The organism is Pseudoduganella sp. HUAS MS19 (assembly GCF_053615455.1).
The window spans coordinates 5,565,450-5,621,755 of the sequence record NZ_CM132133.1; the positions used below are offsets into that span (position 1 = coordinate 5,565,450).

53 protein-coding genes and 1 tRNA gene (2 of these 54 cut by a window edge) are annotated in these 56,306 nt (G+C 62.0%); 13 read left to right on the top strand and 41 right to left on the bottom strand.

Translation table 11 applies throughout. From position 1 onward, the window contains the following. From ACWBU6_RS25475 to ACWBU6_RS25495, 5 genes are all read left to right on the top strand, one after another. Positions 1 to 2,938 carry the 3' portion of a TonB-dependent receptor gene (locus ACWBU6_RS25475; RefSeq protein WP_452646122.1) on the top strand. The gene continues 11 nt to the left of window position 1, outside the view, so only the last 2,938 of its 2,949 coding nucleotides appear in the window; the start codon falls outside the window, past its left edge; the stop codon is at positions 2,936 to 2,938. A 117-nt stretch (positions 2,939 to 3,055) separates the two neighbouring features. Next, positions 3,056 to 4,144 (top strand): HD-GYP domain-containing protein, encoded by a 1,089-nt coding sequence (locus tag ACWBU6_RS25480; protein WP_452646123.1) that lies wholly within the window; start codon positions 3,056 to 3,058, stop codon positions 4,142 to 4,144. A gap of 41 nt (positions 4,145 to 4,185) precedes the next feature. Beyond that, positions 4,186 to 5,435, top strand: a protein-coding gene (locus ACWBU6_RS25485; protein ID WP_452646006.1) for an IS3 family transposase whose coding sequence is annotated in 2 segments (ribosomal slippage) — positions 4,186 to 4,471 and positions 4,471 to 5,435 — 1,251 coding nt in all. Because the reading frame shifts where the segments join, the coding sequence is not laid out codon by codon here. An 18-nt stretch (positions 5,436 to 5,453) separates the two neighbouring features. Beyond that, a complete protein-coding gene (locus ACWBU6_RS25490; protein ID WP_452646124.1) occupies positions 5,454 to 5,684 on the top strand; it encodes a hypothetical protein in 231 nt (76 codons plus the stop codon). A gap of 115 nt (positions 5,685 to 5,799) precedes the next feature. Beyond that, positions 5,800 to 6,114, top strand: coding sequence for a hypothetical protein (locus ACWBU6_RS25495; RefSeq protein ID WP_452646125.1), 315 nt, complete (start codon positions 5,800 to 5,802; stop codon positions 6,112 to 6,114). Positions 6,115 to 6,175: 61 nt separating this feature from the next. On the opposite strand, the gene ACWBU6_RS25500 is transcribed toward ACWBU6_RS25495, so the two are convergent. Further along, a complete protein-coding gene (locus tag ACWBU6_RS25500) occupies positions 6,176 to 6,979 on the bottom strand; it encodes a hypothetical protein (protein WP_452646126.1) in 804 nt (267 codons plus the stop codon). Between the two features lie 94 nt (positions 6,980 to 7,073). On the opposite strand from ACWBU6_RS25500, the gene ACWBU6_RS25505 reads away from it, so the two are divergent. Beyond that, positions 7,074 to 8,381, top strand: a complete 1,308-nt coding sequence (locus ACWBU6_RS25505; RefSeq protein ID WP_452646127.1) for an FAD-dependent oxidoreductase — start codon at positions 7,074 to 7,076, stop codon at positions 8,379 to 8,381. Positions 8,382 to 8,493: 112 nt separating this feature from the next. Further along, a complete protein-coding gene (locus tag ACWBU6_RS25510) occupies positions 8,494 to 10,623 on the top strand; it encodes an alpha-amylase family glycosyl hydrolase (protein ID WP_452646128.1) in 2,130 nt (709 codons plus the stop codon). A 1-nt stretch (position 10,624) separates the two neighbouring features. Here ACWBU6_RS25510 and ACWBU6_RS25515 read toward each other — a convergent pair whose 3' ends face one another. The 12 genes from ACWBU6_RS25515 to nosZ form a co-directional block, all read right to left on the bottom strand. Further along, on the bottom strand, positions 10,625 to 12,535 hold the full coding sequence (locus tag ACWBU6_RS25515; protein WP_452646129.1) for a hypothetical protein: 1,911 nt from the start codon (positions 12,533 to 12,535) through the stop codon (positions 10,625 to 10,627). Continuing rightward, entirely contained in the window at positions 12,528 to 12,896 is a 369-nt protein-coding gene (locus ACWBU6_RS25520) for a YbaN family protein (RefSeq protein ID WP_452646130.1), read from the bottom strand. The genes ACWBU6_RS25515 and ACWBU6_RS25520 overlap by 8 nt, the downstream gene beginning before the upstream one ends. Before the next feature lie 7 nt (positions 12,897 to 12,903). Beyond that, positions 12,904 to 13,482 (bottom strand): MEDS domain-containing protein, encoded by a 579-nt coding sequence (locus ACWBU6_RS25525; RefSeq protein WP_452646131.1) that lies wholly within the window; start codon positions 13,480 to 13,482, stop codon positions 12,904 to 12,906. Between the two features lie 67 nt (positions 13,483 to 13,549). After that, positions 13,550 to 13,861 (bottom strand): cupin domain-containing protein, encoded by a 312-nt coding sequence (locus ACWBU6_RS25530; RefSeq protein WP_452646132.1) that lies wholly within the window; start codon positions 13,859 to 13,861, stop codon positions 13,550 to 13,552. Next, a complete protein-coding gene (locus tag ACWBU6_RS25535) occupies positions 13,818 to 14,876 on the bottom strand; it encodes an FAD:protein FMN transferase (protein WP_452646133.1) in 1,059 nt (352 codons plus the stop codon). The genes ACWBU6_RS25530 and ACWBU6_RS25535 overlap by 44 nt, the downstream gene beginning before the upstream one ends. Before the next feature lie 2 nt (positions 14,877 to 14,878). Then, a complete protein-coding gene (locus ACWBU6_RS25540) occupies positions 14,879 to 15,202 on the bottom strand; it encodes a c-type cytochrome (protein ID WP_452646134.1) in 324 nt (107 codons plus the stop codon). A 35-nt stretch (positions 15,203 to 15,237) separates the two neighbouring features. Continuing rightward, a complete protein-coding gene (locus tag ACWBU6_RS25545; RefSeq protein WP_452646135.1) occupies positions 15,238 to 15,753 on the bottom strand; it encodes a nitrous oxide reductase accessory protein NosL in 516 nt (171 codons plus the stop codon). Continuing rightward, positions 15,750 to 16,574 (bottom strand): ABC transporter permease, encoded by an 825-nt coding sequence (locus ACWBU6_RS25550; protein ID WP_452646136.1) that lies wholly within the window; start codon positions 16,572 to 16,574, stop codon positions 15,750 to 15,752. Before ACWBU6_RS25550 ends, ACWBU6_RS25545 begins: the two co-directional genes overlap by 4 nt. Next, a complete protein-coding gene (locus ACWBU6_RS25555) occupies positions 16,558 to 17,478 on the bottom strand; it encodes an ABC transporter ATP-binding protein (RefSeq protein ID WP_452646137.1) in 921 nt (306 codons plus the stop codon). The genes ACWBU6_RS25550 and ACWBU6_RS25555 overlap by 17 nt, the downstream gene beginning before the upstream one ends. Beyond that, positions 17,459 to 18,742, bottom strand: a complete 1,284-nt coding sequence (locus ACWBU6_RS25560; protein WP_452646138.1) for a nitrous oxide reductase family maturation protein NosD — start codon at positions 18,740 to 18,742, stop codon at positions 17,459 to 17,461. The genes ACWBU6_RS25555 and ACWBU6_RS25560 overlap by 20 nt, the downstream gene beginning before the upstream one ends. 4 nt (positions 18,743 to 18,746) lie before the next feature. Beyond that, positions 18,747 to 20,912 carry a 4Fe-4S binding protein gene (locus tag ACWBU6_RS25565; RefSeq protein ID WP_452646139.1) on the bottom strand — a complete coding sequence of 722 codons (2,166 nt, stop codon included), beginning with the start codon at positions 20,910 to 20,912 and terminating at the stop codon, positions 18,747 to 18,749. 21 nt (positions 20,913 to 20,933) lie between these two features. Beyond that, positions 20,934 to 22,862, bottom strand: a complete 1,929-nt coding sequence (nosZ, locus tag ACWBU6_RS25570) for a TAT-dependent nitrous-oxide reductase (protein WP_452646140.1) — start codon at positions 22,860 to 22,862, stop codon at positions 20,934 to 20,936. 106 nt (positions 22,863 to 22,968) lie between these two features. Here nosZ and ACWBU6_RS25575 point away from each other — a divergent pair, with 106 nt between their 5' ends. Further along, positions 22,969 to 25,119: a hypothetical protein gene (locus ACWBU6_RS25575; RefSeq protein WP_452646141.1), complete on the top strand. Its 2,151-nt coding sequence runs from the start codon at positions 22,969 to 22,971 to the stop codon at positions 25,117 to 25,119. Positions 25,120 to 25,125: 6 nt separating this feature from the next. Here the strand turns inward: ACWBU6_RS25575 and ACWBU6_RS25580 are convergent, their stop codons facing one another. The 5 genes from ACWBU6_RS25580 to ACWBU6_RS25600 all read right to left on the bottom strand — a co-directional run bounded on the left by ACWBU6_RS25580 (position 25,126) and on the right by ACWBU6_RS25600 (position 30,451). Continuing rightward, a complete protein-coding gene (locus tag ACWBU6_RS25580) occupies positions 25,126 to 25,479 on the bottom strand; it encodes a hypothetical protein (RefSeq protein ID WP_452646142.1) in 354 nt (117 codons plus the stop codon). Between the two features lie 288 nt (positions 25,480 to 25,767). Next, complete coding sequence (locus tag ACWBU6_RS25585) at positions 25,768 to 26,349, bottom strand: DJ-1/PfpI family protein (protein ID WP_452646143.1); 582 nt, start codon at positions 26,347 to 26,349, stop codon at positions 25,768 to 25,770. A 194-nt stretch (positions 26,350 to 26,543) separates the two neighbouring features. Continuing rightward, complete coding sequence (locus tag ACWBU6_RS25590; RefSeq protein WP_452646144.1) at positions 26,544 to 27,596, bottom strand: DUF5694 domain-containing protein; 1,053 nt, start codon at positions 27,594 to 27,596, stop codon at positions 26,544 to 26,546. Between the two features lie 102 nt (positions 27,597 to 27,698). Continuing rightward, on the bottom strand, positions 27,699 to 29,189 hold the full coding sequence (locus tag ACWBU6_RS25595; protein WP_452646145.1) for a hypothetical protein: 1,491 nt from the start codon (positions 29,187 to 29,189) through the stop codon (positions 27,699 to 27,701). Between the two features lie 8 nt (positions 29,190 to 29,197). Continuing rightward, positions 29,198 to 30,451, bottom strand: a complete 1,254-nt coding sequence (locus ACWBU6_RS25600) for a hypothetical protein (protein ID WP_452646146.1) — start codon at positions 30,449 to 30,451, stop codon at positions 29,198 to 29,200. Positions 30,452 to 30,569: 118 nt separating this feature from the next. On the opposite strand from ACWBU6_RS25600, the gene ACWBU6_RS25605 reads away from it, so the two are divergent. Further along, the gene (locus ACWBU6_RS25605; protein WP_452646147.1) at positions 30,570 to 30,803 is read left to right on the top strand and encodes a hypothetical protein; all 234 of its coding nucleotides are present in this window, start codon (positions 30,570 to 30,572) and stop codon (positions 30,801 to 30,803) included. Positions 30,804 to 30,855: 52 nt separating this feature from the next. Here the strand turns inward: ACWBU6_RS25605 and ACWBU6_RS25610 are convergent. The 7 genes from ACWBU6_RS25610 to ybiB all read right to left on the bottom strand — a co-directional run bounded on the left by ACWBU6_RS25610 (position 30,856) and on the right by ybiB (position 38,609). Then, positions 30,856 to 30,934: transfer RNA gene (locus ACWBU6_RS25610), tRNA-Ile, on the bottom strand. Between the two features lie 43 nt (positions 30,935 to 30,977). Next, positions 30,978 to 33,224 (bottom strand): RNA polymerase sigma factor RpoD, encoded by a 2,247-nt coding sequence (gene rpoD, locus ACWBU6_RS25615; protein ID WP_452646148.1) that lies wholly within the window; start codon positions 33,222 to 33,224, stop codon positions 30,978 to 30,980. Positions 33,225 to 33,393: 169 nt separating this feature from the next. After that, positions 33,394 to 35,190, bottom strand: coding sequence for a DNA primase (gene dnaG / locus ACWBU6_RS25620; RefSeq protein WP_452646149.1), 1,797 nt, complete (start codon positions 35,188 to 35,190; stop codon positions 33,394 to 33,396). Between the two features lie 185 nt (positions 35,191 to 35,375). Then, on the bottom strand, positions 35,376 to 35,825 hold the full coding sequence (locus tag ACWBU6_RS25625; RefSeq protein WP_452646150.1) for a GatB/YqeY domain-containing protein: 450 nt from the start codon (positions 35,823 to 35,825) through the stop codon (positions 35,376 to 35,378). A 126-nt stretch (positions 35,826 to 35,951) separates the two neighbouring features. After that, complete coding sequence (gene rpsU / locus ACWBU6_RS25630) at positions 35,952 to 36,164, bottom strand: 30S ribosomal protein S21 (RefSeq protein WP_005665410.1); 213 nt, start codon at positions 36,162 to 36,164, stop codon at positions 35,952 to 35,954. Positions 36,165 to 36,361: 197 nt separating this feature from the next. Beyond that, positions 36,362 to 37,570, bottom strand: coding sequence for an NAD(P)/FAD-dependent oxidoreductase (locus ACWBU6_RS25635; RefSeq protein WP_452646151.1), 1,209 nt, complete (start codon positions 37,568 to 37,570; stop codon positions 36,362 to 36,364). Positions 37,571 to 37,634: 64 nt separating this feature from the next. Next, positions 37,635 to 38,609: a DNA-binding protein YbiB gene (ybiB, locus tag ACWBU6_RS25640; RefSeq protein ID WP_452646152.1), complete on the bottom strand. Its 975-nt coding sequence runs from the start codon at positions 38,607 to 38,609 to the stop codon at positions 37,635 to 37,637. A gap of 73 nt (positions 38,610 to 38,682) precedes the next feature. Here ybiB and ACWBU6_RS25645 point away from each other — a divergent pair, with 73 nt between their 5' ends. After that, complete coding sequence (locus tag ACWBU6_RS25645; protein WP_452646153.1) at positions 38,683 to 39,741, top strand: 3-deoxy-7-phosphoheptulonate synthase; 1,059 nt, start codon at positions 38,683 to 38,685, stop codon at positions 39,739 to 39,741. 49 nt (positions 39,742 to 39,790) lie between these two features. Here ACWBU6_RS25645 and ACWBU6_RS25650 read toward each other — a convergent pair whose 3' ends face one another. Next, on the bottom strand, positions 39,791 to 40,246 hold the full coding sequence (locus ACWBU6_RS25650) for an OsmC family protein (protein WP_452646154.1): 456 nt from the start codon (positions 40,244 to 40,246) through the stop codon (positions 39,791 to 39,793). Beyond that, positions 40,243 to 40,872 (bottom strand): GntR family transcriptional regulator, encoded by a 630-nt coding sequence (locus ACWBU6_RS25655; protein WP_452646155.1) that lies wholly within the window; start codon positions 40,870 to 40,872, stop codon positions 40,243 to 40,245. Before ACWBU6_RS25655 ends, ACWBU6_RS25650 begins: the two co-directional genes overlap by 4 nt. 87 nt (positions 40,873 to 40,959) lie before the next feature. Between ACWBU6_RS25655 and tsaD the strand changes: the two genes are divergently transcribed. Further along, positions 40,960 to 41,994 carry a tRNA (adenosine(37)-N6)-threonylcarbamoyltransferase complex transferase subunit TsaD gene (gene tsaD, locus ACWBU6_RS25660; RefSeq protein ID WP_452646156.1) on the top strand — a complete coding sequence of 345 codons (1,035 nt, stop codon included), beginning with the start codon at positions 40,960 to 40,962 and terminating at the stop codon, positions 41,992 to 41,994. On the opposite strand, the gene ACWBU6_RS25665 is transcribed toward tsaD, so the two are convergent. The 6 genes from ACWBU6_RS25665 to ACWBU6_RS25690 all read right to left on the bottom strand — a co-directional run bounded on the left by ACWBU6_RS25665 (position 41,995) and on the right by ACWBU6_RS25690 (position 47,068). Further along, positions 41,995 to 42,162, bottom strand: a complete 168-nt coding sequence (locus ACWBU6_RS25665) for a hypothetical protein (RefSeq protein ID WP_452646157.1) — start codon at positions 42,160 to 42,162, stop codon at positions 41,995 to 41,997. Between the two features lie 71 nt (positions 42,163 to 42,233). Then, positions 42,234 to 43,028, bottom strand: a complete 795-nt coding sequence (locus ACWBU6_RS25670; protein WP_452646158.1) for an ABC transporter ATP-binding protein — start codon at positions 43,026 to 43,028, stop codon at positions 42,234 to 42,236. 1 nt (position 43,029) lies between these two features. Further along, on the bottom strand, positions 43,030 to 43,926 hold the full coding sequence (ntrB, locus tag ACWBU6_RS25675) for a nitrate ABC transporter permease (protein ID WP_452646159.1): 897 nt from the start codon (positions 43,924 to 43,926) through the stop codon (positions 43,030 to 43,032). Positions 43,927 to 43,937: 11 nt separating this feature from the next. Then, a complete protein-coding gene (locus tag ACWBU6_RS25680) occupies positions 43,938 to 45,158 on the bottom strand; it encodes a CmpA/NrtA family ABC transporter substrate-binding protein (protein WP_452646160.1) in 1,221 nt (406 codons plus the stop codon). Between the two features lie 117 nt (positions 45,159 to 45,275). Further along, the gene (locus ACWBU6_RS25685) at positions 45,276 to 46,184 is read right to left on the bottom strand and encodes a LysR family transcriptional regulator (protein WP_452646161.1); all 909 of its coding nucleotides are present in this window, start codon (positions 46,182 to 46,184) and stop codon (positions 45,276 to 45,278) included. Further along, a complete protein-coding gene (locus ACWBU6_RS25690) occupies positions 46,166 to 47,068 on the bottom strand; it encodes a LysR family transcriptional regulator (protein ID WP_452646162.1) in 903 nt (300 codons plus the stop codon). The genes ACWBU6_RS25685 and ACWBU6_RS25690 overlap by 19 nt, the downstream gene beginning before the upstream one ends. A gap of 105 nt (positions 47,069 to 47,173) precedes the next feature. Here ACWBU6_RS25690 and ACWBU6_RS25695 point away from each other — a divergent pair, with 105 nt between their 5' ends. Beyond that, the gene (locus ACWBU6_RS25695; protein ID WP_452646163.1) at positions 47,174 to 48,028 is read left to right on the top strand and encodes an oxidoreductase; all 855 of its coding nucleotides are present in this window, start codon (positions 47,174 to 47,176) and stop codon (positions 48,026 to 48,028) included. On the opposite strand, the gene ACWBU6_RS25700 is transcribed toward ACWBU6_RS25695, so the two are convergent. The 7 genes from ACWBU6_RS25700 to ybaK all read right to left on the bottom strand — a co-directional run bounded on the left by ACWBU6_RS25700 (position 48,025) and on the right by ybaK (position 53,446). Then, the gene (locus tag ACWBU6_RS25700) at positions 48,025 to 48,864 is read right to left on the bottom strand and encodes an ion transporter (protein WP_452646164.1); all 840 of its coding nucleotides are present in this window, start codon (positions 48,862 to 48,864) and stop codon (positions 48,025 to 48,027) included. The genes ACWBU6_RS25695 and ACWBU6_RS25700 overlap by 4 nt on opposite strands. Continuing rightward, entirely contained in the window at positions 48,861 to 50,087 is a 1,227-nt protein-coding gene (locus tag ACWBU6_RS25705; RefSeq protein WP_452646165.1) for a metal-dependent hydrolase, read from the bottom strand. The genes ACWBU6_RS25700 and ACWBU6_RS25705 overlap by 4 nt, the downstream gene beginning before the upstream one ends. Before the next feature lie 89 nt (positions 50,088 to 50,176). Next, positions 50,177 to 50,467, bottom strand: coding sequence for a DUF427 domain-containing protein (locus tag ACWBU6_RS25710; RefSeq protein WP_452646166.1), 291 nt, complete (start codon positions 50,465 to 50,467; stop codon positions 50,177 to 50,179). Positions 50,468 to 50,484: 17 nt separating this feature from the next. Beyond that, the gene (locus tag ACWBU6_RS25715; protein WP_452646167.1) at positions 50,485 to 51,528 is read right to left on the bottom strand and encodes a sensor domain-containing diguanylate cyclase; all 1,044 of its coding nucleotides are present in this window, start codon (positions 51,526 to 51,528) and stop codon (positions 50,485 to 50,487) included. A 57-nt stretch (positions 51,529 to 51,585) separates the two neighbouring features. Continuing rightward, positions 51,586 to 52,236: a DsbA family oxidoreductase gene (locus ACWBU6_RS25720; protein ID WP_452646168.1), complete on the bottom strand. Its 651-nt coding sequence runs from the start codon at positions 52,234 to 52,236 to the stop codon at positions 51,586 to 51,588. A gap of 6 nt (positions 52,237 to 52,242) precedes the next feature. Next, entirely contained in the window at positions 52,243 to 52,866 is a 624-nt protein-coding gene (plsY, locus tag ACWBU6_RS25725) for a glycerol-3-phosphate 1-O-acyltransferase PlsY (protein ID WP_452646169.1), read from the bottom strand. Positions 52,867 to 52,954: 88 nt separating this feature from the next. Continuing rightward, a complete protein-coding gene (gene ybaK, locus ACWBU6_RS25730) occupies positions 52,955 to 53,446 on the bottom strand; it encodes a Cys-tRNA(Pro) deacylase (RefSeq protein ID WP_452646170.1) in 492 nt (163 codons plus the stop codon). Between the two features lie 38 nt (positions 53,447 to 53,484). Between ybaK and ACWBU6_RS25735 the strand changes: the two genes are divergently transcribed. Then, the gene (locus ACWBU6_RS25735) at positions 53,485 to 54,444 is read left to right on the top strand and encodes an endonuclease/exonuclease/phosphatase family protein (protein WP_452646171.1); all 960 of its coding nucleotides are present in this window, start codon (positions 53,485 to 53,487) and stop codon (positions 54,442 to 54,444) included. A gap of 29 nt (positions 54,445 to 54,473) precedes the next feature. On the opposite strand, the gene ACWBU6_RS25740 is transcribed toward ACWBU6_RS25735, so the two are convergent. Then, on the bottom strand, positions 54,474 to 56,306 hold the 3' portion of the coding sequence (locus ACWBU6_RS25740) for a sensor domain-containing protein (RefSeq protein WP_452646172.1). Its footprint extends 600 nt past the window's final position; 1,833 of the gene's 2,433 nt are visible here — the last part of the coding sequence; its start codon lies beyond the right edge, outside the window — the gene reads right to left on this strand; its stop codon occupies positions 54,474 to 54,476.

The following is a 56,306-nucleotide window of genomic DNA, read 5'->3' on the forward strand; positions in this document are numbered from 1 at the left end:
GGATCAATCCGAGGCCTTGCGCAAGTGCGCGCTGCGTCTCGTCGGCACTTACTCAGTCACTGCACTGGCCATGGGCCTGGCCCACGCACAGGCTACCGCGCCTGCTGCACCGGCAGCGGAACCGGAAATGAAGGTGGTGGTGACCGGCTTGCGCGCCGCACTGGAATCTGCGCTGAACAAGAAACGCGAGGACAACGGCATCGTCGATGTCATCAAGGCGGAAGACATGGGCAAATTCCCCGACACCAACCTGGCCGAATCGCTGCAGCGCGTGCCGGGCGTGGTAATCGACCGCGATGCAGGCGAGGGCCGCAGCATCACCGTGCGCGGGCTGGGCCAGGACTTCACCCGGGTGCGCATCAACGGCCTGGAAGCGCTGGCCACCACCGGCGGCACCGACAGTTCCGGCGGCACCAACCGCTCGCGCGGCTTCGACTTCAACGTGTTTGCGTCCGAACTGTTCTCGTCGCTGACCGTGCGCAAGAGCTCGTCGGCCGACGTGGATGAAGGCTCGCTGGGTGCCACCGTCGACCTGCAAACCATGCGTCCCTTCGACCTGAAGGGCTTCAACGCCACCATCACGGCCAAAGGCAAGTACAACGACCTGTCGAGGAAGACCGACCCGCGCGTGGCCTTCCTGCTGTCAGACACCTTCGCCGACCGCAAGGTGGGCGTGCTGCTGTCCGGCGCATTCTCCAAGCGCCAGTTGCTGGAAGAAGGCTTCTCCAGCGTGCGCTGGGATAACGGTCCGTCCAGCGGCGGCTGGTGCGCACCGCAAGGCGTGGCTGCCAACCCGGCCAATTCCACCGCCGCCACCTGCGGGCCGGCAGCGCAAGGCGTGGCACGCCTGCCCGCATCGCAAGCGGCGACCGACGCCTACAACCTGGCCAGTAACGCCAACAACTTCCACCCGCGTCTGCCGCGCTATGGCCGCCTGACCCACGACCAGGACCGCGTCGGCTTGACCGGTTCCGTGCAGTGGCGCCCGATGCAAGGCTCGCTGGTCACCTTCGACATGCTGTATGCGAAGCTCGACGCGACCCGCCAGGAAGACTTCCTGGAAGCGATTTCGTTCAGCCGTTCCGCCAGCCAGGGCGGCAAGCCGCAAACCTCGGTCGTGGAGGCGCAGTACGCGCCGAACGGCAACCTGCTGTACGGTAGATTCAACGGCGTCGACATGCGCGCCGAATCGCGCTTCGACGAACTGTCCACCACGTTCACGCAACCGACGCTGACCCTCGAGCAGCGCCTGACCGATACCCTGCAACTGCAGGCCCGTGTTGGGCGCGCCACATCGAAGTTCCGTAACCCGGTGCAGACCACCACCACGCTCGATGCGCTGAACGTGAACGGCTATACCATCGACTTCCGTCAGGACGACCGTCACCCGATCATTTCGCTGCCATTCGACCCTGCGGCCAGCGGCAGCATGGGCATCGTCGGCGTGCCGCAGGTGGCCAGCGGCACCCAGCCGACCACGCTGCCCAATACCACTACCAGCGAAATCCGCATCCGCCCGCAAGGAGCGACTAACCGCAACGATACTGCAACCGTGGACCTGTCCTGGGAAGCGTCGGATGCAGTGACGCTGAAGGGCGGCCTGAATCGCAAGAAATACGACTTCGATTCCTATGAGTCGCGCCGCGTCAACCAGAACGACACGATCTTCGCTCCCCCTTCCGGCTCCGGCAACCTGGCCGCCACTTTAAGCGGTTTTGGCAAAGGCCAGAACCTGCCGGCTGGCACCTATACGACCTGGCTGATCCCGGACTTGAACGCCATCGCCAAGGCCTACGACATTTACTGCAACTGCATCAAGAGTGGTCCTGCCGGCGGGCCCGGCGACTTCACGCTTTCCTCCACCACCAACGGCAATGCACGCGGCAACAACCGCGCCGTCGGCGAGGACGACAAGGGCTTTTACCTGATGGGCGAATTCAAGACGGAACTGGGCAGCATTCCACTGCGCGGCAACTTCGGCGCCCGTTATGTGAAAACCGACTTGAGCGCCACCGGCTACCTGGCCACCGGTGGCGGTACCGCGGTCACGGTGGAGAACAGCTACTCCGACACGCTGCCATCGTTCAACCTGGCGGCCAACCTGACGCAGGACTTCGTCGCCCGCATCGGCGCCGCCAAAGTGATGACCCGCCCGCCACTGGGCCTGCTTTCGCCGGGCGGCACCATCGCCACCACCGGTACGCTGTCGGTCAACACGGGCAATCCCAACCTGAAGCCGTTCCGCGCCAAGACCTTCGACACCAGCTTCGAATATTACTTCGGCAAGAACGCCTTCCTCGGCCTGGGCCTGTTCCAGAAGAACATCGAGACCTACATCCAGTCGCTGCGCACCAATGTGGCGTTCAAGGATACCGGCCTGCCCCTGTCGCTGCTGCCCTCCAATTTCACGGGAGAAGAAGTGTTCCAGGTGACGGCGCCGATCAACACCGATGGCGGCAAGCTGAAAGGCTTCGAGCTGAATTACCAGCAGCCGTTCACCTTCCTGCATGCATGGGGCAAGGACTTCGGCGCACTGCTGAACTACACCTACGTGAAGTCGAAGATCGAGTACGTCGTTTCGCCAACCAGCGACACCCGCATCACCGACGACTTGCTGAACCTGTCGCCGCGCTCCTGGAACGCAACGCTGTACTACGACAACGGCAAGCTTAGTGCCCGCGTCTCGGCGTCGTCCCGATCGTCCTTCGTGACCCGCGTGCCGGGCCAGAACAACAACGACGTCGAAGGCAAGAACAAGTCGCTGAACGTGGATCTCTCCCTGTCGTACAAAGTCAACGACAAGCTGGAACTCACGCTGGAAGGCGTGAACCTGAGCAACGAAGAAAACGACCAGTTCGTAAGCCGCGCACGCAACAGCGTCGTGGTGAACAACGTGACCGGCCGCGAATTCCTGGCCGGCCTGCGCTACAAGTTCTAAGGTGTTTCAAAGGCGTCTCTCCGCCTCTGCTTCCGGCCCCGCCTTGTGCGGGGCTTTTTTTCTGCGAAAATGTCCACTTCCGTTCCTGACCCCAAGGTGGACATTTTGGCTAGCGAAATGAAACTTAGTGGCGTGCCGGGCGAGAGCCCGCATTTCGTGCGCTCGGTAACGGAGATGGGCGACACGCGCGACGTGATCGCCAGCGAGGATATCTACGCCAGCAACGGCACCAAGCTGCTGGCCAAGGGCGCACGCATCGACAGCAGGCAGTTCGAAAAGCTCACCCGCTACAAACTCTCCGCCCCGCTCGACCAGGTCCTTTCCTCCGACAAGGCAGTCGATGCCGCCACGCTGGCGATCGAATTCGACCGCATCCTCGAAAACGATGCGAGCTATCGCCAACTGCTCGCGCGTGCCGGCGATCCGCGCCAGCTGAAGCACTGCACTGCCAACCTGCGCCTGCACTCGACCATCGAGCTGCGCCTGACAGTCATGGCGGACAAGCACGCCGAGATGTTCGACCATACGCTGCGCACGGCCATCATCGCCTTCGCCTGTGCACAGCGCATGGGCATTCCCTCAGCCGATCTGCCGGCCGTGCTGCTGGCCGCGCTTTGCCACGACTTCGGCGAAATGCACACCGATCCGCGCATCCTCGACCAGTCGCACCAGGTCACAGCGGAAGAGCGCCGCTTTGTGCATGTGCATCCAGTAACCGGCTACGTGCTGCTGAAAGACCTGCCGGGCTTTCCGGCCGCCGCGAGCAAGGCGGTACTGCAGCATCACGAAAGGCTGGATGGCAGCGGCTATCCGCACGCGCTGCGAGGTGCCCAGGTCGACCGGCTGGCACGCATCATTGCCGCTGCCGACGTGACCGAAACCGTGCTGCGCCGCCTCGATATGCAGCGCCTGGAAATGCTGTACCGGATTAACAAGCCGCGCTTCGATGGCGAAGTGCTGGTCATCCTGCGCGACCTGCTGCAGCCGCATGCGGGCACGCAGGCCGGGGCATCTCCCGCCGTCGACCCATCGAGACGCCTGAACCACCTGTCCGAATTGCTGCAGGCCTGGTTCGGCCTGCGGGCAATGCTGGAGCAGCGCCCCGCCGCCGATTCGCCGGGCTCACCGCTGGCATTCCTGTTCGAACGCATGGCGTCGGTCCGTTCCCTGGTACTGCAGGCCGGCTATAGTGGACCCCGAATTTGAGACGGTGGTTTAAGCTGTCGTCCGTGAAAGGATGATAGCGCATGAGTGAAGGCAAAAAACGCAGGGTGCATACGGCGGAGTTCAAGGCCAAGGTGGGCTTGGAAGCGGTACGCGGGGTGAAGACGGTGACGGAGATCGCGCAGGAATACGGCGTGCATCCGGTGCTGGTCGGGCAGTGGAAAAAGGAAATCCTGGAAAACGCCGGGGTGCTGTTCGACGTCAAGCGCGGCCCCAAGCCGGTCGATGAAAGCAGCCCGGAGGACAAGCTGTATGGCGAGATTGGGCGGCTGAAGATGCAGGTCGATTGGCTCAAAAAAAAGCTCGGGGAATGAGCCCAGCCGAACGGGCGCAGTGGATTGATCGCGGCGATGAGGTGCCGTTGGCGATGCAGTGCGAGCTGGCAGCCGTGCCGCGCTCCACGGTCTACCGGCGACTGGAAGCGGCAGCGCGCCAGCCGTTGATAGACGAGGAAGATGGCCAGCTGCGGGCGCTGATCGACGAGGAGTACACCAATCGGCCGTTCTACGGTAGTCGGCGTATGGTGGTGTTTCTGCGCGGGCGAGGCCATTGCGTCAACCGTAAGCGCGTGCAGCGCCTGATGCGGGAGATGGGCCTGGCCGGCATGGCGCCGGGACCCAACACGAGCAAGGCGCAGCCAGGGCACAAGGTCTATCCTTACCTGCTGCGCGGTGTGGCGGTAACGCGGCCAAACCAGGTGTGGTCGACGGATCTCACCTACATCCGACTGGCGAAGGGTTTCGCCTATCTGGTGGCGATCATCGACTGGTACAGCCGCAAGGTGCTGGCCTGGCGCCTCAGCAACAGCATGGACGCCGCGTTCTGCGTGGACTGCCTGGAAGACGCTATACGTCACCATGGCAAGCCCGAGGTTTTCAATAGCGACCAAGGCTCGCAGTTCACCAGCAGCGCCTTCACCGGTGTACTCAAACGCGAAGGCGTGGCGATCAGCATGGATGGGCGCGGACGAGCTTTGGACAACATCTTCGTGGAGCGCCTGTGGCGCAACGTGAAGTACGAGGACGTGTATTTGAAGGGCTATGCCAACATGGCCGAGTTGACGGTGGGGCTGGCGCAATACTTCGCGTTCTACAACGCCGGGCGCCCACATCAGGCATTGGGCTACGAGACGCCAGATCGGGTCTACAGCGCGGGCATCGGCGGCGGTGCGATGATCGTTGACAAATTCGGCGACGCAGATCAGGGGCAGGAAGAAGTGAGCAATACGGGGCAGCGCCGGGCAGCTGCAGAAGTGGAAACGGGCACAGCTTAAATTAACCGGCTAAGTGTCTTGACTGACGGGTCCACTTTAGGCTTCAACCCGGACGACATGACCAGCATGTTGGCAATGATGCAGGGCGACCCAGAGATACTGGCCGAATTGCGCGCCATGCTCGATGAGATGGACTGGCTGCTGGCCGACCTGGCCAACGAAATCGACCGCCGCTCCCCGGAGCTGGACGGCCTGTCGCAGGGCGCGCTGAAAGACCTGATGCAGCACCTGCGCCCCGAACTACATTAACGTAACGGTTGCAAATGCTTACACCGATTACATGGCACGGTGTTTTTTCCCGGGATCGCCAGTCCTATACTGCGGCAACGCGACTTGCGGAAACCAACAATTGAAAGGGAACGCCATGAAAACCACCAAGCTGTTCGCCGCCGTCCTGGTATCGGCCTTTGTCCTGCCAGCCTTCGCCCAATCCACCCCGAACCTGGACAAGCGCGAAGAGCGCCAGCAGGCCCGCATTGCCCAAGGCATCGAATCCGGCCAGTTGACCGCCAAAGAAGCGCAGCACCTGGAAGCCCGCGAAGCCAAGCTGGCCCATGACGAAGCGATGGCCAAGGCCGACGGCAAAGTCACCCGCAAGGAGCGCCACAAGCTGCAGCGCGAAGCTGACCGCAACAGCGCCGCCATCCACCACCAGAAGCACGACAAGCAAACCCGCTGATTTACCACCGTCGCACCGCCTGTGCCGCCCCTATGCTCGCGCGGCACGGCGCGCCGGGTTTCTATCCAATCGCCTCATACGGCAAATGGATCACGTTTGCAAGCCTGACCAGATCTTTCTGGACGTACTTCAGGGCGAAATCCGATCCGACTTTTCTCCTGAAGGCGAACCGGGATCCCAAGTGCTCGACCACTCCCAGGAGATCCGCCCCCACCATGCCAAGCATGTAGAGAAAATAGCCAATCATGGTGGCAAAGGCGATGTTAAGCATCAGCCCTTGCGCCAATCCCATCCCCTCGAAAAACTGAAAGAGATTGTCGAGACCTGCTCCCTGGCGAATCGCAAGTGCAAGTACCGCAGACGCAATAGCTAGCAAGAGGGTATATATCCGGGCCTTTGACTCTGGATGATAGACATACCGCAACAGGTCAAGAATTGGGTTGCTTCGCGGGTAATGCTTCTCATACTGCTCCCTCATTTGATCTATTTGCGCGGCAAACTCAATAAAGTCACTCGGCTTTTGGCCAAAGTGCCTGGTAAGTTGCCTTTTCCTGTGCCCATCCAGGGTTGCAAACTCAACTTCGAATCGTCGATTCAATCGCTCAAGGACAAATGCATTTCTCGTTTTCTCGAATCGGAAAAGAAAATAGAGTCCTGCTGCTTCCATTCCCAGGGCGAGTAAGAAAAGTTTCCACCATACGGCGTCCTTCTCCCATAGCGCAATGAAGCAGAATACAACCGATGCCAGGAATCCTAGTCCGGCAAGGAGCGCGATTCGATAGTTCCAGTTCTGAAGGTGATAGCAAACCCCAACATGCTCAAACATGACCCAGTATGCTGTCGCCGCTTTCCTCAACTGCTCCATTCAGCCTCCATGCAAAGAACATCGGTATAAGTTGACAATACTATTGTCTCCATTAGAGTGGACGGAATATTTGACCTGAAACAGGAGAACTGACATGACAGAGGGGCCGTCCGCTCGACGCTACGACGCCATCGTTGTCGGCAGCGGCCCCGGGGGCGCCAGCGTCGCGCATACGCTTGCGCGGCATGGACAGCGCGTTCTGGTGCTGGAACAGGGCAGCAGCGCGCCCTTGCGCGGCACGCTGGCCCAGATGGCGGGCATCGGCGCCATCCCCGGCAAGGGAGCTTTCTTCCACCGCGACGCATCGCTGCTGGTGCGCGGCCAGGCTGCCGGCGGCAGCTCCACCCTGAACTTCGCCACTGCCGCTACGCCGCCGCTGGAACGCTTTGCAGCGCTGGGCATCGACCTGGCGCCTGCCCTGGCGGAATGCCGCGCCGAACTGCCGATCGGCCGTTTGCCCGATGAATTGCTCGGCCCCATGGCCCAACGCATCATGCAGGCAGCGCAGTCAGCCGGCTTGCCCTGGCAAAAACTCGAAAAGATGATCCGCCCGGCCATCTGCCGCACCGGCTGCTGGCGATGCGTCTACGGCTGCCCGTACGGCGCCAAGTGGACTGCTCGCGACCTGCTCGATGCAGCGCGCCTGCGCGGTGCGCATATCCTGGACCGCGCGCAGGTCCGGCGCGTGCTGCTCGACCAGGGCCGCGCAGCCGGTGTTGAATACGTGCGCGACGGCACCACGCACAGCGCCAGGGCCAGCGTGGTGATATTGGCCGGCGGGGGCATCGGCAGCCCGCGCCTGCTGCATGCCTCCGGGCTGGCACCGCGCAGCCTGCCCTTCATCAGCGATCCCGTGGTGGCGGTAATGGGTACAGTCGAAGATATCGACGGCGGCGCCGAGGTGCCGATGGCGGCCGGCATGGCGTTGCCGGAAGAAGGCCTGTCTTTTGCCGACCTGACCCTGCCCAAGCCGATGTACCAGGCCTTCGCGCTGCAGGTCGGCCGCGTCGACCGCCTGTTCGCTCACCGCCGCACGCTCAGCATCATGGTCAAGATCCGCGACCTGGCCGGCGGCGGCATCGGTCCGCACTGGGTCGACAAGACATTGCAAACTGCCGACCGCGAGCGCTTCAGGCGCGGTACCGCACTGGCGCGGCGCATCCTGTCCGAAGCCGGCGCCCGCCATGTGTTCCAAAGCTGGCATTTCGCCGCCCATCCGGGCAGTGCCCTGGCCATAGGCGGTAGTGGCCAGGCTGGCGTGGACAGCGATTTACGCACCGCCACGAGCGGCCTTTACGTCTGCGATGCCTCCGTCCTACCCGCCCCCTGGGGCCTGCCACCCACCCTCACGCTGCTTGCACTCGGCAAGCGCCTTGGGCGCCGACTACAGGATTTTCTGTAGTCAAAATACTTCAATTTAATCAGGTTTTTTGCTGCGTTTACGCCACATGCCAAGTGTGCGCGTAGTTAAACTACTCCATACTTTGTCCACCAAAACAAAGAAAGGAAGGACCATGGAGACTCAACGCAACGCCCTGTTTGCGGCCGTGCTGGCCGCATTCACCTTCAATACGCAGGCCGCTCCCGACACTGCGGTCGGCAACAGGCAAGGCTTCAACACGGACGTGATCTACCAGATCGTGACCGACCGGCTGGCGGACGGCAATAGCGCCAACAACCCGGCCGGCAGCGCCTTCAGCGCCGGCTGCGCGCAGAAAAAACTGTTCTGCGGCGGCGACTGGAAAGGGATCCAGAACAAGATCGAGGACGGCTACCTGACCGGCATGGGCATCACCGCCATCTGGATTTCGCAACCGGTGGAGAACATCACAGCGGTACTGAACTACTCCGGCACCAGCAGCACCGCCTACCACGGCTACTGGGCACGCGACTTCAAGCGCGCCAACCCCGCCTTCGGCACCATGAGCGACTTCACCAGCATGATCAACGCGGCCCACGCCCGCAACATCAAGGTGATCATCGACTTCGCACCCAACCACACTTCCCCCGCCTCGGCCACCGATACCACCTTTGGCGAGAACGGCAGGCTGTATGACAACGGTGCGCTGATGGCCGGCTACGGTTCCGATCCGAACGGCTACTTCCACCACAACGGCGGCACCGACTTCTCCACGCTGGAAAGCGGCATTTACCGCAACCTGTTCGACCTGGCAGACCTGAACCACAACAACGCCGCCGTAGACGCCTACATGAAGGCCGCCATCAAGGTATGGCTGGACCTGGGCATCGACGGCATCCGCATGGACGCGGTCAAGCACATGTCGTTCGGCTGGCAAAAGAGCCTGATGTCGTATATCAACGGCTACAAGCCGGTGTTTACCTTCGGCGAGTGGTACTTGAGCGAGAATGAAGTCGACCCGGCCAACCACTACTTCGCCAACCGCAGCGGCATGAGCCTGCTGGACTTCCAGTTCGCACAGAAAGTGCGCCAGGTTTTCAAGGATGGCACGGCGAACATGACTTCCCTGAACCAGATGGTGAGCGATACCTCCGGCCAGTATTCGCACGTGGGCGACCAGGTGACCTTCATCGACAATCACGATATGCCGCGCTTCCAGACGGCGGGCGCCAACGGCCGCAAGCTGGAACAGGCATTGGCCTTTACCCTTACTTCACGCGGCGTGCCGGCCATCTACTACGGCACCGAGCAATACATGCAGGGCACCGGTGACCCGGACAACCGCGCAATGATGACTTCCTTTGCCACGACGACGGCAGCGTACAAGCTGGTGGCGCGCCTGGCCCCACTGCGCAAATCGAATCCCGCCATCGCTTACGGCACCACTCAGCAGCGCTGGGTCAATAACGATGTGCTGATCTTCGAGCGCAATTTCGGCAACAACGTGACCGTGGTTGCAATCAACCGCAACCTGTCCACCGCAACGCCCATCAGCGGCTTTATCGCCGGGCTGCCGGCAGGCAGCTATACCGACGTGCTGAATGGCCTGGGCTTCAATGGCAACAACATCACGGTCGGCGCTAACGGCGCAGTCGGCAACTTCACCCTGGCGCCGGGCGCGATCGCCGTGTGGCAGTACACCGCAGCCGTTGCGTCGCCAAAACTGGGGCACGTCGGACCGAATATGTCGATGCCAGGTAAAGCCATTACCATCGATGGCCGTGGCTTCGGCGCCACCAAAGGTACCGTGAAATTCGGCAGCACGGTGGTCAGCGGCGCCAACATCCTGTCGTGGGAAGACACCCAGATCAAGGTACTGGTGCCGAGCGTGGCAGCGGGCATGAGCGGCGTGAGCATCGTCACGGCTGGCGCAGCCACCAGCGATACCTGGAGCAATTTCGAGATCCTTAGCGGACCGCAGGTGACGGTGCGCTTCGTGGTTGGCAATGCCACCACGGTATCCGGTGAAAACGTCTACCTGACCGGGGACAAATTCGAACTTGCCAACTGGAGCGCCGCCGCCCCCCTTGGCCCGCTGTTCAACCAGGTGGTCTACAGCTACCCGAACTGGTACACCGACGTCAGCGTACCGGCTGGCACCACCGTCAGCTACAAGTTCCTGAAGAAGAGTGCCAACCCTACCGTGTGGGAAGGGGGCAGCAACCACACCTTTACCACGCCAGCCAGCGGTACTGCCACGGTGAACGTGAACTGGCAGCCTTGAATCAGGGCTTGAGCTTCAAGATTGTGCGCTGAGTAGCGACGTAGAGCGCGCCCTTCCTGTCCACAGCAAGGGCGCGCAGCTTTCCGACATCTCCAGGCAAGCCTTTTCCTTCGGTGCTGACTTCACCATTTGCCGACAACTTGCGCAACACGCCATCGTCAATAAGGTAGATATTGCTGCCGGCATCGGCCGCCGCATGTGTGATGTTACGAAAGCGTGCCAGCAGGCCTGCCCCATCGTCCCCGCCTTTACGTTCGCGGCTGCCGGCCGCCAGCCACTGGTAGCCATCCGCGCCGACGCGGCTAATGTAATGGCCGTGCAGCATGAAGACATCATCGCTCGGTGCAACCAGCACGTCGCCGCAACCGTCCGCCTCCTGCAGTTCGATCTTGCGCGCCACACCGCGTGGGCGGATGCGCCACAATACATTGTCGGCGCAGTACCAGGCCTGGCCCGTGGCGTCCGCGGCAATGCGATGCCGGCCCAGTCCGGGCAACATGAATGGTTCCGCATCCTGTGCGACGTAGGCCCAGATGCGCCGCAGCGCAGGCACCAAGCCGGTTTGGTCGGGCGTCATGCCCGGCGGGCCGCTGACCAGGGAAATCATGCCTTCCGTGCTCACGCCTGCCAGCCCGCCGTTGGCGGTAACGAATACGCCGGTGCTGGGACGGGCAACCATAGAGCCATGCAAGTCCACCTGCGCCGCAGCGTTCGAATCGCGCAGCTTGCGAAAGCTTCCTGCTTCCAGCAAGGTGCGCACCACGCCTTCCTTGTCGATACGGCGTAACTGGTCGCCGTCCAGCACATACAGCCCGCCATCGCGCCCCACTGCGAGCTGGGTAATTTCGCCGAAGCGCGCCTGCAATGCCGGGCCATCACGGTTCAACGAGGCAGCATATTGCAGCGCAAACGGCTGCGGCTTGCCGCCGGCATCCCAGCTCATTGCCGATTGCCGCTCGGCCAGCAGCAGGTGCAGGCGGCCTTCGCGGCTGCGCGCGACGCCGGACAGGTCGCCCGTCACATCGCCCGCACCCAGCACAGGCACGATGATGCCGTCATGGTCGATGCGGTAGATGGTTCCGCTGGCAGGCGCGGTCGCCAGCAGCCGTCCCTGCGAGTCGACGGCGATCTGCCCGGCGGGCATGGCGCGTGTCTTGGCAACGGTCGGCATGCTCGGGGCCAGGTAGCGCCGCAGGCATTTGCCGCGCTGGCATTCCTCCGGCGCTCCAGCGATGGCGCGGACGCCGCGCTCCGCCTGGTCCGGCGAAGGCACGATATCCGGTTCAGGATCGAGCGCCTGCCATTTACCGGCCGCATCGACGCGCAACGCGCTCACTGCATCAGACAGCACAACGCCGCCGCGCGCATCGATCGCTATGCCTTGCGGCTGCATCGGCAGGCCCATGGCCAGCGTGCTGACCACGCCGTCGGCCGAAATCCGCCGCAGCGCATTGTTGCCAGCGTCAGCCACCAGGATGCTGCCGGCCGCATCAAGTGCCAGCCCGGCCGGCTGGTCGAAACGTGCCGCAATGCCCCTGCCGTCTTTGCGTCCCGCAGTGCCGGCTTGACCGGCCACCGTCCGCACATCTCCCGCAGGAGAAATGGCCTTCACCGCATGGTTGCCCGCATCGGCCACATAGACAGTGCCATCGGCCGCCACGGCCAGCCCGGCCGGCGCGATGAATCGCCCCGGCAAGGCCACCAGCTTGCCGTCCGGCTGCAAGGCCCTCACGGTCGCACCGTCGGTGAAATAAATGGTGTCGTCATGCCCAACGGCGATGCCGCGCGGCGTTTCCAGCCGCTCACTGCGCAAGGCCATAGGCGCTCCCGCGACGACCTCCCACCTTGCGGCGCAGGCGGCATGGGACAGCAGCAACGCGGCTGCGGCAGCAATCAGGCTTTTCTTATTCATCCAGAGGGCGGGAAGTGGGAAGGCGCAACAGGTAAACCGTCACGCCGCAGGCAACCAGGAACAGCATGACCTTCAGCGACAGGAAAGGCACGCGGTACATCGAATAGATCATCGAAGGCCACATCATTGCCATTGCCAGGATCTTGCCGCGCAGCGGGATGCCGCGCCCATCCTCGTAGTCGCGCAGGTAGCGGCCAAACCGGCCGTGGTTGCGCAGCCAGTTATGCAGCTTGTCCGAGCTGCGCGCGAAGCAGGCCGACGCCAGCAGCAGGAAGGGCGTGGTGGGCAGCAGCGGCAGGAACACGCCCAGGACCGCGAGGATCATGAACAGGCAGCCGAAAGTGACCAGGACGATTTTCATCGCCCAATTATAGCGGTGGGCAGACCCTCGTATGCGCGTTGTGCACTTCGCGGCAGATTGCCGGGTCGCCGGCATCGAAACTTGCCTTCGGGTAGGCGCAGAACAGCGGGAACGATTCGCGCTGGCACAATTGCGTCCACATATGCTCCAGGCGCATGGTGGCGCGATACAGTTTTTCGTCCCACAGCAAGGCCACCATTTCGCCAAAGGCGCGTACTGTCTGGCGCCTTTCGCGTGCCTTGGCAAGCAATTCTTCCACCATCGCATGGAAACGCGACTCAGCCGGCCAGCCATCGAACATGAAGCGCGCCAGGCAGGATCTCGCATCGCGCACGATGTACTGGCCGTCCGATGCGGCAGCGGCTACGTCAATGCCATTGCGCTCCAGGCGCTCGGCCAATGCCGCCCTGTGCTCCGGCGTGGCGATGATGATCAGGGCGTCGTTCTTGCGGAAACCTTCGAGGACAAAGGCTTCCAGCGTATCGAGGAACGATGCTTCGTCTTCATACATCTGCACCACGTGGTCGCAATGCGAAATGTTCTGCCAGAATTCCTCTATCGCTTCCTGCTGCTGCGTCGGCTGCATTCCCTTGGCTCCAGAACTAAAGTGACCAAGAGTAGCAGATCAGGACGGGGAAAAGATGCGCGCTTTGTCACACGCTGCGGCCATGCAGGTGCACTGCCAGCCACAAGGCGCCATCGGATACGCGCTGCACGGTATGTGGCGTGCGCGCGGGCAGGAACAGGTAGTCGCCCGCCTTCAGCGGGACCTGACGGCCAGCTACTTCGAGCAATGCCTCGCCCGCCAGCAGAACCACCCATTCGTCCTGTTCCTGCACGTATTCCTGCGATTCGATCTTCGACGTGCTGACGATTCGCTCGACCACCAGCCCCTGGTGCGACAACAGCGTATCGAAGCGCTCACCCGTTGCGGGCGGCAGTGCATCCTCGTACAGATTTCCCATTTCCTTTTCCCCGGTCAGTGCGCGCCATCATGGCAGGCGTAGCATACACCTGGCCTTGCGCATCGATCATCATGGCCTCTTTCAGGCCAAGGCGTTGCGCCATGCCGCACCAGCCTTGCGGCCCGACTACGAACAGCGGCTTGGAATTGCCATCCGAGCGCAGGCCCGCATCGGCGCCGCCGGAGGCAATGATGGTGACGGAAGCGACCAGGTCCACCGTCTGCCCGCTACGGGCATCGATGATGTGGGCGTGACGCTTGCCTTGCTTCATAAAGTAGCGCTCGTAGTCGCCGCTGGTGCCGATCGCTTCATTGTGGTGCAAGGCCACGCGCGCCACCATTTCCGGCCCACGGGGATTGCGGATGCCGACCATCCACGGGCGCGATCCCGGCTGGCCAAGCGCTATCGCGTTGCCGCCAACGTTCACCAGTGCCGCCTTGACCCCGGCCTGGCGCAGGATCTGCGCCGCGCGGTCCAGGGCATAGCCCTTGGCATAGCCGCCCAGGTCCAGCATGACGCTGCGGTTGCTGCTGGTAATGCGATGACCGTCGAAATGCAGGTCCGCCATGCGGGGATTGGCCTTGACCAGGCTTTCTATCTCCGCCGCCGACGGTCCGCCGGCAGTAATATCGTTCTTCTGGAACCCCCACAGCCGGATCAGGCGACCGATAGCAGGGTTGAATGTATCGCCTGAGCGCGCCGACAAATCGGTGGCGGAGCGCAGCAGCGCGACCATCTCCTCGTCCGCTTCGAAAGGCTCGCCGCGGGCAATAGCATCGTTCAGCGCCGTCAGCTGGCTTGGTTGCCAGGCGTGGTACTTGTGGTGCAAGCGGTCGAACTCGCGCAGCACGGCGGCGCCCTGCTCGCGCGCCTCCGTTTCGGAAGGCCCGTAGATGCTGACCTCGACCTGCGTGCCGAACACGTGGCCCCGCACATGGTGCACTTCATCCCTGGCCGTGCATGCCGCTACTAACGGCAGCAGCACAGCGCAGGCCAACAGCCTCCGGCGCCGCATCGTCAGCCCTTGACCATGAAGTCGATAGCTGCCTTCACTTCATCGTCTTTCAGGCCTGGATTGCCGCCCTTGGCAGGCATCATCTTGAAGCCGCTCAGGCCATGGGTGTACAGGACTTCCTTGCCCTGCTTGAGGCGCGGTCCCCAGGCGGCCTTGTCGCCCGCCTTGGGTGCGCCCAGCACGCCGGCAGCGTGGCAGGAGGCGCAGTTGGCGGAATAGATCTTCTCACCGTTGACGGCGGCGCCCTTGGCAGGTGCGGCGGCCATAACCGCTGGCGCCAGGACGGCGGCAGCGATAGCGACGGTCAGCTTGGTAAATGCTTTCATGCTTGTCTTCCTCGTGGTTGGTGGGTGAAAAATACTCAGCGCATGGAATCGTCACGCGCATCGTGCGCCGGCTTGGTGCCCAGCTTGAGCACCTCCGGCCTGATCTGGCTGTAATCGAGCACACGGCCGCCTTCGCGCGCGGCGAACGCTTGCGCATCTTCCTTGCTGGCGAAGGTGCCGGTGGTTGGCCCCATGGCGCCCTGCGCGCGGCTATCGATCACATAGAACGCATCGCGGGCGTCGATCCAGTGGCCGCGCGGCTTGTTCCAGTCGGCCTTACCCATGTCCTGCACATAGCTGGCGCCAACGCCATGCCGGCCATCGTCGCCGAACAGGACTTCGAACAGCTCAGACAGGCTGCAGAGATAATCGATACGGCCGTCCTTGAACACGATCTGCGCCTTGGGGCCGGGGTAGTCCTTGAGACTCATGCCATCCAGCGCGCAAACCGCATCGTCCGCCGGCTCGCCCGCGGCCAGTGAACGTGCGGAATCGTTGCATGCGGCCAGAAGCAGCAGTACGGCAATGGCCGCGGCATTGCGGAACGTCATCTGAATCTCCAGGTAGCAATGGCAAAGGGAACGGCAATCCAGGCCAGCATCACGCCAGCCAGCAGGCCCGGGTCGGTCATATGCTCCGGCATCACGGTGGCCAGGCCATACAAGCCCTGCACCTGCTCGGAGCTGAAGATATTCAGCAGGCGGAACACGTCCGCCGGATTCAGCATCAGCAGGGCGCCGAACAGGGCGCTGTCCAGCGCGCCCTGCGACAGCACCAGCATGCCCATCAGCACCATGTCGAAGACCAGCACGAACAGGAACCACAGGCCAATCGCCAGGCCGCTGGCGCGGATGCGGTTGTGGGCCAGCACCGACAGGCACAGGGACATGCTGAGGAAGGCCAGTCCCAGCAAGATGGCGCTGCCGGCAAAACCGAAGAAATGCATGGCATCGCGCGCATCGAGCTGGCTGGAAAGCGCCAGCAGGGCTACGCCAAACCCCAGTGCAGTCGAAGCGGCCATCGCCGCGGCCAGTCCGGCAAACTTCCCGAGCAGCAGCTCGAAGCGCGTAATCGGCAGCGACAGCAGCAGCTCCAGCGAGCCGCGCTCACGCTCACCGACAATCGCGTCATAACCCAGCAAGAGTGCGATCAACGGCACCAGGTAAGTAACAAGGCTGGACAAGCTGACGATGGTCACGTCGATGCCCCGATAACCCACGCTGCCCTGCTGCGCCATGCCGAACCAGGCAATCGCCAGCGCAAACACGGCAAACACCAGTGCCACCGCCAGTACCCAGCGGTTGCGCAGGCGGTCCCGGAATTCGCGTGAGGCGATGGTGGCCGCCGCCGACCAGTCAAGCCGCGCGTGCATGACGGCCTCCCATGCCAAGGAACAGGTCTTCCAGCGACGGTTCGTGAATCCCCACGTCGTCAATGGCGTCGCCGAGCGTGGAGATAAGCTGCAGCATCTGGATCTTTTGCCGCGGTGTGCATGGAACTCGGATGCAATCGCGCTCCACGCTCACCTCGTGTCCCCGCAGTGCCGCAACGACCCGGCCCGTTACCCCTGCGCGTGCCACCAGCCGGATTTCCGTCGGCATGGCTGCTCCGGCGCGCAGCTGCGCCAGCGTTCCTTGCGCCGCTATGCGGCCGCCGCTCAGGATCACCAGCTCGTCGACCCGCTCCTGGATTTCGGCCAGGATGTGCGACGTGATGACAATGGTGGCGCCCTGCTCGCGCAGCTGGTGCAGGATGCGGTAGAAATCGTGGATGCCGTCGGGGTCAAGGCCATTGGTCGGCTCATCGAGGAACACCAGTTCCGGTGCGCCAAGCAGCAGTTGAGCGAAGCCAAGGCGCTGGCGCATGCCCTTGGAGTAGCCGCCAACACGGCGGTCCGCGGCCGCCGACAGGCCGACCCGCTCCAGTACATTGCCGCAAGCGCCGCGTGCGACCTTTTTCAGGTCGGCGAACAGGTGCAGCAGTTCCATGCCGGTCAGGTTGTCATAGGCCACGAAGTTCTCCGGCAGGTAGCCGATACGCCGCCGCACGTCGCGGAACGCGCCGGCACAGGTTTTCACGCCGCAGATGAGAACTTCGCCGGAAGTCGGCTCCAGCAGGCCGAGCATCATCTTGAACAAGGTGCTCTTGCCGGCGCCGTTATGCCCGATCAGGCCCACCATGCAGCCGCGCCCCACGGTAAGGTCGACGCCGTCTACCGCCTGCAGCGCGCCATAGCGCTTGCTCACGGCGCGCAAGTCAATCAGCTTGTCGTCCATGCCATTTTCTCCAATCAGTGTTCCAGGGCCGCATGCGGGCATGCTTGTCGACCACGCTCGGTGCACGCAGCAATGGGAATTGCCGCGACACGAAGCGCAGCGTCTGTACAGCCGGACTGCTAAGCAGCAGCTTGAGCAGCGGGTAACGCCAATGCAGGCGGTCGACCACGTCGTTGGCCTGGTACAGCACGTCGCCGATGCCGTCGTCGTCCTGGTCCCAGCCACTGTAATTGCTCCAGTAATTGCCCTGGCTGCGGCCCCATTCGACATCCTTCGAGGCGACGAATTTGACCTGTTCCGCGTTGTGGGTAAAATCGTTTCCATCCACAGCGTTATTGCTCGACCCTGCCGTCAGGTGCACACCGGTGCGGTTTCCAATCACCAGGTTGCCGCGCAGGGCATTGAATTCGGCGTCGTAAATAAAGAAGCCGCGTCCATTGCCGGCCACGATGTTGTTTTCGATGACAGAGTCCTGGATCGTGCGCAGCATGATGCCGTGGTCTTCATTGCCCCAGGCGACGTTGTTGCGCACGGTAAGATTGCGCACTTCCATCAACGCCAGCCCGCCGCGGCTCTGGTACACGGTGTTGCCTTCCCAAATGCTGTTATGGGTGTTCATGTAATGCGTGCCATAGCGGACATGGTGCACAGTGTTGCCACGGAACGTGGCGCGACGCGAGTAGTCGACGTAGATGCCGTCGCGCACGTAGCTGACCGTGTTGTCGATCACCTGCGTGTCGTCCGTGTTATAGACCTGGATGCCATTGCCACGCATTTGCGACATCAGGTCGCGGCGGCCGGTGACCAGATTGCCCTGCACGACAGCGTCGCGCGACTGTTCGAGCCAGATGCCGAACAGGTTGGTGACAAGGTCGCAGTTGGCGACGACGATGCGGTCGGAGCCCGGCATGACATAGATGCCAGCGTTCTGCAATCCGAGGTCGGTGCCGCTGTCACGCACGATCAGGCCGCGGATTGTCACGTCGGCGGACTTGACGCGGATTACGTCGCCCTGATAGCCGGCAGCGATGGTTGGCTTGCCGATGCCTTCAAGGCGCAGCGGCTTGTCGATCAGGATGCGTTCCCTGTAGGTACCGGCCATGACCTGGACGGTGTCGCCGGCGCGTGCCTGGCCGACAGCAGCGGCGATCGATTCGCCGGCGCGGACTTTCAGCACGGCCGCGTGTATCTCCGGCGAGGCGCAGGCAAGCATCGCTGTGAACGACGCGGCCACGACAGCCGCGCAAAACCGGAGCACACTCATGGCTTTACCCTGCCTTCCTTTTCAGTTCACTGCGGACTGCATCCAGCGGGATAAAGTAGCCGCGTTCATCAATAGGCGTCAGCGGCTGGCCGTTCTTTTCGCGCGCCTTGCGCTCCTTGGCCAGCGGCGGGCAAGCATGGTCGTCGTAGTACATCACCATGCAGTCGAGGCAAAGCAGGCATTCCTTCTGGTCGATACGGCCCTGTGCATCGATTGCATGCGAACCGCAACCCTTGGCGCAAGCGGTGCAGGTCACGCATTCCTGCTTGCGTTTCAGGCCAAACAGGCGGAAGAAGCTAGGCACGGCCAGACCGGCGCCCAGCGGGCAGATGTACTTGCAATAAGGACGCTCGCTCAGGATAGAGATGCCGAGTATGACCGCCACGAAGACTGCGAACGGCCAGCCGCGATTCAGCACGCCGACCAGGAAGGTCGTCTTGAACGGCTCAATCTCGGCCAGGTGCTCGGCCAGTTCCATCGAGTAGAAGGACACGCCAACCAGCACCGCGAACACCCCATACTTCACCCATTTGAGCTTGTCGTGCGCACGCTTTGGCAGCAGGCCCTGAAAGCGTCCCAACCCGATGAGCGTTCCAAGTTTGTATGCCAGGTGCTGCAGCGAGCCAAACGGGCACAGCCAGCCGCAGAACAAGCCCCGTCCCCACCACACCACCGTGACCACCATGAACCACCAGAAGATGAAGATGAAGGGATCGGACAGGAACAGTTCCCACTTCCACTGGTGGATCAGCGAATGGAACCAGGTCATCACCTGGGTGATCGACGGCTGCGCCTTCAGGTACAGGCCAAAGAAGCCCACTGCGATCCCCCACAGGATGGTGCGGGGAATGCTGATCAGCGGCTTGCTCTTGCGGTTCGATGCACGCACCAGGCGGTCGCGCTGAGAATACAGTCCGGCCGTCGCCAGCAGCACCAGCGCGAACAAGACAATTTCGGCCTTGCGCGCCAGCCAGGCCGACTTCCACGCCGGTACCGGGCGCTCGACTTTCGGACGCCCCCCTTCCAGGTAGCGCGCAGGGGTCCAGTACTCCTGGTCGAAATGCACGAAAACCTTGGCATGCGTCTGCAGGTCCAGCTTGTTGGCCAGCAGGCTCAGTTGCCACGGCCAGGCAGGGTTGAAGTTGGCGGAACGGACGATGAAGATCGCCGATTCCTTGTACTCCGGCGTATCGGCCGGCTCCAGGTGGTACAGGTTCAGGTAATCGGTGTCGCGGAAGGTAAAGCGGTCCGCATCCTGGCGCACCTGGATGCGATCATAGATGCCGCCGCGTACAAAGCCGGAGCCCTTGAACGATTCCAGGCCGCTTCCGATGATGAAGATCGCATGCTCGTCTTCCTTCAGGTCATGCATCAGGCGCTGGTAATTGCGCTCGCCGAGCAGGCTGATGCCGATAGTCGGCACGTTCAGGTAACCGAAATGCAGATCCATGTACGGCTTGCCGCCGGCGGGCAAGCCGACATCTGCGCTTTCCACGCGCAGGTGCCGGACCGCGCCCTCCTCAACGAGCGCGGCCCAGTCCAGACGTTCGCGCAGCGGCGTGAAATGGGCGCGCGGTTTGACCATCCCCTTGAAGATGCCAACCTGCTTGCCAATCTCATACGCGCTTTGCGCAATGGTCTGGTTCTCGGCTATGGCAGTAACGGTGGCCCCGCTGATCGCATCAAGATCACCACCATCACGTCCAAGACCGAGTTCCAGCTTGGCGTCGCCGGACTTTCCCAGGTACTGGCCGACGAACTTCGTCAGCACAGTTTCGGGAATGCCCGCCAACAAAATCGGTTCGGAGTGCTTCAGGATACGCACCCCGGTAATCAGACCTCTGGTATCCATGCCGATCAGCGTGATGACCGGCTTGCCGGAGTACGCCGGAATGTCCACCACGTCAGTGGATAGGAACACATACCCCACCACCTTCTGCTTACCCTGTTCAAGCGCATAGCCCTCGACGTAGGCCGGCGCGCCCTTGCGCCTGGAAAACGCCGTTGCGGCAGGCAGTACATCTCCGCACGGCGCTTCGGCACACAAATCGGGACCAACCATCAACCCCGCGGACAGCACGGTGTCGTACATCGAAGTGGCCGAGGCGGGCGCTGTGCACACCATCGCGAGCAGCGCCGCCCAAAGCAGGGAAATCAGTCGATACAGCATGGATAAACCACCCTCGCGGGCTTAAGCCTCCACCAGGAAGCGGCTGCGCATTTCCAGGTGCAGCGCATGGCAGAAATGCGTGCAATACATCCAGAACGCACCGGCATGGTCAGCCTTGAAGGTGACCGACTTGGTCTCCTGCGGGTTGACGATGAAGTTGATGTTGTAGGTCGGGATCGCGCAACCGTGAGTCAGGTCTTCCACCTTGTCGTAGTTGGTCAGCGTGATCGTCACCTCGTCGCCCTTCTTCACCTTGATGACCGGCATGCTGAAGGCAGGCGCCTGGGACATCAGGCGTACGTGCACCTTGTTGCCGTTGCGCGTGATGCCGGCGTTATCCGCCGTTACCTTGTTCGGAAAGTCGTCCATGTTGTAGATCTGGCGCGTCTTCACGATGTCGCGGCGCACGATGATCGCATCATGCGGTTCAGGATAGGCCGTGTGGTCGGAGATGATCACCATCTTGTCGCCGGTGATGTCGATCAGCTGCTCCGTTTCGCTGTGCAGCGGGCCCACCGGCAGGAAACGGTCCTTCGAGAACTTGTTACCGGAGTTGAAGTATTTGCCGTCCGCCTCCCTGGTTTCGCCCATCGAAGCGTAGCCGTGGCCCGGCTGGTAGTGCACGTCCACGCGGTCCACCACAGGTTTGGCGTTCTTGTCTCCCTTGAACTGGGCAATGGCAGCGGCCACGTTCCACTTGACGATCTGGCTATCCAGGAACAGTGTGGTGAAAGCGTTGCCCTTGCCGTCGAAGGCGGTGTGCAATGGACCCAGGCCGATTTCCGGCTCCGCCACGACCGCATCGCGTTCGGTTTTCAGGTCACCGTCGAACCACTTGGCCACCAGCGCCACCTCGATCACGGTCGCAGTGGGCGACAGCTTGCCGGAACAAACCATGTACTTGCCGTCCGGCGAAGCGTTGACGCCGTGCGGGTTCTTGCCGACCGGGACGTAGCAGGTCACCGCGGTCTTGGGGTCGGCATTGGCGGCTTTGCGGCCGTCGACCACAGGCACTTTCGAGGAACCGATGGTGGTGAATTTGCCGGCCTTGACCAACGCTTCCACCCGTGCCACGTCGAAAAATACGCAGGCATCGCGTTCGGCGGCCATCATGCCTGCCTGGTCTGGCGCGTTCTCGGTGTTGTACTGGTTGGAGCAGGCGAAGCGGCCATCGTAGGAAGTCGCGGTCAAGTCCATGTTGCCGTCGACGCGCACTTGCCAGCGCACTTCCATGGTTTCCGCATCGACGCATGTGAACAGCGAACCCCACTTGGAAGGATCATCCAGGTCGCGGCCATCGTTAGGGAACGGAATGGCGAATTCGGCGCCGCAGAACACGCGGGTGGTGTGGTTGACCGACTTGTCGACCGGGTCGCACTTGTCGGGGAAGATGCCATGGAAGCCTTGAACGTTAGGCAGTTCGGTGATCTTGTCGCATTCCATGGTGTCCATGCGGATGCGGGCCAGGCGCGAGTGGATCTTGTCGTTCACCCACAGGTAGCGGCCATCGTAGGTGCCGTCCTTGTAGCTGCCATGCACGTGGTGGGTATCGCCGGTGGTGTATTTCAGGCTGCCGTCAGGCTTGGTGCCCATGATGGCCTTGGACTCGTTGGTGATACCCCAACCAACCATAGGATCGATATTGAAAACAGGGATGCGGCGTAGTGTTCGGCCGGAAGGAACGCCCATGATGCGCGCTTCGCCGGAATGCCCGCCGCTGGAGAACAGGTAATAGTCATCCAGCTGGCCTGGCTCCACATGCGCCTTGCTCGCGCCATGCGACTTGCCCGCCGCTGCTGCCGATGCCGAAGCAGAACCGGGCGCCCCCGCACCGTTCTCCTTGCAGCCTGCCAGCACGCCGGCGCCGGCCAAGCCTAGCGCAGCACTCTTACCCAGGAATCGACGACGGCTGTTCGTTTGCACGTCGTTTACCTCATTGTCGCTACCCATGTTTCAATACTCCTACTCTGTGTTATTCCAGTGCAGGACTGTACGGAGTTTGCCCATTAATTAAATTGATTCAGGTCAAGCGCTTTCAATTTGAGAGGATCTGCCCATGAAATCATTCCTGTCCTACCTCGCAACCCTGTTGGCCGCCAGCACCGCAGCTGCGGCACAGCTGCCGTCCCTGCAAATGAGCGATACCTCGGCGCAGGCGCAAGCCGGCGTACCGGTCACAGTCGGCCATGTCTTCGCCAAAGGTGATGTGAAGCCCGGCGAAACCATCGCCGCAACATTCAGGGGCGCCGCGCTGCCGCTGCAAGCCGACATCAAGGCCACCCATGCCGATGGCTCGGTGCGACATGCCGTGCTCACTGCCGTGTTGCCGCAACTTGCCGGCGGCGAAGCTGCGGCCCTGGCATTGGCCACGGCACCGGCCCCCGCTCCCGCCGGTGGCGCCAGCCCCAGCGCATTGCTGGCCAGCGGCTTCAGCGCCATTGTCCGGCTCAACGTCGCAGGCGTCGTTTTCAGTGCGGACGCAGCCCAGCTACTGACAAGCAAGCCATATAAAACCTGGCTCTCCGGTGCACTGGTCAACGAATGGCAGGTAGCCGGTCCCGTGACAGCGAACGGCATCGCCCACCCGCACCTCACTGCGCGCTTCGCAATCCGCAGCTACACTTTGCCGGGCACCGACCGCCCCGGACCGACGCGCGTTGACGTCACCGTCGAGAACAACTGGGCTTATGAACCCGATCCCAAAAACGTGACCTACGACGCCGAAGTACTGGTCAACAATCAGGCGGTGTACAGCAAGGCCGCGCTGACGCATTTCCACCACGCCCGCTGGCGCAAGGTATTCTGGACCGGCACCGAACCGAAAGTGCACGTGAAGCATGACATTGCGTACCTGCTTGGCACACGCGCCCTGCCCAATTACGACCGCACCGTCGTTCCATCGCAAACGGCCCTCGCCAAAATGAAGATGGATTGGGAAGCGGCCGACAGCGGCCCGATGTCCATGCCTTTTGTGAACAAATACATGCCATCGACAGGTGGCCGCCCCGATATCGGGCTGCAGCACGCCTGGGCTGCCATGTACATACTCAGCATGGATGCACGCGCCAGGCAGGTGACTGCCGGACTGGGCGACCTCGCGGGAAGCTGGCCGATCCACTACCGCGACAAGAACACCGACCAGGTGGTGTCCATCATCGAGTACCCCTACGTGCGCGACCAGCGCATCGGCTCCGACAGCTACAACCCCGTCACCAGAAAACATGAAGACATGCCGCGCTGCACCTCGACCGAAGCTGGTGCCTGCACAACGCCATACACGCCCGATACGGCCCACCAGCCTTCTTTCGCCTACCTTCCCTATCTCCTCAGCGGCGATACGTATCATCTCGACGAGCTGCAATTCTGGGCGAACTGGAACCTGCTCACGATGAACCCGCATTACCGCTCGCTGTCCAAAGGCCTGGTAAAGGGCAACCAGGTGCGTGGCCAGGCCTGGTCGTTGCGCACGCTTGGGCACGCCGCCTACATTACGCCGGACGCGCATCCGATGAAGGCATACTTCAACCAGGTCCTGAAGGACAACCTGGATTTCTATAACACCACTTTCGCCGGCAGCACCACCAACCAGTTGGGTTTTATCGACAATACCGCCACCAGCTATGCGGTGGCTTACAGCGGTCCAAACGGTCCGAGTACCGGCGTCGCGCCCTGGATGGATGACTTCTTCACATCAGCCGTCGGCCATTTGCATGAGATGGGATTTACCGCAGCGGAACCGATCCTGACGTGGAAAGCGCGCTTCCCGATCGGACGCATGATGGCGAGCGGCTATTGCTGGATCGACGGCGCCGTCTACGCGCTGATGGTGCGGCCAAGCGCCACATCCGGCTACTACACCAGCTTCGCCGAGGCCTACCAGGCCACCATGCGCAAGAACGACGGTTCGCCAATGGTCAACAGCACCGGCGCACGCTACCTGGACCAGCCCTGCGGCAGCCAGGCCCAGGCCGACTGGCGCACCCAGGCCGACAAGGATGCCAAAGTCTGGCGCTCGCCATGGCAGGCCGGCGAGATGACCGGTTACGCCTCCTCGCCGGAAGGCTACCCTTCGAATATGCAGCCGGCATTGGCGATGGCCGCTGCCACCGGCGTCCCCAACGCCCGCGAGGCGTGGACCCGCTTCATCGGCCGTAGCGTCAAGCCGAACTACAGCGAGCGGCCCCAGTTCGCCATTGTGCCGCGCTGATAAGGATCAGGAATCGAATTCTTCGTTGACCCGGGCGCAAAGCTCGACCTTTGCGCCCGATCGGCTGTATATTTCCTGACCCGCAACCTCGCCTTTTTCCATCGCCTTTTTGATTTCGACGTCCTTGACGCCCAGCTCCTGAAGACAAGGCTTTAACGCCATCATGTTCTTGGCAACCATTTTCTGAACGCGTGGCGCTTCGATTTTGCACAATTCTCCAATGCGCTTGTTGGTCCCCAAGGTCACTACCGAGCCGACCATCATATCTCGCTCGCCGATGACAGGCGGGCAGGCAGTGGCCGGCTTTGCGCTAGCCGGATGGACGGCGAGACATGCAACGACTGTGAGCAAGACACGCATGACGTTTCCAGTTGATGATTGAGAGGGCGACGAGCTTACAATAAGTCTCCGGCTGCTTGCACACGATTCAAACGCCACACGTTCGGCATCCGCAACGCTACAATCGCGGACGTGACGCTGCTGACTGGCGGGAAGCCAGGTCGGGCTGCCGGCCGTTTCGGCGAGTACAGCGCGACCTGCCATTGCCCTTGCGTAGGCTGGACGGCCCACGCTACCACCGATTCCGCACTGCGCACATCGCTGCGCGCACCGGCACTCCAGCAAATTCTCACCCTGCTTTGGAGCGAATTAAGGCTTGATCTCGGTTCCGAGCAGCTTGAGGAACTGCGCCATCCACTGCGGATGCGCAGGCCAGGCCGGCGCCGTCACGAAGTTGCCGTCGGTGAGCGCCTGGTCCATCTCGACCGAAACGTACTCCCCTCCGGCCGAGCGCACTTCCGGCGCACAGGCTGGATAAGCCGAGATGCGCTTGCCCTTGATGACGTCTGCCGCAGTCAGGATCTGCGCAGCGTGGCAAATCGCTGCAATCGGCTTACCCGCCTTGGCAAATTCCTGCACCGTTTCCAGCACGCGGGGATTGAGACGCAAATATTCCGGCGCCCGTCCGCCGGCGATCACCAGCGCATCGTAAGCCGACGTACGCGCCTCGTCAAAGCTCGCATTCAGCGCGAACTGGTGGCCCGGTTTTTCGGTATACGTCTGGTCGCCCTCGAAATCGTGGATCGCGGTCTTGATCTTCTCGCCCGCCTTCTTGCCGGGACAGACCGCATGCACGGTATGCCCAACCATCTGCAGCACCTGGAACGGCACCATGGTTTCATAGTCTTCCGCAAAATCGCCCGTCAAAAACAGGATCTTCTTGATTGCCATTTCGATCTCCTTTTCAACAAAACAACAGGGAAACTCACTGTACACCGATTCTCCGGCGCAGTCTTCATTTGCCTGCTCGGCCTGGCGGTGGCGATGCTGTCGCAACCGGCATCGTGATCTGGTGGCGCAAGCGCGCTGCACGCTGCGCTTGCGCACCCGCCGAAGTCGCACCGCAACGCGCCAGCTCGAACGAATTACTTGAGGACTTCGGCCGCGTCCACGACTTCCACACCTTGCAGTTGCCCAAGCCACTGGTCAAACCACGGCTTGTGCGATGCGCCGACGATGGAAAGCACGCGAACACCTGGACGTTCGCGGAAGGTCTCACGAATGTTGGCCACCATGCGCAGGTTGCGAACCTCCCAGCCGCCTACCCAGATCTGCGGATAGGCTTCCGCGGATTTCGCACGCATCGGCCCGATGATATTCGACTCCGCGTGGATCCGCATGCTTTCCGGGCTGTTAATGTAGCGGTACAGCGGCAGCATATCGTTGGCCAGCGCCATGTCGTTCTTGCGCTTGCCCAGCACCTTCATCTCGCCGTTGCCGGATGCCCAGGCTGCTTCGAGCGAGGCGACAAAGGCCTTGATATCGGACACCTTGATATTGTCGCCAGTATGGTTATCGACCGGGTAAACCCGGGGCAAGCCAAGGCGCGCAGCCAAGGGCGCCGCAATCAGGTTGTCCTCATTCTGCCGCGTCTCGAGCTTCATCAGTACCGCCACAAGCGCCGCATCCAGCGAATCGCCGGCACGCCGTTCTGCCGCGGGCAACTGCAACCACTGCACCAGCGCCGACGCCGGATCGTTCGCCGCCAGGAACGCCGCCGCCAGCCGCCGGCGCTGCGATGGCAATGGCTGACCCGGCCACGCCTTCAGGGTCTTGTCCACTTCGGCCAATGCCGCCGGAATATCCAGCCCGGTTGCGGCCCTGGCCACATCAGTACTTGGACACCAGTCAGGACCAAACTTTGCCGGATGGCGCCTGGCGAGATCGCAATCCTCGCCAGGCTCATGTTCAATGGTGATAATGTCCGGCTTGTACGCGGCCAGGCGGTCGATAACGCCCCCAAGCGAAGCCGGGTTGAAGCCGGCCGGCATTTCACTCAGGTGCATCGTGCCAAGCACCAGCACCTGCGACTTCGGACCAGCCATGTCGCGATCGAGCTTCGTCAAATCGACCTGCGCTTGCGCCATCAACGGCGACGCCGCAGCCAGTCCCCACACCACTTTCTTCCACATGCCCATTGCACTCCCCTGCCCGTTAATAGGATGGCTGATTCTAGGATCGCACGCGCGTGCGCGCCCTCACTATGCGACAGGCTGCAAGATCAAGCGGATCAATGGCAATCAGCGGCGAGCGCCCGCCGCCGTAAAAGTGAGGGACAGCTTGCCGCCGCTCTTGCCGCCACAGCTGCGCTTCACCTGCTCTGGCGTCAGGATGCCTGAGAACGAGACCTCCTGTGGCGGCCCGTCCAATGGCAGTGTAAGTGCAAGGCCATCGCTTTCGTACAAAACGATTTGCGGTAGCGACTTTCCATTCGCGCCTTGGGGATTAAAGACATCCACCTCGACGGCATGCCCGTTCACGCTGAAGCGGCACTCGCCGGCGCGCTGCTCATAAACGTAGTCGAAAGAACGCGCCCCCTTCCTGTCGATACTGATGCGGCCAAGGCTCAAGGAATGCTGCACGCCCGCCGCCATCTGGCTGAAGCGGGTATCGCCGTCTATCGGTCCGGTATGCCAGGCCAGCTTGCCAGCGGCATCCCTCGAGATCACGAGCCAATGGCCCGAATTGGCAGCAGCGAAAACCGGCTCACCTGGCGCCAGTTGCAGTGGGCTTTCTTTTCCATTGGCCGGCGAAATAAGCACTAGCTCCGCCGCCTTGCGCCTCTCATCGCAAGGCTTGCGCAAGGCCAGCACGTCAACGCCATATTCTGCAATCGAACTCGTTTCGCAGAATTTGCTCGGGTAAGTGGCCAACGAAAGCTGCTTGCCTTCGGCGCTGGTCACCGCAAGCGTCGACCCGGTGTCGCCATATGCCAGCGAATAAATCGCACCTTGTTGGGAAATTCCGGCCGCCACATTGCGCGGGGGCTGTTTGAACGGCCGAATGCTCCAGGCATAACCACCATTTGCCAGGACGCGCGAATTCGCATAATCATCGGTCCAATCGTTCTTCGCCAGTTTGGCTGGAAGGAATGGCCCGGCAACCTGCAGGTAGTCACCCACGAAGCGCGCCTCGGCACCGCTCGTGAATGCTCCCGTTTTCCGGACATTCAGCTTGCCCTGGTTCAGGCGACGGTCTACCGCAAGCGTAAAGAAAGAGTAATACTCAGTGGTGTCGTCCTCGTCCTTGATATAACCCGCGACTTGCACCCCGTTCGCGGATGCGCCAAGTGCATGGCCGTAGCTATTGCGTCCCTCAATCACCAGGCGCTTCTTGCCAAGCTGCTTCCCCTGCAAATTGAACTGGTACAGGTAGACGATCCCCTGGTTCAGCGAGCGCGGGAGTTGCGTGTTCACGTTCGCGAGCAGGTAGACACTGTCACCGTCAAGCGCGCATTGCACCGGGTGCAGCGATGCATAATCCTCCGGCACAGGGATGTGCGCCTGCGCCAGCACTGCATCGCGTTTCAGGTCTAGCAGCAACAACTCGCCCGTGCTCTGCATCGACTCCGGGTCAAAGCCCCCGCCTGCCAGGCAAGCGCGCGTATTGTCGGCGGCAAAGCCAACGTGCAATGGCGTGAACTTCTTGGCGCCAAGTGGCAGGGTTGCGGCAATTGCATTGGTAAATACAAGACCAGCCAGGGCGGCCCCAAAGAATTTGATGATGTGCATGACGAATCTTATTGATTTGCTGGATAGCGCGCGATAGTACGAATGAGGGAGCCCTGTTCGAACGCTTCGACGCGCACGGTAACGGTTGGCGTGACGAATTGATTGGCATCGACACTTTCATGCGCATTCTCACCTGTGTCAGCAACTTCCAGGCGCCGGGCCCTGAGCCGCTTGCGAATTTCGCCCACCACTTTTTCAGGAGGCGCATCGAGAACCAAATGGTAAGCAGAACCATTGCCTGACGTTGCATACAACAGCCTGTTCACAGGCCAACCGAAGGCCTGCACCGGCTGGACTGGCCTGTAGACATGGGCCCCGGCGCATTTGCAGTGTTCATATGCTTCGCCTTCCGGATCCCTGCGCCAGCCATCGAGACAGGCGATACTGGTGCTGCCGAAACAGTTTCGATAGCCTTCGCCGGCATCGAGAAACAATTCTTCGAGGGCACTGGTCGCACTGCGGTCATTTTCCATTGGCGCTGTCCGGGCCAGGTCCCATTTACCGGTGGGCGTTACTTGCCATTTGAATTGGGCATCGAACCACGGATACAGCTTTCCCAAGTATTCGCTCGTCTGCACCTCTTCCGGAACGCGGGGCCTTGCTGGCAGGGGTATCGGTTCGCCAATATGGCCCTTTGCGTCGACTACGATTACCACCGATGGCTCAGACAGGGAGTCCACATAAGCGAAGGCTTTCATGTCCGGGGTAAAGCCCGCCAGGCTATTTATCGATGGCCAGGCAGGCCCTTTCGGCAGATTCGTTTTCTCAACCGGAAAGGCTTTGAGAATGGATCCTTGGTACTTGCGGTCTTCGTCCTTGAAGTAGCGCAGCCCAGGGCCGATCGGTTCACCAATCCACTTGACGGGGATGCCCATGTCGATATGTTCGACAACAGCCTTGTTATTGCGCTCGTAGATGAGAAACAGTGGGCTTTGGTCGTCCGAGATATCGGCGTATTGATGCGCAATGACTACCGGCTGCCCGAGGCCTTGCCACAGCTGCGCCGGTTCGCCCTTGTCCAAGACAACTTTGCCCTTGTACAGCACACGGTCGAATCGATTCTGCGACGAGAATATTCTGAGCCAATCCGTCGGAACATACTCGATATGCAGGATCGTGAACGGCCCCTCCTGGCTAACCGAGTCTACCATTTCATCGGTTTCAAGCCACTCGGCGTAAGGTCCTTCGGGCGGATGGCCGCAAGCACTGAGCAGGAAACAAAAGGCAAGCAGGATGGGTTTGAACGGCAGATTCCGGTGCATATCAGAAAGATTACCATAATAGCAATCGCACCTCATGCACGATTAGCAATTCAACGGTGTGTGATTGCCAAATCAATAAGACCTATAATCCGCGGCGATCGAAGATAAGGAGCTTGAATTGAATCTGTTTGCAAAATTCTGGGCCGTGCTGGGGGGACTGCTTCTAAGCCTGGTCATTGGCGTAGGCGGGACATTGTTGTTCCTCCAGATGCCTTGTCGCTGGTTCGGTCATGTGTATGGAAACGGTTGCGGCTATGAATGGCTGGCGAAAGGAGTGATCGCGGGGATGATCACAGCTGCCATTGTCTTCGTTGTCTACCTCACCTGGTACTTCCGGCGGAAAGCAGCATAGAAAACAAAAAGGGGTTACGACAGAGCGTAACCCCTTTTTATTCAACGCTATTTGGTAGGCCCTCGCGGAGTCGAACCGCGCACCAAAGGATTATGAGTCCTCTGCTCTAACCAAGCATGAGCTAAGGGCCCTGAGAACCCGGCAGGATAGGGCCAGCGGCCCTATTCGTCAAGTTTAGTTACCTTCCAGGAAACTCTTCAGCTTGTCCGAGCGCGATGGATGGCGCAGCTTGCGCAATGCCTTGGCTTCGATCTGGCGGATACGCTCGCGGGTCACGTCGAACTGTTTGCCGACCTCTTCCAGAGTGTGGTCGGTCGACATTTCGATACCGAAGCGCATACGCAGCACCTTGGCTTCACGCGGCGTCAGCGAATCGAGCACATCCTTGACCACCCCGCGCATCGAGGCATGCAGCGCCGCGTCCGATGGCGCCAGCGTATTGTTGTCCTCGATGAAGTCGCCCAGATGGGAATCGTCGTCGTCACCGATCGGCGTTTCCATCGAGATCGGCTCTTTCGCGATCTTCATGATCTTGCGGATCTTATCCTCCGGCATTTCCATCTTGATCGCCAGGGTTGCCGGATCCGGCTCGGCGCCGGTTTCCTGCAGGATCTGGCGCGAGATCCGGTTCATCTTGTTGATCGTTTCGATCATGTGCACCGGAATACGGATGGTGCGCGCCTGGTCGGCGATGGAACGGGTAATCGCCTGGCGGATCCACCACGTTGCGTACGTGGAGAACTTGTAGCCGCGGCGGTACTCGAACTTGTCGACCGCCTTCATCAGGCCGATATTGCCTTCCTGGATCAGGTCGAGGAATTGCAGGCCGCGATTGGTGTACTTCTTCGCGATCGAAATCACCAGGCGCAGGTTGGCCTCGGTCATTTCACGCTTGGCCTTGCGCGCCTTCATTTCCCCGGCCGCCATCTGGCGGTTGATGTTGCGCAGGTCCGGCAGCGGCAGCACGACGCGTGCCTGCAGGTCGATCAGGCGCTGCTGCAGCTCCTTGATGGTCGGGATGTTGCGGCCCAGGATCGCGCTGTAAGCGTGACTAGCCGAGACTTCGCCATCCACCCATTCCAGATTGGTTTCGTTACCCGGGAAGACCTTGATGAAGTGGGCGCGCGGCATGCCGCACTTGTTCACCGCCACATCGAGGATCTGCTTCTCGATATGGCGCACTTCATCGACCTGGCCGCGCAGGGTGTCGCACAGCTTTTCCACCACTTTGGCGGTGAAGCGGATGCCCAGCAGCTCGGCGGAAATCGACTCCTGCGCCTTCAGGTAGGCTTTCGAGTTGTAGCCATCCTTCTCGAACGCCTTGCGCATGCGCTCGAACTGGTTGGCGATATTGTCGAATTTTTCGAGGGAAGCCTGCTTCATGGCTTCCAGCTGCTCGGCGGTGTAGCCGGCTGCCGCGCCGCCCGGGCTGGCGGCTTCCTCCTCTTCTTCTTCGTCCTCTTCTTCCTCGTCCTCGTCTTCTTCTTCCTCATCGGAAGCGGCTGGTGCTGCAGCGGCGGCTTCGCCCTCCTCATCGACCAGGCCGTCGACGATTTCGTCGATCTTGATCTCGTCGATGCGGATACGTTCGGAGGTGGCGAGGATCTCGGCGATCGTCACCGGGCAGGCGGAAATCGCCTGGATCATGTCGCGCAGGCCGTCTTCGATACGCTTGGCGATTTCGATCTCGCCTTCGCGGGTCAGCAGCTCGACCGAACCCATTTCGCGCATGTACATGCGGACCGGGTCGGTGGTGCGGCCGAAGTCGGAATCGACGGTGGACAGCGCGGCTTCGGCGGCGGCTTCGGCTTCGTCGTCGCTGGTGACAGTGGCGACGTTATCCGACAGCAGCAGGGTCTCGGCATCGGGTGCGTGTTCGTACACGGCGATGCCCATGTCGTTGAAGGTGCCGATAATGCCCTCGATCGCTTCCGGATCGACGATATTTTCTGGCAGGTGGTCGTTGATTTCAGCGTAGGTGAGGAAGCCGCGCTCCTTGCCGAACTTGATCAGCGTTTTGAGCTTCTGGCGGCGGCGCTCGAGTTCCTCTTCCGTGGCCTCGGTGTCGGACGAGAACGCATCTTTCAGCAGTGCCTTTTCCTTGGCCTTGCGGTCTTTGGCTTTCGCCTTGTCCGCAGCCTTCATCTCGGCACGCTCAACAGCGTTCAATGCTGCTACCTCGTCGTTTTCCGGCGTGAATTCCTTCGGCTTGCGGCCACGGCGTCCCGGCACCTTGACGGTTGGCAGCACATATCCGGAAGTATCGATGGCAGCCAGGGCGGCCGCGTCCGTTGTCTGACTAACCACCGGCGGTGCCTTGGTGACGCGAGTAGCCGGCTTATCAGCCGACTTCGTCGCAGGCTTGGCGGTCACTTTGCGAGGCTTTTCAGCCGCTTTGGTTTCAGGTTTCTTTGCTGGCACAGGCGCTTTCGGGAATAGTTAAGTCCACTACAAACCGCAACAACTACTACTGTAACTTACTGAAAACAAACGAAAAAACAGACCCGCTAAATATTGCAATATTTAGCATTTTATTATAGCACGCCACTTTACAATTACCAGACGGGAAGGTTTGCGTGCGTGCGGGCAATTACCTCGGGCTCAATTCAGCTTCAGCTTCCTTCCTCAGTTGGTCTTGCTTGGCAGTAATTTCGCGGTAGCGTACGCCAATCTCCTCAGAAGACAAACCGGTCGTAAACAGCTGGTCCAACTCCTGTTTTAATGCATCCATCTTCAGGTGGCGCACCGTGGCCAGCAGCCACAAGCGCTCGCCTTCGATGTCCGGCTCCGGCGCGGCGGCGATCTCACCGATCAGCGCATCATAATCGCTGCCCGTTTCTTTCACCAACTGGCAGAAAGCCGCGAAACTGCCCTGCTCTCCCAGCGATTGTGCCTGCACCATTAGCCAGACCAGGCGCTCGGCGGCTTCCTGGCCAAAGTGGCTGAAGGCCAGCAGCGCTTCATCGTCCAGCTCCAGCGCCAGTGTCGGGTGTGTCAGCACGACACGGATCAGCTTCAGCTCCAGCCCAACCGGCTGTTCGCGCCGGCTTTTCGCTGGTGCCTTCTTGTTTGCCGCCACCGGTTTGGCCAGCTCGAACAGTTGCTCAATCTCGCCCGGCGTGCTCTGCGTCATGTTCGCCAGGCCGCGCACGATTTGCAGGCGCAGCGCTGTCGGCGGCATCGCCTGCAATAGCGGCTTGGCGTCGAATTGAACGCGGGCGCGGCCTTCAGGCGAGCTTAAATCATGCTCGCCAGCCGCCTCGCGCAGCAGGAACTGGGACAGCGGCATCGCTTCATGCACCTGCTGCTCGAAAGCCTGGGCGCCATATTCACGGATATAGCTGTCCGGGTCATGCTCAGCCGGCAGGAACAGGAACTTGATCGTCTTATCATCCGACACATGCGGTAGACAGGCTTCCAGCGCACGCCGGGCGGCGCGGCGGCCGGCCTTATCGCCGTCGAAACTAAAGATCACGTTGTCGGTTTGACGCAACAATTTCTGGACGTGGGTCGTGGTGCAAGCGGTTCCCAAAGTCGCGACAGCCTGGGGGAAGCCCATCTGGGCCAACGCCACCACGTCCATATAGCCCTCTGTCACCAGCACATAACCCGCATCGCGGATTGCCTGGCGCGCTTCGAACAAGCCATACAGCTCCGAGCCCTTTGAAAATAAAGGCGTTTCCGGAGAATTCAAGTACTTTGGTTCACCCTGGTCCATGATGCGGCCGCCAAAGGCGATCACCTGGCCCTTGGTATTACGGATGGGAAACATGACGCGTTCGCGGAAACGGTCGTAGCGCTTGGTGCGCTTGCCATCCTCGTCCACGTTCTGGATGATCAGGCCGGCTTCGACCAGGACCGGGTTTTCATAGTCCGGGAACACGGCTTTCAGGCTATCCCATCCGCTCGGCGAGTAGCCGAGGGCAAAGCGCGCCGCGATTTCGCCGGTCAGGCCGCGGCCTTTCAGGTAGCCGATCGCCTGCGGCGCCAGGCGCAACTGGGCCCGGTAAAACTCGTTCGCCCTGGTCATGGCATCGGATAGCGCCATCGATTGCTGCTGCTGGGCAGCGCGTTGGGCCGGCGGAATCTTATCGTCCTGCTCAGGCACCACCATGCCAACGTTCTGGGCCAGGTCCTTGACCGCATCGACAAAGCCCATGCCCGAATACTCGATCAGGAAGCCAATGGCAGTGCCATGGGCGCCGCAGCCGAAGCAGTGATAGAACTGCTTGGTCGGACTCACGGTAAAGCTGGGGGATTTTTCGCTATGAAAAGGGCACAAGCCCTGATAGTTGGCGCCGCCCTTTTTCAACTGGACGTAGCGCCCCACCACATCGACGATATCGACGCGGTTCAGCAGGTCGGCAATAAATGACTGTGGAATCACGAGGCTGAACGGTATTTGTTATAAATCAGACTATACCGCCGCGCACAAAGGGAGTTTGATCCACCTCAACGCACGCGGCCCACGATATGGCTGGGCCCGTGTCAACCTTGGGGTCAGACCCTTTGGTTGCCACGCGTGGCAACCAAAGGGTCTGACCCCAAGGTTGACACGAACTCGGCTGTAGATTATGCCGGGGTGAGGGCCTTTTTGACCAGTGCGGATACGACGGTCATGTCGGCGCGGCCAGCCAGCTTTGGCTTGACGATGGCCATGACTTTGCCCATGTCCTGTGGACCGGCGGCGCCGGACTCGGCGACGGCGGCCTGCACTTCGGCGGCGACTTCCTCTTCGGACAGGCCGGCGGGCATGTAGGCCACCAGCACAGCCAGCTCGGCCTTTTCGATGTCGGCCAGGTCGGTACGGCCGCCGGCTTCGAACTGGGTGATGGAGTCCTTGCGCTGCTTGATCATCTTTTCAACGATGGCCACGGTCTGGGCGTCGTTGACTTCGATCTGCTCATCCACTTCCTTGCGCTTGATCTCAGCCAGGATCAGGCGGATGGTGGCCAGCTTGCCGGCTTCCTTGGCGCGCATGGCGGCTTTCATGTCATCAGTAATCTGGGCTTTCAGGCTCATAGCTACCTCAAAAGTGTGCGTGGAAAAAGGAAAACCCGCTGCGGCTTTTACCGGAGCGGGTTGAAACTCTGGCGTGGGCATCTGTGGCGATCAGTGCGCCTGCAAGAATGCCCAACGAGAGCTGAATTAGTACAGCTTCTTAGGCAGTTGCTGGCTGCGGATGCGCTTGTAGTGGCGCTTCACGGCGGCTGCCAGCTTGCGCTTGCGCTCTGCGGTTGGCTTTTCGTAGAACTCGCGTGCGCGCAGTTCGGTCAGCAGACCGGTCTTTTCGATGGTGCGCTTGAAGCGACGCATTGCGACTTCGAACGGCTCGTTTTCTTTAAGGCGGATAGTAGTCATGTAAAAATTCAAACCGTTAGGGTTCAGGAAAGACAGCGATATTAGCAGGTTTTGCTCAAAAATGGAAGAGACAATAGACGCCAAACCGGCCACTCAGGCGGTTCCGAAGGGGATATCGACGTCTTTCGCGGGCAATATTTCAGCCCAGCTAACATCATGAATCCGGCGGAAAACGCGTTGCCGGAAGCGGAATGATATCAGATCGCGAGGCCAGCAGCCACTCCCGATGCCCACGCCCATTGGAAGTTGTAGCCGCCCAACCATCCGGTGACGTCGACTGTTTCACCAATGAAGTACAGGCCGGGCACGTTCTTGCATTCCATCGATTGCTGGGACAGCTCGCGGGTGTCCACACCGCCGCGCGTGACTTCGGCCTTGCGGTAGCCTTCCGAGCCGTTCGGGGTGATGGTCCACTGGTTGACGGCGCGGCCCAGCTTGCGCAGGGTGTCGTCCTTCATGTCGGCGATGCGCGCTTCGGGATCCAGGCCATGCACCTGCAGCAGGCCTTCGGCCAGGCGGGTTGGCAGCCATTGCGGCAGCAGGTTACCCAGTTGCTTTTTCAAGCTGCCCTTCCCTTCGATCAGCGTCTGCGCCAGGTCCATCTCAGGCAGCAGGTTGATCGTGATCGGAGTGCCGGGCTGCCAGAACGAGGAAATCTGCAGGATGGCGGGGCCGCTCAGGCCTCGGTGTGTGAACAGCAGGTCTTCGCGGAAACGGGCGCCGGTCGGGTTGCGGCCCTTCAGGGAACCGGTTTCCACGTCCACTTCGAGCGATACGCCGGCCAGCGGGACGAATGGCGCCCACTCCTGGGCGTCGAAAGTCAGCGGCACCAGGGCGGGACGCGGCTCCACCAGCTTCAAACCGAAGTGCTTGGCGACGCGGTAGCCGAAATCGGTCGCGCCGATCTTTGGAATCGACAGGCCGCCGGTTGCAACCACAACGGCGCCAGCATGGATTTCGCCGTCATCGGTCTGCAGCACGAAACCGGCGCCATTCTGCGCCACCGCCTGCACCTTGGCCGGCATGCGCCAGTGCACGCCGCCATCGGCGCACTCATTGCGCAGCATGTCGATGATCTGTTCGGCGGAGTCGTCGCAGAACAGTTGCCCTTTATGCTTTTCGTGGAAGCCGATGCGGTGCTTCTTCACCATCGCCAGGAAATCGTGGGGAGTAAAACGCGACAAGGCGCTTTTGGCGAAGTGCGGGTTCTCGGACAGGAAGTTGGCGGGACCGGCATTAATATTGGTGAAGTTGCAACGGCCACCGCCGGAGATGCGGATCTTCTCCGCCAGTTTTTCGGCGTGATCGAGCAGCACAACGCGTTTCCCACGCTTGCCCGCAGTCGCCGCGCACATCATTCCAGCGGCGCCCGCGCCGATCACCGCCACATCAAATTCCTTAGCCATAACCGCCTATTTTACGCGAAGCAAATGTCCACTTCGGGGTCAGGAACAAAAGTGGACATTTGCCCTAGCGAATGTCCACTTTGGTTCCTGACCCCGAAGTGGACATTTGGCGCGCGACGTCTTTGCAGTGGGCCACTTGCTGGGCGATCGAATCGGGCACCGGCAGTTCCCCGCGCAGCACGGCCTGGATCCAGGCCGCCGTGGATTCGGCGCTTTTATCTTCCGGCAGTTCGGGCAGCTTCTCGACCAGCGTCTGCTTTTCAACCAGCACCGTGCGTTCGCCGCCGTGGAACCAGTCGATCTTCTGCGCCTTGTTGGCGTTGGCGACAGTCTCCCCTTCCGTACCGCGCATCAGGAAGGCGTGGCCTTTGTTCAGCGTAAAGAACTCGCCCAGCGATTCCAGGTATTCCGGGTGGGTGTAGGACACCAGGCGCAGCGCAGGCCCGGCGAACGGCTGCATGATCTTCACCAGCGTATGCGTCGAGTTGCGCACGCCGAGGATGCGGCGCAGCGACAGCATCCACGCCAGGCGCGGCGCCAGCGCGTCGATGGTGATGAAGGCAACGCGTCCATTCGCCAGCGCCGCTTCGGCTGCCCCGTGGTCGGGCGAAGCATGCACACCGAGCGCCTCGAATACTTCCGCCGTGGCCACGCGGCCCACGTCATGCGCAACGCCATGCACCAGCACCGGCACGCCTTCGCGCGCCAGCAGCAGCGCCAACAACGCGGTCAGGTTGGCCATCTTGCGGGCGCCGTTATAGCTCGGGATCACTACCGGCGCGAACTCGCCCGCCGGCGCGCGCAGCTTGTCAAACGAGGCTTCGGACGCCTCGAGGAAGCCTTCCAACTCGCCCACCGATTCGCCCTTGATACGCATCGACAGCAGGATGCCGCCCAGCTCCAGGTCGGACACGCGTCCGTCAAGAATCGCGCCCCACAATTCGCGCGCCTGCTCGCGGTCCATGCTGCGGGCGCCTTTCGCGCCCCGGCCGATCTCCTTGATGTAAGGGGCGGCCTGGAAAGGTTGTTTAGTCGTCATTCAGCCAGTTTACGGCATTTCGGCTACACTGTTAGATCCCCCAAGAAAAAACACGTTGAAAAGCAGACTGATCATGATTGCCCAAAACCTTGAAAACATTAACGTTACCTCGTTCGCATCCATGCCTACCCCAGAGGAGCTGCATGCGAAACTGCCGCTGACCGACAAGGCCTCCGACACCGTCACCAAGGGCCGCGCTGACCTGCGCGCCATCCTGGAGCGCAAGGACAAGCGCCTCTTCGTCGTCGTGGGTCCTTGCTCCATCCATGACCCGGTCGCGGGCCTGGATTATGCGCGCCGCCTGAAGGTGCTGCAGGAAGAAGTCAAGGACACCATGCTGCTGGTGATGCGCGTGTACTTCGAAAAGCCACGCACCACCACCGGCTGGAAGGGCTATATCAACGATCCTTATATGGACGATTCGTTCCGCGTCGACGTCGGCATGGAAAAGGCACGCCAGTTCCTGCTGGACGTGTGCGAACTGGGCCTGCCAACCGCCACCGAGGCGCTGGACCCGATCTCGCCGCAATACCTGGGCGACTTGATCGCCTGGACCGCCATCGGCGCCCGCACCACGGAATCGCAGACCCACCGCGAAATGTCGTCGGGGCTGTCGACTCCCGTGGGCTTCAAGAACGGCACGGACGGCGACATCGGCATTGCGATCAACGCCATCCTGTCGGCGGCCAATCCGCATGCTTTCCTGGGCATTAACAGCCAGGGTAATGTGTCTGTCGTGCGCACGCGGGGCAATCCGCACGGCCACGTGGTGCTGCGCGGGGGCGACGGCCGGCCTAACTATGATTCCGTATCGGTGGCGATCGCGGAACAATCGCTGCAGAAGGCCAAGCTGCCAGCCAATATCGTGATCGACTGCTCGCATGCCAACTCGTACAAGAAGCCGGAACTGCAACCGCTGGTGATGACCGATGTGGTCAACCAGATCGTGCACGGCAACCAGTCGATCGTTGGCGTGATGATCGAGTCGAATATCGTGGCGGGGAACCAGAAGATTCCTTCGAACCTGTCCGAGCTGAAATACGGCTGCTCGGTGACCGATGCGTGTATCGATTGGGATACCACGGTCCACATGTTGAAGGAAGCGGATCGCGAACTGCGCGCGCGCCCCTAAACCGGTCAAGCGGTGTCAGACCCGATGGGCCTGACACCGGCTGACTGGTTCAGTAGCGCCAGCTGCCTTCGACGCGAATCTCGGTCTTGACCGACCGCGCCAGGAAGCACTCCCCATGCGCCTCATGGTGCAGCCGCTCCAGCTCGGCATCGGTCGGCGCCTTCTCGCCCGAGAACACGACCACCGGCTTCAGCGTCACCACGCTGATCCAGCCATCCTCCATCGTCCCTTCCGCCGCATCGACATAACTGTCGACTACATAGCCATCGCGCGCCGCAAGGCTCAGGAACCACAGCATATGGCAGCTCGATAGCGAGGCCACATAAGCTTCCTCCGGATCCACCGCGGACGGATCGGACAGCGGCACCCGCACCACATGCGGCGACGACGATCCCGGCACCACGGTGCCGCCATCAAACGTCCACTTATGCAGCCTGCTGTAACGGTTATCGGTGAACCTGGCATCGTGCCGATGCCAGGCAACTTCCGCAGTATGAGTACTCATGTCATGCTCCTTACAGTTTCGCGCAGGTGCCCGGCCAGGATGGCGCAAGCCCCTTCCGCATCTCCCGCCCTCACCAGCGCGATCAGGCGCTGGTGCTCGTCGTTCCATTCCGGACGGCGCGCGTCCGGCCCCAGACGCGCCAGGTAAAAGCGCTCGACCGACGCCCGCAGGCTGCCCACCAACTGCAGGCTGCGCGGCCGCGCGCTCGGCGCATACAGTTCATCGTGGAAGGCGCGGTCGAGGCGCAGCCATTCCAGCGGCACGGTCTCGCCATCCAGTTCATGCTGGATCGCCTCCAGCCGGCGCAGGCTGCGTTCCGTATGCAAGGGCACCGCGCGCCGCAGCACATCGGTTTCGAGCAGCACGCGCAGGTCGAACAGCTCATGCAGTTCCTCGGCGCTCAGCGTCGTCACGAAGGCGCCGCGATTCGGCTCGATTTGCACCAGGCCTTCCGCTTGCAGGGAATTGAGGGCTTCGCGCACGGGAATGCGGCTCGTGCCGAATTGTTCAGCCAGTTCGGCCTGGCGCAGCACGGCGCCGGGCGCCAGCTTGCCGTTGCTGATGGCGGCGCGCAGGGCCGCCAGGATGGCCGGGCCGCCTTGCGCACGGGGTGGTGGTGTCGTCATGCAGCAAATTGTATACACGTATACCAATCATCGCAAGCAGGCTTTCCATTACAATGGCGGATTGCCCTTTAACCTTTGTGCATTCCAATGATCGTTCTCGGCGTTGAATCCTCCTGTGACGAAACCGGCCTGGCCCTGTATGACACGCAGCGCGGCCTGCTCTCGCACGCCCTGCACTCGCAGGTCGCGATGCACGAGGAATATGGCGGCGTGGTGCCGGAGCTGGCCTCGCGCGACCATATCCGCCGCGCCATCCCGCTGCTGGAGCAAGCCCTGGGCACAGCCAAGCTCCCTGCCAGTGCGATCGATGCCATCGCCTACACGCAAGGCCCCGGCCTGGCCGGCGCCCTGCTGGTGGGTTCGGCCATCGCCTGCGCGCTGGGCATGGCGCTGGATAAGCCGGTACTGGGCGTGCACCACCTGGAGGGCCACCTGCTGTCGCCCCTGCTGGCCAGCGAACCGCCGGAATTCCCCTTCGTGGCGCTGCTGGTCTCGGGCGGCCATACACAACTGATGCGAGTGGACGGCGTCGGCCAATATGAGCTGCTGGGCGAAACACTGGATGATGCAGCCGGCGAAGCGTTCGACAAATCCGCCAAGCTGCTGGGCCTGGGCTACCCCGGCGGCCCGGCAATTTCCCGCATGGCCGAGTTCGGCGATCCGGAAGCCTGCAAGCTGCCGCGCCCCATGCTGCACTCGAAGGACTTGATGTTCTCGTTCTCGGGCCTGAAAACAGCCGTGCTGACAGTGGTGAACAACAACGGCGGCGCCGCCAATGTCTGCGAACAGGACAAGGCGAATATCGCGCGCGGTTTCGTGGATGCGATCGTGGATGTGCTGACAGCCAAGTGCCTGTCCGCGCTAAAGCAGACCGGCTTGAAACGCCTGGTGATCGCTGGTGGCGTGGGCGCGAACGCTCAGCTGCGCGCGTCGCTGAATGCGGCAGCCAAGAGGAAGCACTTCAAGGTCTACTATCCGGAACTGGAATTCTGCACCGATAACGGCGCAATGATTGCCTTCGCCGGCGCCATGCGCTTGCAGATCAATCCGCAGGCGGCGCAGCGCGATTATTCCTTCAACGTTCGTCCGCGTTGGCCGCTGGACGAACTGCGGGTCATTTGATCAGGCGAGCAGCCAGGCGCTCAGGCCTACCAGGGCCAGCAGGCCGGCTGCGATACCGGTACGCATGCCGGTGTGGTTCATTTGCTGGCGCACCATCTCGTGACGGTTCGGCTTGTCTTCCCGCTTTGCATCTTTAATAACCTCGTGCTGCTGTACTTCGGTACCCATCAGGTGTCTCCATTTGTATAGACCACAAATGTAGCAGCAGAGTGGATCTGCTGCCACACTTTTGTGCGTTGCTATGCAGCAAAACGTTGTGCCGGATGCCCTTGCCGCTGGTGCAGGAACTGCAGGACGCTGGTCCGGTAGTCAAGATATAGCCCATCCTGGGCCAGGAGCAGCCGGTCGCGCGGACGCTCCAGCCGCACTTTGACGATGCCGCCGATGGTCGCCGCCGGTCCATTTGTCATCATGATAATACGATCGGACAGCAACACCGCCTCATCCACATCATGCGTCACCATCACCACTGTGGCGCCCGTGGCGGCGACAATGCGCATCAACTCATCCTGCAGGTGGGCGCGCGTCAGCGCGTCCAGGGCGCCGAACGGTTCGTCCATCAGCAGTACCTTGGGCTCGATCGACAGTGCACGGGCGATGCCGACACGCTGCTTCATGCCGCCCGAAATCTCATTGGGCCGCTTGCCGCCTGCTGCCGCCAGTCCCACCAGCTCCAGCGCCTGCCAGGTGCGTTCCTCCAGTTGCGCACGAACCTCCTTGCCGCCGAATACCCGCTCCACCGCCAGGTAGATGTTTTCAAAACAGGTCAGCCAGGGCAGCAGTGAATGGTTCTGGAACACCACGGCACGCTCCGGCCCGGGCCCGGCGATTTCGCGTCCGCTGCACACCAGGACTCCGCTGCTTGGCAGGTTCAGGCCAGCGATCAGGTTGAGCAGCGTGGATTTGCCGCAGCCTGAGTGGCCGATCAGGGTGATGAATTCGCCCTGTTCCACTGTCAGGTTGATGTCGTTCAGCGCATGGAACTGGCCGAAGTGGACATGGACCTGGCTGATATCGATGAATTTCGACGTCATCTCATTTCTCCTCGTAGCTGAAGGCTTTGGCCAGCGCAATCAACGCCAGCTCCAGCAGCAGACCGACCACGCCGATCACGCCAATGGCGATCAGGATGTGCGGCACATTCAGGTTATTCCACTCGTCCCACACCCAGAAGCCAATGCCTACGCCGCCGGTCAGCATTTCGGCGGCGACGATTACCAGCCATGCAGTACCGATGGCAAGCCGCACACCGGTCAGCATGTAGGGCAGCACGGACGGCAGCAATATCTTCGTCGCCACCTTCCATTCCGACAGGTTCAGCACGCGCGCCACGTTCAGGTAATCCTGCGGCACGCGCTGCACGCCGACGGCGGTGTTGACGATCATCGGCCAGATCGAGCAAATGAAGATGGCCCAGATCGCGGCTGGATCGGCGGCCTTGAACAGCAGAAGGCCAATCGGCAGCCAGGCCAGCGGCGACACGGGCTTCAGCAGGCTGATTAATGGGCTGAACATGCCGTACACGAAGCTGAAGCGGCCAATCAGGAAGCCAAGCGGGATACCAACCAGCGCCGCCAGGCCAAAGCCCAGCGCCACGCGGCGCAGCGACGCGAGGATGTTCCAGCCTATGCCCTGGTCGTTCGGACCTTTGCGGTAGAACGGATCGGCAAACAGCTTGAGCGCCTCATGCCAGGTTTCCAGCGGCGTGGGGAACCCTTCATTACGCACCGCCAGTATCTGCCACACCAGCACCAACAGCGCCAGGCCGAGCAGCGGCGGCAGGATCTTCAGCACAACAGGCCGCAGCCGCCCACCCTCCGGCGCCAGCCGTACTCCTTTCGCCGCCAAGCGCGCTCGGCGCGAAGGTGCGCGCACCTCGTCCGCCGGCGGCACCGCGCTGGCGCCGCCAATCGTTTCGTAGACCGTACTCATAAGCCTGCCCCTTACGCCTTGATTTTGAATGAATCGGCATAGGCCTTGGGATGCTTGCCATCCCAAACCGCGCCGTCGATCATCTTCACGCTACGCAGCGCCGACTTCGGCACGCTCACCTTTGCCATGCTGGCCGCGTCCTTATAGACCTCGATCTGGTTCACCTGCGTGGCGACAGCCAGGTAATCCGGCTCCGCTTTGAGCAGGCCCCAGCGCTTTTGCTGCGTCAGGAACCACATGCCGTCGCTCAGGTAAGGGAAATTCACCTCGCCGTCATTGAAGAACTTCATGTAGTTGGGATCGTCCCAGGTTTTGCCCAGGCCATTCTGATAGCGCCCCAAGATGCGCTGGCCGATCACGTCGACGGTCGTGTTGACGTAGGATTTGTCGGCAATGGCTTCGGCCATTTTCACCTTGTTCGACAGGGACGCGTCGATCCAGCGCCCGGCCTCCAGCACCGCCGCGACCAGCGCGCGCGCGGTATTGGGATACTTCTTCACCCACTCCGCGCTGGTGCCCAGGACCTTCTCAGGATGGTCGCGCCAGATATCCTGCGTGGTTGTCGCAGTGATGCCGATGCCGTCCACAATGGCGCGATGATTCCACGGCTCGCCGACGCAGAAGCCATCCATGTTCCCGATCCGCATATTCGCCACCATCTGCGGCGGCGGCACGGTGATCATCTTTGCGTCCTTCATCGGGTTGATGCCGTACGAAGCAAGCCAGTAGTACAGCCACATCGCGTGCGTGCCGGTGGGGAAGGTCTGCGCAAAAGTATATTCGCGCTGCTCCGTGCGCATCACCTTTGCCAGCGAGGCGCCATCGACAGCGCCTTTCTCGGCAAGCTTCTTCGACAGCGTGATCGCCTGGCCATTGTGATTCAGGTTCATCAGCACCGCCATGTCCTTCTTCGGACCGCCGGCGCCGAGCTGCACGCCATATATCAGTCCATACAGCACATGGGCTGCATCAAGTTCGCCGTTCACCAGCTTGTCGCGCACGGCGGGCCAGGACGCTTCCTTGCTCAAAACGATCTTGATGCCGTACTTCTTATCGAAGCCCAGCACGGACGCCATCACTACCGATGCGCAATCGGTGAGCGGAATGAAGCCGACCCTGACTTCTTCCTTTTCCGGCTTATCGGAGCCTGCGGCCCAGGCGTAATTCGATAACGCTGTCGCAGCGCCCGTAGCAAGCAGGCGGCGACGGGTAAGGCTGAACGTGCGATCCATCACTATCCCCGGTGAGTAAATAATGGGGATACTGCAAGCGCCGTGCCACCCCGCTTTCAGAGGGAAAGCGGGTGGAAATCCAGCACCGCCTTTGTGCGCCGCACCAAACTGGCGCTGTCAGCGCACCGGGTGCAGCCTCGGATCGGTGCGCAAACGCTCGGCCATCAGGTCTACGAAGCTGCGGATGCGGGTCGAGCCCTGCCGGCTGTCGCGGTGAATGATATGGACAGGCACAGCCGGTGTGGCATAGTCCTGCAGCACCTCCACCAGTTCGCCCGCCTCGAGCAAGGCGGCCGCCTGGTAGGACAGCAGGCGTGCGATGCCAAAGCCGCTTCGCACCGCTTCAATGGCTGAGTCATTATTATTCACGCCCAGGCGCGGCTTGACCCTGAGCGACTGACTGCTGCCGCCGTGATGGAAACGCCAATCCGGCGGCACGCTGGAGCCGGACGAGGCGACGATGGTGTGCTGCGCCAGCTCTTGCGGCGTGGCCGGCGCGCCATGTTTCGCAATATAAGAAGGTGAGGCAATGATCATGCGCCGCACCTGCCCGACCGGAATCGCGCGCATGGTCGAATCGGGCAGTTCGCCGATGCGGATGCCAACGTCGATTCCCTCCTCCAGCAGGTTGGTCAGGCGGTCGACGAAGACAGTGGAGACATCCATCGCAGGATAGCGCTGCAGGTATTCGACAATGCCCGGCATGACGTACAGGCGGCCGAACAGCACCGGGGCGGTAACGGCCAGGTGGCCGCGGGGCGCGGCATTGATACCGGCCACCGCATCGTCGGCCTCGTCGACTTCCGCAATGATGCGGCGCGCATCATCCAGGTAGCGCTGGCCGGCTTCCGTCACGCGCACATGGCGCGTCGTGCGGTCCAGCAGCTTGACGCCCAGCCGCTCTTCCAGCGCCGCGACCGCGCGCGTGACGGCCGGCGGCGACATGCCCAGGCGGCGCGCACCTGCCGCGAAGCCCTGCTCCTCGGCCACCGCCACATAGACGGTCATCAGGTAAAGGCGGTCCATTTGCGTTTCATCATGAAGTCGATAAAGTGCCGCACACGTATCGGCATGCGGCTGCGCTGCGGATAGTACATGTAAACCGCCGCATTCGCCGTAACCTGGCCAGGCAGCAGCTGCACCAGCCGGCCCTCCGCCAGGTCGCGCTCCACCATATACAGCGCCAGCTGGCCGATGCCCACGCCGGCGCGCACCGCTTCCACCTCGCCTTCCGCGGTATTGAAGGTCGCCACGCAGGGCACGTCCTGGTAGACCGTGCCGCCCTGCCCTTTCAACTCCCACGGAATGACGCGGCCCGTGTTCGGTTGGCGGAAACCGGTGCAGCGGTGCCGCTGCAGGTCTTCCAGCGTGCGCGGCGCACCGTGGCGTTCGATATAGCCGGGCGAGGCGCAAATATGCAGGGGGATCCTGCCGAGCTGGCGCGCAACCAGGTTGCGCTCCGGCGGATTCCCCGCACGGAAGCCGACGTCGATCTTCTTCTCGATCAAGTCGGTGAAGTGGTCGTCGAACAGCATGTCGAAATGCGCGCCCGGATACCGCTCCTGGAATTCGCGCAGCAGGGGCGCCAACACCACGGTACCGAGGGACGTGGGCGCGGCAACCCGGATCATGCCTTCCACTGCCTCGCGGCTGTTCCGCACGTGGTCCAGCGCCTCGTCCAGCAGGCGCAGGCCGGGGTTGGCCAGCTCGAACAGGCGCTGGCCCTCGTCGGTCAGGCTCAGGCTGCGGGTAGTCCTGTGGAACAGGCGCACGCCGAGGTATTCCTCCAACTGGCGGATCGCCTTGCTCACTGCCTGCGCCGAGAGGCCGGCCCCCACTGCCGCCCGGCTGAAACTGCCGGCGTGCACGACGCCGATGAATAGTGTGATGACGCGGGCCTTGTCCATCATTTACAACTCAAAGTTGAAAATCAATCAGCTTTACCATCGCTAGTGTAACAGCCTGCCGACGCCTACCATTCCCTTCACCAACCACCCACCTGAAGGAGCAATATCATGGCAAACAAAGTCTGGTTCATCACTGGCGCATCGCGCGGCTTCGGCTTGCTGATTGCGCGCGACGCCCTGGCGCGCGGCGATGCCGTAGTAGCTGCCGCCCGCAACCCGCAAGCGGTAGTCGAAGCTTTGGGCGTGCATCCCAGACTGCTGCCGGTGCAGCTGGACGTCACCCGGGAAGCTGCTGCCGTCCTCGCCGCCCAGGCCGCAATCGAACGCTTCGGCCGCATTGATGTGCTGGTGAATAACGCCGGCTACGGCATTCTCGGCGCCGTCGAGGAAACGTCGGCAGATGAAGTGCGCCGCAATTACGAAACCAATGTCTTCGGCCTGCTGCACGTGAGCCGCGCGGTGCTGCCGGCCATGCGCAGGCAGCGCAGCGGCCACGTGATCAACATTTCCTCGCTGGGCGGCTACCAGGCGTATCACGGCTGGGGCGTCTACGGTTCCACCAAGTTTGCGGTGGAGGGCTTGAGCGAAGCCATGGCACAGGAACTGGCCCCGCTCGGCGTGCATGTCACCGTGGTCGAGCCGGGTTTCTTCCGCACCGATTTCCTCGACGCCACCTCGCTGGTGGAGACCGCAAAGCGCATCGATGACTACCAGCACACGGTCGGCGCCATGCGCGACTTTGCTGCGGGCGCCAATCACGCGCAACCGGGCGATCCGGCCAGGTTGTCGCAGGCGCTGCTGAAACTGGCCGACGCAGCCCAGCCGCCGCTGCGCCTGCAACTGGGCAGCGACGCCGTCGCCCGCGCCTACGCCAAGCACCGGCAGGTCGAGCAGGAACTGGCGCGATGGAAGGAGCTGGCCCTATCGACCGACTTCGGGCAGCCGGCCAGGCCGGCCGCTTAAGTCCCGGGCAACCTGGTCCCGCAGCTCTTGCAGAAACGCGCCGCCTGCTCATGGTCGCCGGCCAGGCAGGCGGTGCAGGTGCGGTGCGAGCGGCGCTGCTGGCTGATTTCCGCGCTGATGATGCCGGTCGGGACGGCAAGAATGCCCCACCCCAGCAGCATCATGAAGGATGCGATGGCACGCCCCAGGTCCGTCTTCGGCACCAGGTCGCCAAAGCCCACGGTGGTCACAGCGGAAATCGCCCAGTAGACGGCAGTGGGAATGCTGGTGAAGCCGTGTGCCGGCCCTTCGACCACGTACATGGCGGTCCCCAGCAGGAACACGACCATGAACACTACCGACAGGAAGATCAGGATCTTGCGCCGGCTGGCCAGCAAGGCCCGTCCCAGCATGCCGTATTCCTCGATGTAGAGCGTGAGCTTGAGGATACGGAACATGCGTAGCAGGCGCAGGATCCGCACATTGAGCAGCACATGCGCGCCGGGAAGGAACAGCGCCATATAGCTTGGCAGCACCGCCAGCAAATCGATCATGCCAAAGAAGCTGCGGGCATAGCGCAGCGGGTGCCGCACGCACAGCAGGCGGCTGATGTACTCAATGGTGAACAGCACCGTAAAGAACCACTCTGCCGCGAACAGCCAGTCGCCATAGTCGCGCGCCACCACGGACACGCTGGACAGCACCACGGTCGTGACGCTCAGCAGGATGGCACCGATCAGCGCCAGGTCGAAGGCCATGCCGGCCGGCGTATCGGACTCGAAAATGACGGAATACAGCTTCTCGCGCCAGCCGCCTTCCGGACGTCCAAAGCGCTGGTGCGGGTCATAAGTCTTCACTGTGCGCTCCCCAGCAAATCAGCACGCGGCATGCCCCATGCGGGCACGCTGAACGGGCAATCCGCTTTCGCCGCCAGCAACAGCGTCGTGAAATTGCCGCGTGGCGAGCTGGAAAAACGCAGGTCGCTGGCCTGCGACTCATCCACAGCGGGCATGCGCGCAAAGCGCAACCATGCCGCGAGCTGGCAATCGGTCGCCGCCCGTGTGCGCAAGGCCGCCACATCGCCCTGCCACGAGCCGGAAAGCAGCACGCCCGGCACGGTACCGGCCATTTCCTGCGCCGCATCGGCCGACAATGCGGCGGGACATTCGCGCGGCGGCAGCATGGACGGCGCCAGGCTCAGATGTCCGCGCCGCAGCTGGTAAGCCTTCCCGTCCGACTCGATCGACGTAAAGCTCCAGCACAGCGGCTGTGCCGGATAAGCAGTCAGCGCCACGTCCAGCACGCGCGCCTGCGGATGTTGCAGCGCCAGCGCCGCCGTCACTGCCTGGCGCGCCTTTGACGAGGCCGAGGTCTGGATACCGACGAACGCCAGCACCATGCCAAGCGCCAGCAGCAGCGCGCGCCGGCTCTGCATATGCATGAAGCGCAGCGCCGCCACCGCCGCGCCCAGCGCGACCAGGGCTGCGAACGAAATCCAGCCAAGATAGCCATGCATCGTCACATACAGCAGGATCACCGGCAATACGGACAACAGCACGATACGCATCCTGCGCGAGGGCGCAGCCATCGCCAACGGCACCCCGAACGCCACCCAGAACACCGGTTCGATGATGTAGACCATATCGCCGAAATACCAGGTGCCGCTGAACGGATAAAAGGGATGGACGCCGTAGTTGTTCATGAAGTCCATACCGAGGTGCAGCAGGAAGCCGGCGGCCAGCGCCAGCAGCAGCCCGCGCCTGGCATCGCGGCTCTCGCGCAGCAGCGCACGCGCATTGGGCCACAGGGCCCACAACAGGGCGAGCAGCAGCAAAGCCTGCGGCAGCAGGTACAGCAAGGTATGCGTGTGCCCCCGATGGTGCAGCAAATAGCCCAGCGGCGCCGGCGCCAGCCGGGTGAATACCAGGTCAAGGTCGGGGAAATTACTGGCCAGCGCGCAAGCCGTCAACAGCAGGCGATGGCGCGTTCGATGGCGTGCCGGATCGTCTTCCGCCGGCAGCGAGCGCTGGACCAGTTCGCCGACACCAAGGCCGACAACAGAATGTGTGATGTTATCCATGCTTAATGAAAGTCGGGGTCAGCTCCGGCAATCGGACATTTGCCTTCGGCAAATGTCCGATTGCCGGAGCTGACCCCGACTTTCAACAATTAATGTTCGACCTCGACGCCGTGCCAGAAGGCGATGCGGTCCTTGATATTGTGGGCCGCTTCCTTTGGCGATGGGTAGTACCAGGCGGCGTTGGCGTTCACCTTGCCATCCACTACCACGTTGTAATAGCTGGCCACACCCTTCCACGGGCACAGCGTGGTGTGCTGGCTTGGCTGGAGATAGTCCTGCTTCACACGCGATGGCGGGAAATAAATATTGTGTTCGACGATCTCGACTTCGCTGCTATCGGCTTCCGCAATCACGGCGCCATTCCAAATTGCCTTCGGCATGCAAACTCCTGTCCTGTTCAACTTTCCACACGGTTGCGGCCATTGGCTTTGGCGCGGTACAGCGCGGCGTCCGCCTGCTTCAGCAGCATCTCGGCATCATCAATATCCATGTGATTGAAGGAGCCGACGCCAAGGCTGGCCGTCACCGCTACCGTGCGCGCACCGGCGCTGTGCACCTGGGCTTCGATCCGCCACCGCAACGTCTCTGCGAACTTGCGCGCTCCTGCGAGCGGTGTGTTCGGCAACAGGATACACAATTCTTCGCCGCCGTAGCGTCCAGCCACGTCGATGACCCGTATGTTTTCGCGCACTAAGCGGCCGATCGCGGCCAGCACTGCATCGCCAAGCTGGTGGCCGAACTCATCGTTGATGTGCTTGAAGCGGTCGACGTCCAGCGTCACGGCCGACAGCGGCGTGCGGAAGCGGCGCGTGCGCGCCACCTCGAACCGCAGGCGGTTCATCAGCGAGCGGCGATTATGCAGGCCGGTCAGCTCATCGGTGGTGGCCAGGGTTTCCAGCTCATCCATCGAAGCTTGCAGCGCCTTTTCCTTGGCGCGCAGCTCGAACAGCGCCATGGCCTGGCGCGCCAGCTTGCGCAACATGTCGCGCTGGGAAGGCGACAGGCGGCCGGGCTTGCTGTCCATGACGCACAGCGTGCCGATCGCGAAGCCGTCGCTGCTGGTCAGCGGCACGCTGCTGTACATGCGCATGAAGGGCGCTTCCGTGGTCAGGGGCATGCCTGCGGTGCGGGCATCCTTGCTCAGGTCGCAAATCTCGGTAGCGTCGTCGCCCAGCACGGCCAGCGAACAGTAGCATTGGCTGCGCGGCATGGCGCTGGCTGCCAGCCCGGTGGACGACTTGACCAAGGCGCGCTCGGCGCCGACCAGGGTGATAAAGGCATAGGGGACGTCGCAAACCCTGGCAGCCAGCTCGGTCAGGAAGGTGAAGTCTTCGGTCGCTGGCGCATCCAGTGCGTCGTAGCGGCGCAGCGCAGACAGGCGATTGTGCTCGTCCGCCTGCCGCGGGTACAGGGTTGTGATGATTTTTTCTGCGGCAGACATGCTCTCTCCCTTGTTACTATACCAAGTGTAACAAGGTTGTTAGCAAGTTAATAGTCTTTATTTGGCAGCCACTATTTGGCGCAGCGCCCGCTCGAAGGCTTCCGGCGGCTGTCCGCCGGAAATCAAGTGCTTTTCGTTGATGATCACAGCCGGCACCGACTGGATGCCGTTGCGGTGATAGAAGTGTTCCATATCGCGCACTTCCTGTGCGTAGCGGCCCGATGACAGCACTTGCACGGCTTCCGCTTCGTCCAGGCCGACCTTGCCGGCCACCTGCACCAGCAGGGTGCGCGAACTCGGGTCCTGGCCGCGCGTGAAGTAGGCGTCGAACAATGCCTTCTTCAGCTCTTTCTGCTTGCCGTGCTCCCCTGCCCAATGCAGCAGCCGGTGGGCATCGAAAGTGTTGTAAATGCGGCTGCGCATGCCCATGGCGAAATCGAAACCGACATCGGCGCCGCGCTGGCGGATCATCTCGCGGGTTTGTTCTTGCTGGGCGGGACTGGCGCCGTATTTCTGGCGCAGGTGCTCGGTGATGTCCTGCCCCTCCGGAACCATATGCGGGTTCAGCTCGAAGGGCTGGAAGTGGATTTGCGCCTGGACACTGTCGCCAAGGCGGGACAGTGCCACTTCCAGGCTGTTCAGCCCGATCGCACACCAGGGACAAGAGACGTCGGAAACGAAGTCGATGCGGATCGGGGTCGTAGTCATGGTTTTCTAGGCCTTGTTCTTGGCTTTGCTGCCGATGCGGCTTTCTTTGCCAGCAATAAGGTTAGCAATATTTTTGGCATGGCGCCAAATCAGCAGGCCGCTCATGACCAAGACGGCAGCCAATTGCGGCTCGGCGCCGAACAACAGGCCGTAGTAGAACGGTGCAAACACGGATGCGATCAGGGCAGCCAGCGAGGAGTAGCGGAAGGCGTAAGCCACCACCAGCCAGGTCACCAGGGTTGCCAGACCCAGCCACACGTTCAGCGCCAGCAGCACGCCCAGCGCAGTGGCCACACCCTTGCCGCCGACGAATTTGAAGAACACCGGCCACAAGTGGCCAACAAACACGGCCACCGCCACCAGGGAGATGGCTTGGTCCGCCTGGCTGCCCAGGCCCAGTTGCTGCTGGTAATGGTCCACCAGGAACACGGCCAGCCAGCCCTTGAAGGCATCCCCGATCAAGGTCCAGATGGCGGCGCCCTTGTTACCGCTGCGCAGCACGTTGGTCGCGCCGGGATTGCCGGAACCATAGGTACGCGGATCGGCCAGGCCGTAGAACTTGCTCACCACCACGGCGAAGGAAATCGAGCCGATCAGGTAAGCGGCAATAATCAGAAGCAAAGTAGTCATAAATCCCCAGGATTCGTTGTTTTTATATGCGGCAGCGACTATACACCATACCGCCCGGCGCGGGCGGTGGCGCGCCACGCCAATCTTATCAATCAGCCAATGCGCACTGCACCGGCTTGGCCGCCAGCACGTCCGTCAGCACAGTTGGCTTGATACCAATCAGGAAGCCGCGGCGGCCGCCATTGATATAAATCGTTTCCAGGCCGAGGATGCTTTCCTCCACATACACCGGCATCGCCTTCCTGGTGCCGAACGGCGACGTACCGCCCACCAGATAGCCGGAATGACGCTGCGCCACCTCGGGCTTGCAGGGCTCGACGGATTTGCAGCCGATATTGCGGGCCAGGTTCTTGGTCGAGACCTTGCAGTCGCCGTGCATCAGCACGATCAGCGGCCGCGCCGCTTCGTCCTGCATCACCAGGGTCTTCACCACCTGGTGCTCATTGACGCCAAGCTCGCGCGAAGAGACGGCAGTGCCGCCATGCTCTTCGTACTCATAAGGATGTTCGGAAAATGCGACTTTGTGCTTGCGCAGTAATGCTGTCGCCGGGGTTTCGGAAATGTGCTCTTTTTTTGCCATGCCGTGATACGCTAGTGCCAAGAGAGGAGTTTCTAATTATGCAGCAAGAAATTCGCTTTGCCACCTTCAATGTCTGCAACCTTGCCCCGCCAGGGGCGAAACTGTACGACAACCTGCAGCCTTTGACGGAGCGGGAGTATCGGGCCAAGGCGGAATGGACTGCGCAGCAACTGGACCAGCTCGATGCCGACGTGATCGGCTTCCAGGAAATCTTCTCGCAGGAAGCCTTGCGCGACGTCCTCTCGCGCACGCGCAAATACCGCGATGCGGTGCATGCCGGCTTCGATCCCGATCCGCATGCTGCCCGCCTGACGCCCAATGTGGCGCTGGTGTCGCGCCTGCCCCTGGCTGCGGCGCCGGAAGTATATGCCAACTTCCCGGAAGGTGTGCCTGCCGATTCCGGCCTGCCGGAGTCGGACCGTTTCGCGCGGGCGCCCCTGCACGCCCAGATCGTCCTGCCCAACGAGGTGGTGGTGGATGTCATCGTGGTGCACCTGAAGTCGCGCCGGCCCGACTACCGCAGCGGCGACACCTCGGAAGACCCGCTGCACCTGGCCATGGCCAGCCTGCGCTCGCTGGTGTGGCGCGGCACGGAAGCGGTGGCCTTGCGGGTATTGTTAAGCAAGATGATGCGCGAATCGCGCCGCCCTTGCATCGTACTGGGGGACTTCAACGACACCGCCGATGCAGTGACCACCACCATCGTGCTTGGCAACGGCGGCGGCATGATTCCAGGCGACGAGCGCCGCGGCCGCATGTACGATGCCAACCAGATCCAGCTGCGGCAAGACCACCTGCGCCACGTGGCCTACACCAGCATCCACGAGGGCCACTACTCCACCATCGACCACGTGCTGGTGTCGGAGGAATTCAACCCGGCCTCCCCGCGCGCGATTGGCGAAGTGCTGGACGTCAGCTACTTCAACGACCACTTGCGCCAGGAGCGGCCCGAGGTCTCCGACCACGGCCAGGTGCTGGTGCGGCTGCGGCTGCGCTAGGCGGTCCCAGCGAATCGCCGCTTGCGGCATTAGAGGCCGGCCGCGCTGGCCAGGTGGCCCTGGTATTGGTCGCAGCCCAGTTCGCGCAAGAGCTGGAGCTGGTCCTCGGTTTCGACGCCTTCGGCGATGACAGTCATATCGAGGCTGCGCGCCATGGCGATGATGGTGCGAATGGCGGTGGCGTCGGTGCCGTGGTCGAAGAACGACTGGGCGATCTTGAGCTTGTCGATCGGACTGTCCTTCAACTGCCCCAGCCGCGAGTAGCCGGTGCCAAAGTCGTCGATGGAAAGCCGCACGCCAAGCCCGCGCAATTTTCCCAGCACGGCTTCCGTCCGGGCGCCGCCCTGCATCAGCATGGCCTCGGTCAGTTGCAGCTCCAGCAACTGCGCCGGCAAGCCGGCCGTACGCAAGGCATCGCCTACGCAGTCCGGCAAATCCTTGTGCACGAACTGCGCCGGCGCCAGGTTGACCGACACCATCAGCTCCCGCCCCTGGTCCCGCCAGGCGCGCGCATGGCGGCAGGCCTCCCGCAGCACCCAATTGCCGATGGCCACCATCATGCCCGCCTCGGTGGCGACCTCGATGAAGCGCTCCGGCAGCAGCACACCCAGGTCGGGATGGCGCCAGCGCACCAGCGCCTCCATCCCGACCACGGCACCGCTGGCGATCTCCACCTCCGGCTCGAACGCCAGCTCGAACTGCTGCTCGGCAAGCGCACGCCGCAAGCCCTGTTCCAGCCCGGAACGCTCCACGATGCGGGCGTTCATCTCGCCGCCGAAGAACTGGTAGCCGTTGCGGCCTTCCTGCTTGGCGTGGTACATGGCGATATCCGCATGCTTCAGCAGGCTGTCGATCTCGTCCCCATCGGCGGGAAACATGGCAATCCCGATCGAACCCGAGACATGGGCTATGTGCTCGCCCAGCACGAATTCCTGTTCCAGCGCACGCAGCACCGTGTCCGCTGCATGGGCCGCCCCTTCCGGCCCCGCCACATCCGACAATACGATAATGAACTCATCGCCTCCCTGCCGGCTCACCGTGTCGGCTTCACGCACGCAATGCACCAGCCGGCTGGCCACCTCCTTCAGCAGCCGGTCGCCCACCGAATGCCCCAGGGTGTCGTTGACCATCTTGAAGCGGTCGAGGTCAACGAACAGCACCGCCAGCATGGCATGGTTGCGGCGCGCGGCAGCCAGTGCCAGCCGCAGGCGGTCCAGCAGCAGCACCCGGTTCGGCAGATCGGTCAGGAAGTCGTGCTCGGCCAGGTGGCGCGTGTGTTCCTCGGACTTCTTGCGCTCGGTGATATCGGTGACGGTGCCCATATAGTTGCTGACGCGGCCCGCGCTGTCGCGGATTGCGCTGATGCTGGTCCAGCAGGGAAAGAGCGCCCCGCCCTGCTTGCGGCCCCAGGATTCGCCTTCCCAATGGTCGCTGGCATCGACCTGCGCCCATACTTCGCGGTAGAACGAATCGTCGTGCACGCCGGAGCGGAACAGGCTGACCGGCTTGCCCAGCATGTCCTGCGGCGCGAAACCGGTAATGTCCGTGAAGGCACGGTTGAGGGCAATCACGCGCCGTCCCCGGTCGGTCAGCACGATGGCATCGCGGCTGTTCTCGAACACTTGCGCCGCCAGGTACAGGGTGCGCTCGGCGCGCTTGCGTTCGGATATATCGCGCACCACCGCATAGTACAAACTGCTGCCGTCGAGGGAGATGGCGGTCAGCAATACTTCAGCCCAGAACAGCGTGCCCTCGCCATCCACATACTGCCATTCGCTGCGCGCATTGCCCCGCTGCTTCGCCTCATCGGCCATGCGCGCCTCCGCTTCCGCCGAGAGCATGCCTGACGGTTGCGTCATCGG

What these genes read in the sequence shown, in the direction of transcription:
- ACWBU6_RS25480 (WP_452646123.1), top strand. Translation starts at nt 3,056, where the DNA reads ATGAAACTTAGTGGCGTGCCGGGCGAGAGCCCGCATTTCGTGCGCTCG.
- ACWBU6_RS25495 (WP_452646125.1), top strand. Translation starts at nt 5,800, where the DNA reads ATGAAAACCACCAAGCTGTTCGCCGCCGTCCTGGTATCGGCCTTTGTC.
- ACWBU6_RS25500 (WP_452646126.1), bottom strand. Translation starts at nt 6,979, where the DNA reads ATGGAGCAGTTGAGGAAAGCGGCGACAGCATACTGGGTCATGTTTGAG.
- ACWBU6_RS25505 (WP_452646127.1), top strand. Translation starts at nt 7,074, where the DNA reads ATGACAGAGGGGCCGTCCGCTCGACGCTACGACGCCATCGTTGTCGGC.
- ACWBU6_RS25510 (WP_452646128.1), top strand. Translation starts at nt 8,494, where the DNA reads ATGGAGACTCAACGCAACGCCCTGTTTGCGGCCGTGCTGGCCGCATTC.
- ACWBU6_RS25515 (WP_452646129.1), bottom strand. Translation starts at nt 12,535, where the DNA reads ATGAATAAGAAAAGCCTGATTGCTGCCGCAGCCGCGTTGCTGCTGTCC.
- ACWBU6_RS25520 (WP_452646130.1), bottom strand. Translation starts at nt 12,896, where the DNA reads ATGAAAATCGTCCTGGTCACTTTCGGCTGCCTGTTCATGATCCTCGCG.
- ACWBU6_RS25525 (WP_452646131.1), bottom strand. Translation starts at nt 13,482, where the DNA reads ATGCAGCCGACGCAGCAGCAGGAAGCGATAGAGGAATTCTGGCAGAAC.
- ACWBU6_RS25530 (WP_452646132.1), bottom strand. Translation starts at nt 13,861, where the DNA reads ATGGGAAATCTGTACGAGGATGCACTGCCGCCCGCAACGGGTGAGCGC.
- ACWBU6_RS25535 (WP_452646133.1), bottom strand. Translation starts at nt 14,876, where the DNA reads ATGCGGCGCCGGAGGCTGTTGGCCTGCGCTGTGCTGCTGCCGTTAGTA.
- ACWBU6_RS25540 (WP_452646134.1), bottom strand. Translation starts at nt 15,202, where the DNA reads ATGAAAGCATTTACCAAGCTGACCGTCGCTATCGCTGCCGCCGTCCTG.
- ACWBU6_RS25545 (WP_452646135.1), bottom strand. Translation starts at nt 15,753, where the DNA reads ATGACGTTCCGCAATGCCGCGGCCATTGCCGTACTGCTGCTTCTGGCC.
- ACWBU6_RS25550 (WP_452646136.1), bottom strand. Translation starts at nt 16,574, where the DNA reads ATGCACGCGCGGCTTGACTGGTCGGCGGCGGCCACCATCGCCTCACGC.
- ACWBU6_RS25555 (WP_452646137.1), bottom strand. Translation starts at nt 17,478, where the DNA reads ATGGACGACAAGCTGATTGACTTGCGCGCCGTGAGCAAGCGCTATGGC.
- ACWBU6_RS25560 (WP_452646138.1), bottom strand. Translation starts at nt 18,742, where the DNA reads ATGAGTGTGCTCCGGTTTTGCGCGGCTGTCGTGGCCGCGTCGTTCACA.
- ACWBU6_RS25565 (WP_452646139.1), bottom strand. Translation starts at nt 20,912, where the DNA reads ATGCTGTATCGACTGATTTCCCTGCTTTGGGCGGCGCTGCTCGCGATG.
- nosZ (WP_452646140.1), bottom strand. Translation starts at nt 22,862, where the DNA reads ATGGGTAGCGACAATGAGGTAAACGACGTGCAAACGAACAGCCGTCGT.
- ACWBU6_RS25575 (WP_452646141.1), top strand. Translation starts at nt 22,969, where the DNA reads ATGAAATCATTCCTGTCCTACCTCGCAACCCTGTTGGCCGCCAGCACC.
- ACWBU6_RS25580 (WP_452646142.1), bottom strand. Translation starts at nt 25,479, where the DNA reads ATGCGTGTCTTGCTCACAGTCGTTGCATGTCTCGCCGTCCATCCGGCT.
- ACWBU6_RS25585 (WP_452646143.1), bottom strand. Translation starts at nt 26,349, where the DNA reads ATGGCAATCAAGAAGATCCTGTTTTTGACGGGCGATTTTGCGGAAGAC.
- ACWBU6_RS25590 (WP_452646144.1), bottom strand. Translation starts at nt 27,596, where the DNA reads ATGGGCATGTGGAAGAAAGTGGTGTGGGGACTGGCTGCGGCGTCGCCG.
- ACWBU6_RS25595 (WP_452646145.1), bottom strand. Translation starts at nt 29,189, where the DNA reads ATGCACATCATCAAATTCTTTGGGGCCGCCCTGGCTGGTCTTGTATTT.
- ACWBU6_RS25600 (WP_452646146.1), bottom strand. Translation starts at nt 30,451, where the DNA reads ATGCACCGGAATCTGCCGTTCAAACCCATCCTGCTTGCCTTTTGTTTC.
- ACWBU6_RS25625 (WP_452646150.1), bottom strand. Translation starts at nt 35,825, where the DNA reads ATGAGCCTGAAAGCCCAGATTACTGATGACATGAAAGCCGCCATGCGC.
- rpsU (WP_005665410.1), bottom strand. Translation starts at nt 36,164, where the DNA reads ATGACTACTATCCGCCTTAAAGAAAACGAGCCGTTCGAAGTCGCAATG.
- ACWBU6_RS25635 (WP_452646151.1), bottom strand. Translation starts at nt 37,570, where the DNA reads ATGGCTAAGGAATTTGATGTGGCGGTGATCGGCGCGGGCGCCGCTGGA.
- ybiB (WP_452646152.1), bottom strand. Translation starts at nt 38,609, where the DNA reads ATGACGACTAAACAACCTTTCCAGGCCGCCCCTTACATCAAGGAGATC.
- ACWBU6_RS25645 (WP_452646153.1), top strand. Translation starts at nt 38,683, where the DNA reads ATGATTGCCCAAAACCTTGAAAACATTAACGTTACCTCGTTCGCATCC.
- ACWBU6_RS25650 (WP_452646154.1), bottom strand. Translation starts at nt 40,246, where the DNA reads ATGAGTACTCATACTGCGGAAGTTGCCTGGCATCGGCACGATGCCAGG.
- ACWBU6_RS25655 (WP_452646155.1), bottom strand. Translation starts at nt 40,872, where the DNA reads ATGACGACACCACCACCCCGTGCGCAAGGCGGCCCGGCCATCCTGGCG.
- tsaD (WP_452646156.1), top strand. Translation starts at nt 40,960, where the DNA reads ATGATCGTTCTCGGCGTTGAATCCTCCTGTGACGAAACCGGCCTGGCC.
- ACWBU6_RS25665 (WP_452646157.1), bottom strand. Translation starts at nt 42,162, where the DNA reads ATGGGTACCGAAGTACAGCAGCACGAGGTTATTAAAGATGCAAAGCGG.
- ACWBU6_RS25670 (WP_452646158.1), bottom strand. Translation starts at nt 43,028, where the DNA reads ATGACGTCGAAATTCATCGATATCAGCCAGGTCCATGTCCACTTCGGC.
- ntrB (WP_452646159.1), bottom strand. Translation starts at nt 43,926, where the DNA reads ATGAGTACGGTCTACGAAACGATTGGCGGCGCCAGCGCGGTGCCGCCG.
- ACWBU6_RS25680 (WP_452646160.1), bottom strand. Translation starts at nt 45,158, where the DNA reads ATGGATCGCACGTTCAGCCTTACCCGTCGCCGCCTGCTTGCTACGGGC.
- ACWBU6_RS25685 (WP_452646161.1), bottom strand. Translation starts at nt 46,184, where the DNA reads ATGGACCGCCTTTACCTGATGACCGTCTATGTGGCGGTGGCCGAGGAG.
- ACWBU6_RS25690 (WP_452646162.1), bottom strand. Translation starts at nt 47,068, where the DNA reads ATGATGGACAAGGCCCGCGTCATCACACTATTCATCGGCGTCGTGCAC.
- ACWBU6_RS25695 (WP_452646163.1), top strand. Translation starts at nt 47,174, where the DNA reads ATGGCAAACAAAGTCTGGTTCATCACTGGCGCATCGCGCGGCTTCGGC.
- ACWBU6_RS25705 (WP_452646165.1), bottom strand. Translation starts at nt 50,087, where the DNA reads ATGGATAACATCACACATTCTGTTGTCGGCCTTGGTGTCGGCGAACTG.
- ACWBU6_RS25710 (WP_452646166.1), bottom strand. Translation starts at nt 50,467, where the DNA reads ATGCCGAAGGCAATTTGGAATGGCGCCGTGATTGCGGAAGCCGATAGC.
- ACWBU6_RS25715 (WP_452646167.1), bottom strand. Translation starts at nt 51,528, where the DNA reads ATGTCTGCCGCAGAAAAAATCATCACAACCCTGTACCCGCGGCAGGCG.
- ACWBU6_RS25720 (WP_452646168.1), bottom strand. Translation starts at nt 52,236, where the DNA reads ATGACTACGACCCCGATCCGCATCGACTTCGTTTCCGACGTCTCTTGT.
- plsY (WP_452646169.1), bottom strand. Translation starts at nt 52,866, where the DNA reads ATGACTACTTTGCTTCTGATTATTGCCGCTTACCTGATCGGCTCGATT.
- ybaK (WP_452646170.1), bottom strand. Translation starts at nt 53,446, where the DNA reads ATGGCAAAAAAAGAGCACATTTCCGAAACCCCGGCGACAGCATTACTG.
- ACWBU6_RS25735 (WP_452646171.1), top strand. Translation starts at nt 53,485, where the DNA reads ATGCAGCAAGAAATTCGCTTTGCCACCTTCAATGTCTGCAACCTTGCC.